Source organism: Providencia sp. 21OH12SH02B-Prov (assembly GCF_027362595.1).
Taxonomy (GTDB): Bacteria; Pseudomonadota; Gammaproteobacteria; order Enterobacterales; family Enterobacteriaceae; genus Providencia; species Providencia zhejiangensis.
The window spans coordinates 3,921,667-3,979,337 of sequence record NZ_CP114796.1; the positions used below are offsets into that span (position 1 = coordinate 3,921,667).

The following is a 57,671-nucleotide window of genomic DNA, read 5'->3' on the forward strand; positions in this document are numbered from 1 at the left end:
GTCTCGCAGCTCCTAATGACTGGCATGCACATATTAATACATTAAAAATTGCCGCGCCCGAACAGCAAATTATTGTTGAAGCGGATGATATCGAACAAGCGAATCTAGCCATTCAAGCAGGGGCTGATATTGTGCAATTAGATAAATTTACGCCACAACAAATCCGCCAGTTACAGCAAGATATTTATAAACAAAACAGCTTGTGCCGTTTATCCGCGGCCGGTGGCATCAATTTACAAACCATAGAAGAATATGCGCAAACAGGCATTTCTTTATTTGTCACATCGGCTCCCTACTACGCCCCACCGAGAGACATTAAGGTAAAAATTTCCGTAGCGTGAACCTAGCAATCATACAAACCCAGAGCATCATCCACCTAATTTGATGGATGATCTCGCTTATCAATAAACACCAATATCGTTATATAAAAAGTTATACATTGCATTTAATCAACTGGAATTTAACTATGAAAATAAAAAAGATTAGCTATTTGATTGGGATGGCATTATTCACAGCATCGAGTTTCGCCGCCACAGAAGACCAAACGAGCCGTGATGTCATGACGGTTTGGAGTACGCCTCTTGCTGCTGATGCGAATGTCATTACACAATCGCAAATGCAACAATTAAATCGAACGAATGTTGCACAAGCCCTGAATACCATGCCAGGCGTTGTGATTCAAAAATCAGGTAATCGTAATGAAACTCAGGTGAATGTGCGTGGCTTCGACAGTCGCCAAATACCTGTTTTTTTCGATGGCATCCCAACCTACGTCCCCTATGATGGCACATTAGACCTCGGGCGTTTTATGACCAGTGAACTCGCAAGCGTCGAGTTATCCACCGGGTATACATCTCTGTTGCAAGGCCCAAACTTGATGGGGGGCGCGATAAACTTAACAACGGCAACACCGAAAAAACCTCTTGAAGTGAATATTAACCTGAATCAAGGTTTTGCTCGGGGTGCAGATAATGCACATAATATGAGTGCCCGCTTGGGTGGACGTAACGACCTTGGCTTTATTCAAGTCAGCGGTAGTCAATATCAGCAACGGTTTATGGGATTACCTCATTCCGCTGATAATAATCCGTTGGCGGGGAGCCATGGGAGACGCACTAACTCTGCAACTGATGATAAACGCCTAACGCTAAAGATGGGTTGGACACCACGTGAAACTGACGAATATGTGCTGACTTATTTAAAACAAGATGGTGATAAAAATAGTGCGCCAAGTGCAGATAATAAGAAACAACAAATTTGGCAATGGCCAGAATATAATAAAGAGAGTCTTTACTTTAATGGCACCACACAACTCACCAGTGATATTGCCTTACAAAGTCGACTCTATCACGATAAGTTCAAAAATACGCTGCACCAATATAAATCCGTTCAAGACTATAAAGCCGGCAAGTACAACTACAGCCATTATGATGATTACAGTAATGGTGTTGATATGCGAGTGGACTTTACGTTACGTGAATTAGACATGTTATCTTTTGCGGCGCATTGGAAAGAAGATACCCATCGCGCACGTAGCAATAAAGTCGTTCCTTATGATCGCTATCAAGATCAAACATGGTCAATCGCCACCGAATATCAATGGGTCGCAACGGATAAGCTCGATATTATTGGTGGGATAAGTTATGACTGGCGTCGCAGTGATGAAGGAAAACGTTATTTATACAATAACAAGAATGTAGTGACTGGCATTGAGAATTATGAAGATAACCACCAGCAGGCTTTTAACTGGGAATTCATGGCTCGTTACCACTTAGAAAATAGCGACACCGTCCAGCTCTCGGTTTCAGATCGGAGCCGTTTCCCAACACAAAAAGAGCGTTATACTAAAAACAAGATGAAAAATAATGACAGCTTCATCATTAACCCTCATCTTGATGCAGAACGCGCGCTGACCTTTGATGCCACTTATAAAGGCCATATCACACCAACTTGGTTTTATAATGCTAGCGCCTATTATAATCATGTCTCTGACGCCATTATGGCACACCATATGTATTATGATAGCGTGGCAGGTTCTGACGTATATCAAAATCGTAATAGCGGTAAAATTAACTATGCTGGTATTGATCTAGGCACTCATGGAGAAATCACCGATTGGATGAGTGTAGGCATAAATTACAGCTATATTCATGCAGATCCCAAACATAAAAGTGTGAAACATGTTGCGGAATTGCCAACACATAAAGCTTTTGCTTGGGTGCAATTTACCCCATATGAATCTCTCAGTATCACGGCAACAGAAGAAGCAAGAAGCTGGGCTTTTAATTATATTGATAAAGATGACAAAATTCACGGTTTTGCAAAAACAGATATTCGCATGGATTATGATCTAAATCATGGTTTATCTATAAATTTATCAATTAACAATTTGTTTGATAAATCATACCAATACACAAAAGGGTATATTGAAGAAGGGCGTAACTACTGGTTAGGTATTGAATACAACTATTAAATAAAATTAAATTAGGCGAGATATTCTCCCTCTCGCCTAATAATAAAAAAAGCACTTATCATTTTTATTAAATTGACATTTTCAAAAACAATTTAATAATTAAGCAGTATCACTTAGGATTTCTCTCAATTAATCTCCTTTTTTAAGACCGCTAACTAACCAAAAGCCACATTTTAGAAATATATTGTTTTCTACACACAAAAAACGCACTTCAACAAAATATAAAACTAAAAAATAATAAAAAAACAAACCATAACTCCATTACATCACTTAGATCAATATATTTGATAGCAAGATACAAAAAAGCTCACTTCTATATACTTGAAGTTAATTCAATCCGTATTTAGACTATATGCATTAAAAATATTTATAAAAATATAAATTAATTAAATTTTTCTAAAAATTATAAACTGATTCAGTTGATTATAATAATTTCGCTGTTCTAGAGTTAGAATTAGAGAGAGCAAACCGTGTTTATGACAAATAACAAAGATTATCTGATTAACGATACATTTATCTTTGAGACAAGCAAAAGTATTGTTTTCTTAAAAGATGAAAGCGATAAATTTGTAGAGTTATCAAAGCCTGCATCACGCTTATTGAGTGAAATCATCACTCTTAATCAACGTGCAAAAATTGCCACAAGAGAAGAATTACTGACTAATGTTTGGGAGGAGTATGGCCTTGTAGGGTCAAACAATAATCTCAATACTTATGTTAGCGAGATAAGAAAAAAATTCGAACTCATCGGCTTAGATCCTAAATCTATCATCACTGTTCCTAAAAAAGGTTTTCGCTTTGATTGTGAGTCATTAGAAATAATCACTAATGAAAACAATTCTGACCTTTTACAGGAAGAAATGGTGGTTCACAATGACAACAACATTATTTTAAGTAAAAATAATTATATATTGTCAGACCCTTCCCCTCAGCAAAATATTGAGCATAGTCGCGAAGAATTGCTCACTAATCCCATTGATATTCAGCCACCTGTGACTGAATATCCCCCAAGGAACACACAGCATCATGAACCATTAGAATTAACATTAACAGAACAAAAAGATACAAAAAAAATAAGAAAACAAAGTAAGTTAAAAAGTAGTTATATGGTAGTTGCTTTTATTGCTCTCTTCTCAGTTTCATTAACTTTTGCCTTTCATTTTATAACAAGCTCTAACGCGAGCATGAAAGAGAATGACTATATTACGGTCAGTGAGAGAGATAAATGTTTAATACAAGTTCCTGTTCATTTAGTGGAAAGTTCAACAAAAGATAGTATCGATTATGTCAACAAGAAACTCGATAAATACAATGTTAACTGCCAAGAACCTAAACGCGTTATCTTACTTTCAGAACTAAACACCATCCAACCTGTTGATAAAAACATATCCATTAGTATCTGTAAGGAAAAAAATACTCAATACGACTGCGTATCAATTAATGATCAGAGAATTTAAATGAAAAAATACATTTTATTGCTTTTATTTTCTTTCACTTTAGTGTTAATAACATCATTTGCCCTGCACACTGAGAGTGATGACGTAAATCTTTGTCACTCTGATATTCTCTGGATAAAAGATAACGGTACTGATGACGGGCTAATGCTAAAATCAAAAACAAGTATTCTGGTTACCAGTGATAATATGGGAAGAATGAATATGTATGGTTACGTCAAAGAGAATAATGTTTTCTATCGCCTTGATAGAGCGCTCTATTTTAATTACCAATCGATTGATAAAAAAAACAATTACTCTATTCGTTTTAAAACATTATCTATTACCAGCTCAGATAACGTCCCTCAAGCCCTCTTCGCTAACTTCATTCAATTAGAAGAAGAGAAAATAAATTATTACATTAATGTGACAAAAATGAATGATAATATTTATATTATTAAAGATGAAGCTTATTCATCGTTCACCTGTTATGCAGATAAATAAAAAAAAGCCTACTAACATTGCTGTTTTAAGTAGGCAAATCGCCAACATGGAAAACTATTCAAAACTGGTTGTGCGGTGGCTAATCAATGGCTATTAGAATTAAAAATAGCCACTTGAGGAATTCCATCTTCTGCAATTGTTCCTCTAAACATGCCTTTGGTATTAAATTGCATAATAAAGTTGCCATTTTTATCTATTGCGATAAGGCCCCCCGTTCCACCTAGGTTGCGCACCGTATTTAAGGTATTCATACCCGCTTCAGATAATGGGATGCCTTGGTATTGAATTTGTGCGGCGACATCATAAGCAGCCACAGAACGCATAAAAACTTCACCTAGCCCCGTTGTAGAGATCGCTATTGTCTTATTATCCGCATACGTGCCTGCACCAATAATGGGTGAATCGCCAATACGGCCATAATGTTTATTGGTACTACCGCCAGTCGATGTGGCGGAAGCTAAGTTCCCTCGAGTATCAATAGCCACAGCGCCTACCGTTCCATATTTGTAATCGTACATCAGCGGATCAACAAATAAAGCGGCATTCGCGCCTTTCTCATGATCGATTTTACGGCTAATTTCTTTGACTTTATTTAACTGTTCAACGCGTTGTTCAGTCATAAAATAAGTGGGGTCTACGATATCAAGCCCTTCAGACTTAGCAAATTGTTCAGCGCCAACCCCGCCCATCATCACATAAGGCGTTTTAGTCATGACCTTGTAAGCTGCCATGATGGGGTTTTTAACATTCGACACCCCCGCGACAGCACCCGCTTTCCGAGTTCGCCCATCCATAATAGAAGCATCTAATTCCACTTTATTATCTGTCGTTAAAGAGGCTCCTTTACCTGCATTATAAAGTGGTGAGTCTTCCATGACGATCACCGCTGCCTGTACGGCATCAACACTGTCGCCGCCTTGAGCAAGGATACCGTATCCCGCTTGCAAAGCTTCTGTCAGTTTTTCTTCGTGCGCTTTTTTCTGCTCAATAGTAATATGTTGCTCTGTAATATCACCAGCCCCACCGTGGATCACTAGACGAAAGTTATTTACTGATGGAAATGAAGACGTTGAGAAAAAAAAAACAACATTGATATAAAATTAAATAGGTATTTCATTTAGCTGTCTCTACAAATAATATTCATCATTTCCGTTCAAACTAATCGATATCGTGTCAATACAAATATGACTGAATATAAAAGCCAACCTATATTGAAAATATTATGACACTAAATTAAATTTTAGTTGTACTTTTCGGTGTTGGCATTGCAAATTCATCTAAAACAGCCCATTCAATTTTATTACCACTTGGCGACACTTTTTTGGGTAACTTAAACCTTTGTTCTGATTTCGGAATCAATGGCTTGTATAATTCTTTACTATCCACAGGCACCGAATTTACTGAAACCTCATCAAATGCCATATAAATAGGTGAATTATTTGTCACAACAAGGTCATCACCATCAATTTTAAATTTAAGGTTACTGATTTCATTTTTTATCTCTAACTTCTCAAACGCTATTGGTCGATAGTAAATTTTTGTTGCCACAACATTGATAACTGATAATTCAGAGTTAACACCATTAGCGATAGTTGGCTTTGTAGTGGCAGGTATCAGTCTAAATTTAGCAATATAGAGACTCTCCCTATCCGCAGGTAGTTTAGCCGAATCGCCTGAAAACATCACACGCCAACTGTAGCTTTGCTTAGGCTCTAATTTAAATAAAGGTGGCGTAATAATAAAAGGAATTTCCTCCTTTTTTCCCGTAATTAGCTCATTCCCAATTTTTTCATCTAGCAGCTCCATTGAACCTTGAACTAAGTAGGATCTCTCCCCTTTATTACTAAGTTTAACCGAAGTACTTTTTTCTTTTTCTGTATAAGTATTTCGTAGCATCCTAAAAGTAATATCATCTTGAATATTACCAAAAGCAGAAAACACAGGTAATATCGGTAAAAAACATAAATATTTTAACAAAAATTTCATGGTACTCCTTTTATATTCCCAACCTTGTAAATATTCACAATATGATAATATGACTAAATTTTAGAGAATACCAATACTTCAACACGCCCTTTATATTTACCGGGAGCAACAGTGTCCTTTGAACACATAGCCCATCGGATATTTAAATTCATAGGAACCTGACTATCTGCTGATATTTGATTTAATGGTAAATCCGAGTTATCAAAAGGCAAAAGACCACTTGCCGTTGGTGCATTACAATCAATTGTCGGTGTTGCCGCACCATCTAAATAAGGTTTAGCCATTAACCAAGGACGATCTTTTACTTCACCAGCATCGGTTTTCGTTAACATCAATTTGGTGTTATTTGAGGCATCCACCTCCCCCTCTCTTGGGATTGCAGACACAAATAATGGATTCCCACCTTGCGTACAAGAAAACGTTATTTTTGAGTCCTCGTAGACGGCATTTTCTCGCCCCATCACTTTATTAATCACAGTATTTGTTGCATTTTTAATGTTACATGCGCGGACTATTTTGACTGTTGTCCTAATATTTAACCCTATACTTCCAGTTGATACACTGCCTACATTTGGAAACTGTGGGCTAGTGCCGTCAGCTCCTTGGGTTATTAAATGATATTTGGTTGGTACCATAACGAAATTACCTGGCTTCGCAGCTTTATTTAAGTAGACTTCTAACGGTTTACCTACAGAAAATGTAATAGATTTACTCCCACCTTTCCCCATCACAACCCTTTGTGGTAAAACATGGCAAAGATTCAAATACTGTGCCTCCCAATAATCATAAACGGTCGATGTAATAAGTCCTGCTGGTGGTTTTTCAACCAAATAGCCAGAATAGCTCGATTTAATGCCTGAAGGCGTGGGATCTTTAGGTAAATCTAACTGTATATCATATTTGAGTGCCGGTACAACATAAGCAATTAATGAGCTATCATCAGTGTGTACTAAACGAAAAGCAAATTTCTTACCCTGACCTAAAACTGTATTTTCCTTAATATTAGGATTACCAAACCGACAATAATCGGTATCTGTCGATAGTCCAACTAACATTCTCTTCTCATCCCAGACGGCATAGTTATGCTTATTTGTTGGTACGCCAACACTATGTGTTGTAGAGTAAATCGCTCGCTTAGGGGGAGTAAGTGTTAAATTGGTGGGGCCTAATAACCGCGCATCGAGATAATAAGGTGTTCCCACTGGTACCGAGTCATCCAGATCAATAATACCTAATAACTCAAGTGTTGCTGTACCAGCATTTAATTCATCAAATGCACTAGCTGAAGAAGAGTATAAAACACTCGTCGATAATACTGAAATCAACATGGTTGATGATAAGTGACGAATAAATTTGTTAACCATACAGATTGCTCCTTGGATTAAATAGCTTGAAATAAAGAATATCAATACTCTTTCAAGCTATTTATCTAAATAAATATAAACTTAACGACAGTCAGCGATAATCGTACGTATTGGTTGAGAAGCCGTCGCTGGAATCTTATCTAGCCCAGAGAATGTAGCCACACAACGTTGGTCTTGGTTACTTCCCCAACTAATATTCAATTTCCCTGAATCCGGTAATCCGCTCATAAACAACTGGTTATTATCACCAACAATACCGGTATTATCTTCGGTCGCATTTTCTTCAACTAATGTTGCGATTGCACCAAACGGTACGCCATTTCCATTCGCCAGTCTTAAATTTAAGAGGGCTTGATAACCTAGTCGCGTATCAAATTTCACTTTTACAACCGCACCGGCAGCCGGATAAACTGTCTTGGTCGTTTCTTTTAGCATCACATCGTCAGGTAAAGAGTTTACGTCCATAGTGATGATATTTGCATTATAGGGTGATACATATGGGTACAACGCATAGCCTTGACCATTAATTTTTGAGTTTTGGTTACTTGTTTTAGCACCTGTTGCACCAGGCGCTTCAATAATCGCCACGCTGTCACCCATACTACGACCTAAAAGGATACCGCCGCTATGGATTAAAGCGCCTCCGTTAATACTCCCATTGATTGTTTTACTGCCCGGTGAATAACTGTATCCACCTGAGAATGATGCCAACGATCCCGAATAACCCGTATAAATAGAGCCCGTATTTCCTTCGCCTTTATTCCCATATCCTTGAGAAATCCCATAAGATAATTCACCATCCAATAAAGCACCACTCACCCCGACTTGCTGGCTGATACGACCGTCATTATCCTGCCGATATGAATAGGTGCTGTATATGTTTTCAGCCACTTCACTATTCGAGAAAATACTAAATGGAATATCAACATTAATGGTTATCTGTCTATTTTCCGGCCATGTTTGGGAATCTTTTACACGGTCAATCGTGTAGTTAACCGAGTAGTTAATTTTCTTAAACGAACCGTTGTAACCAATGGCAAGTTGCTTAACTTTACGATTCGTTTCCCAGTAATCATAGATACTGCCGGATAGATAAATACTACCGTATTCAGCTAAAGATTGACGTAATGCGGTCGTAAAGCTACTGCGCTGGCGCTGGTTTAGCCAAGGTGCCACATTGTCTTTAAGCTGATAGTTATAGCTGTTAAAATCCGCAAAACTAAAGTAAGAACGGGTCGAATAACGTAATGCTGTTAAGTCTACCGAGGTTCCGGTGCTCGTCATACTTTTAGAGTAACGAATACGGAAGGATTGACCTGAGCGAGTCCCTAAGTCGCCTTCCATTCCTGCTGTTGCATGCGTAATATCCGCAGATAAAGCACCGAATGAACCCAGAGATATCCCCATCCCTGCAGCAGCAGAAAAATAGCTTTTTGCCATTAATAACCCACCATAAAGGGTATTATTATTTGACAAGCCATAGATAAACGAACCTAAAAAGAAATCAGATTGCCTTGAGTGCTTAGTATAGCCACCGTCATATCGACCAACCGTGGTTTCGTATTTATAACCACCAGGTCGTAACATCACAGGGAGTGAAGAGAACGCCACAGTAAAGACTTTCTCTGTGCCATTTTCTTCAGTGACCGTAACATCCAAGTCTCCTGCATTACCCGTTGCATACAAATCTTTAATAACGAAAGCACCCGGTGATACATACGTTTGATATACAATATGACCATTCTGACGAATGGTTACCTGAGCATTCGATTGTGCGATCCCTCGCACTTCTGGGGCAAACCCTCTCATACTGCTTGGCAGCATTTGTTCATCAGAAGCAATTGTCATCCCTTTGAGTGGGACAGGATCAAATACGTCAGCGCCCGATGAAAGCTCACCAATAGAAATCGTTGAGCGAATGGCATGTACTGCTCGCATCAAATAAGTATTAGAAAAATGAGTTTGTCCGCTATTTCCTGAAGATTTAGAATGGTTCACACTTGAACGTAGACGCCAAGGCCCTGCATTTAATCTTAACTGTGAACTTAGAAAATAACTTTCATTTTTTTTCGTTCCACTGTGTCCTGATGAATTACGAGTAGTACTACCACTCGCAAAATAGTTCATAAATAGCGCGGGGATACCATTATCCAACAAACTTGGATCAATATATCCTTCGACTTTATTCGTCATTGCTATCTGAGGAATTGACACTAATAACTCTAAGTTAGGGATATTAGCAACAACACTTGCCTCTGGGATATAAGCTTTAAGATCCAAGATTGGTGTGTCTGGCGCTAATGAACTCATTGAAGATATAGCTTTAACATTAACCCCCCAATCTTCCAATATTGCAGGGGTTAATTCAGGAACAATGACGCCCTTATGGTTAGCTTTAAAATTGATCTTTTTATCACCTAGCCTATTTCTATTCACCTGCACGTTGATATGGTATTCTCCTGGAGGAACACTATTCGTGGCAGTAAATTGAGAGAGGTCTATCTGAGATGCATCAACCCCTAACTGGCTCTCTAACATATTAGGGTCGAAGTAGTCATCACCATATGAATATAGAGAGAAAATAATCAGTGAAGACAATACGCTAATTTTAAATATTTTGTTTTCCATTCCACTAACCTTAATTTATCTCTACAATATCATTAGTAATCGCTTGAAATCGTATAAATTTAATAATCGAAATAGTGAACATGAATTCAATTAAAAATTAAATTTATCCGTAATTGAGCCGTAATCCGTTACAAAACGCAAACTGCCTTTAACACTATTAGTATTAGCAACAAACCTATCTAAAACATATGTGTTAAAAGGTGGTATCATTATTTTTTCCTGTATCTTTTTCCCATTTAAAGAAAAATCAACAATCGTCATATAATAGGGTGTCGGGTTATTTAACTGCCATTTATTATTTGCTTTTTCGATGACCACTTTTCTATAATCAGATATTTTGGGAGCAGAAATCCCTTCAGGTCGATAATAAACTTTAATCACTATTGCAGTAACGAAAACGACACTCATATTAGATTCATTTTCATTTTTTTTATCGACGGGGGGGATCGCTCTCATCTTTAAAAAGAATATGGATTCTTTATCTTTAGGTAACTGTAAGACATTATTTTTTCTGACTCTCATTGAATATTCGCTTCTCGGTTCAGAGCGAAATAATGGAGGAACAACGATAAAATTATCTATCTGCTTACCATCTACCGCATCTAATACTGGGTCGTGTATTCAATATAGAGATCATCATAATAGGTAGTATTCGCGTTCAATGAATGTACCGATGATTTTGTCATGCATTTCAGGTGACTTCGAGTAACCTAACGTCTTACGGTTAAGGCGCTTCAAGCGGTTTCTCAGGTTCAAATTCTCTCTTTCTATTCGTTGCGTATAAAACTTACTTACCACATGTTTCTGCTTGGGCAATATCTCATAAGCACTGAACTTATCCGTGCACCAAAAAGCCACATTAAACCTAGACAGTAAAGCCAGTAACTGGTGAAGAGTCCTTTTGTTTCGACGACCAAACGTATGAGCAATTATCCGTTTTAGGCGGGGCTCCCACGCATACCAAAGCCAGCGTTGTTGCTTCTTATTACCCACAAAAGACCACTGTTCATCGACTTCGCAAAGGAGTTCAATGTGCAGATTATCAAGGGGTAAAGAGGTTACCTGCTTCGGCGAGAGTTTTTTAAAGTGCGAACAACCGCATTAATGCTGATATGAAGGGCTCTAGCGGTATCACGAATACCGGCATTATTCATCGTTAGGTCGATAATTTTATCTTTGGTACCGGGCTGGCAGGCACGATATTCATAGTCGAGTTGGAAGCTTCGGCAGCAGTCTTGACAACGATAACGTTGATGACCTGTACTCCCTAGGCCATGTTTTTTCACTGAGGGAGTTTGTTGACAAAATGGGCACCTTACATCGACTTTAGCCATGAATATTCTCCGATAAATTACCCTATATTACAGATTAATCACCAGATTGAATACATGACCTAATACTGTCGCCTGTACCAACAACGCACCATCAGTATCATTCTTCAGTTGCACGATCTGACTATTATCTTGAGCAGAAAAAATAACTCGGCTTTGATTTAAAGAAATACCATCAGCAAATAATGGAGATACAAAAAATATGCTGATTATTACTATAATTTTCTGTAACATCCTATACTCACTTAATCTGACACATAGGTTAAAGTAAATGTTGCTTTAAATGCACCAATATTGGCGTCATTCGAACAATCACTCATTCCGTCCTTACACATTAAATAGGCATAATATTGCTTACTCATTTTATTTTCTGAAATATTATCCCAAATTGTTTTTTTTGTTGTATTGAAAAAACATCATCAGATTGCACTGCATTCTCTTTCTCAGAAATTCTGATAGCAAAAGTTTTGCTTCCAGCATCGTCTAGATAGCCGTTATTCTCAGCCACAAAATTCCCGTCAATCGTTATATAGTTTTTATCGAAATTTGTACTTCTACAATCAGATAAATTAATAGAAAAAGGTAATTTTAGTTTTCCACTTGCAGAATCAGATTTCAATTTAGCTAAAGCAACATTACCAAAATCGACGATGTTATTAGATGTACCTACGACTTGAATATTGCAGGTATTTTTAGGCACCGTTAAGTTAAATTCAAAAGTTTGAGACCCTTTGGTGGGGGCTGCTACGCTATAATTAATAAAAAGCGTACTTGCTATTAACGTTAGAAAACCACTATATTTAAATAAATTCATCTTAAATTTCCTTTATTATGGTTGTTCTAGCACAATATCAACCGCTGAAAGTAAAGGACCCGGCACTAATGAATTAGCAGCATCTAATTTAACAACTGCAACTTCAAAATTACGTAAGCTTTCGCCATTTGCCTTTACAGTAAACGGAACAAGTCCACCGCTGTTAATATCAACTATCTGACAGTTTTGTTTACTCTCATCACAGTGATATAAAACAAAGGCACCATTAGTGACATTATTAGTTGGGTAAATTTTATTATTCTGAGTAACAGATGTCCCTGTTCCCAAACTAATCACCATATTGTATGGCGCGCCAGCATTTCCTGACAAATCAAAACTATCACACGTGTATTTTAATTCAAATGGTTGAACATGTGTTTTATCATCTAACTCAGATTTTACTGAATTCGTTTGAATAGCCATTGGAAATTCTACTGTCATTGACGATGCAGAAACAGCGCATGACCCTTTTATAATATTTCCCTTAACTTCAAATTTTGTCTCTGCATGTATCACTGATACTGTAGAAAAAAATGCAGCAACCAATAAAATCGAATGACGTAGTTTTGAATTTTTAACGTATATTGCCACTGTATTTATCCTCGCCACCTAAATCGTTAATAGCAACCCATGTAGCAATACCGCTTTTAGCTCCAGGTACTAAATAATTAAATGAACTAAACGGAGCTATCATTGTATTATTTTTTTGTAAGCTTAATTCAATCTTAGTTTTACCTACATTCAACTTACTAAGTGAGATATAGTAAGGTGAATTATTTTCTACCACTACGCCTGAAGGCGTCGACTTTACAATTAATCCCTTGCGTGCATCTTCAGGAGATATTGTCAAATTTTTAGGCCGGTAAAATAATTTAATAATTGTGTTGTAACCAATATTAATACCAGCCCCTTCGATTGGCCCGTTTGTTGATGGGATCATTGTAGCCGTAAAGTAAAACACAGTTTCTCTATCTTGAGGTAAGCTATGCGGCTGCATATAAATTCTAATATCCTGGCTTGTTCCCTTATCAATTTTCACCAATGGAGGCGATAAGCTAAATGGTGTTGCACTTTTATCGCTAATATTGGCTGATTTAATAACATTAAACTTAGCTAAATAATTAATACTAGAATTATTCCTAGCACTAACTGAAATACTCTGCTCACCTTGATTATAGATTAATCTTGTTGAGTTTAAGCCTACTCCACCAGTTCCATTAGTCGCTGCCGCTACTTGTGTTGCAACAGTCGTTAAAACAAACATTAAAAGTAAAATTAAATGTAATTTTGAGGCCATAATAGAATTCAATCGATTACTTGTTAGTTTTAATGTTTGCATTATCGAATCACACTCATATCCAGTTTTAGTAAAGAAGAGGCTTAAGACTAAGCCTCTTATCAAATTAATTGCTAACTATTTATTAGTTATAAGAAACAGTGAAAGTTACTGGTACGTTCAATGTATCTGGAGCAACATTAAGTTGAGTCAGGATTAATTTTGCAGCAACAGGAATAGTAGTAGAACCATTAGCAGCTACATCACCAGAGAATTTCAGCGCTGTATCAGCATTAGGAACAATTGGAGTATTAGCTGATTCTAAAGAAACAGCTAATGATTTAGCACCTAAATCAGCAAAATATTCTGGGTATAGAAGTGAAGTTTTACCTTCTGCACGTACGAATACATCAGCATCAGTCTGAGCTGCTTTAGAACAGTTAGTCAATACTAGGTCAAAGTTTTTAGTTGCACCTAATTGATCTTTAACTTGTTTACCTGAAGTTTGGTCAACAGTAAAAACACCCCAATCAATAACTGAACCTTCAGTCGTTGAAGCTACATCACAAGATGCTGCACGTAGTTGTGCTTTGAAGTTTACAGTTGTACCTTTTTTACCAACTTCATCTGCTGCGAGTGCAGAACCAGCTACCATTGAGCTTGCTAATACTGCTAGAACTGCTAATTTTTTGTTGAATAACATTTTAAATACCTCTGTATTTATATCATGTAGTAGTGAAAGACACATTGTTGTCAATGTTCAAATTTAAATTCATTACATCCTTGTAGATCCTTTCCTAATAATGCTGAATATAAATTTGAATAAACGTTCGTTAGCCTAAAAGCTAACGTTTTAGGGTAAAAAATCCTTTTAATCCCTTTTTTGAAAATCAAATTACTAATACTAAAACAATCTGATTATAAAAAAAGACACTAACATTTTCCTTTATGTGCACTTGTAAATATACGTATTAAGTAATGATAATATTTATACACTTTACCTTTTAAAGGGTTATATCAATAAACCGATAAGGTTTATCTAAAATTGAGATAGCTAAAAGTACTATTTCTATACATGAATAGCATATCGAACTTCTAGCAAACATAATTAGTTAATTCATTAACCACTTTTTTTGTACAGATAAATCCCAATAATGGAAAGATCTCTTATATTAGGAATATCTTTTATATGTAAATACACTAGAATCTATAGTATTCGTCTTCCTTCCTAGAATCTTCTTTCCTAGTTTTATAGACCAGCGCAGCAATATAATAACCATTTTATATATGAGGGAGATATTTCGAATATCCTCCCGACTGATTTCAATATTACCCAATCAATATTCTTTGTCAAAAAAACACATAAAAAGGATTACAAACAAAATTTAAATCCAAAACATGAAAACAAAGCAAGATTATAAACTAGCCAAAGTGAAAAAATATTTTTTGCCGAAAAAATAATTAGAGTAATTTACATTTATAGAATAAAAAAATTTATAAATATTTTGATCTATGTCAATTTATTTAAAGTTATTTCATTATAAATAAAACTATATACAACGACATTCCCATTAAAAAAAACCAAAATGCAGGCTAATAAAAGAATTTAAGACGACAGAAACACTTGGATTTTAGAATATAAAACTATACGGAAAAATTTAGGTCAGAAAACTCTTAATTAACATTTAACCTAAAACATAACATTTGTTTATTTTTTATAGCATAAGTTGTGGCATATCAGATTAGGCATGACAGAGGGGGATTTAACTTTCTTAATAAGAAATCAATAAGTTAATTAGCATTCACACCACAAAACTTATTTTATTCACACTCTTTCGATTTTCAAATTCTCAATATACGCGTCAGAAAAACAACACGTGGTAAGGAATAACGCTTAATCACCAAATATTCATATTTTATTATATTCCATGTTATTAACTTGCTATCGCGATATAAATGGCCATGTATAAAGCCTAATACCCAATGAATACTTTGCACTTAAGCGAATACAAGTGTTTTTTCTCGTATTAGAGCACGAGCTAAAATGAAACAGCGATAATGATATTTTCACCCTCTCAAATGACAGAATGGGTGATAAAAATGTGGTTTTACGAAAGCTCATACCCGTTACTATTTTAAAACTAACGGATTCAGGCACGCAGTCGAAGATATAGATTGTTAAAAGGATGACAACAGTGGGGGAATTGAAGAACAATGTATGGTGATGGTACAGAAATAAATGATGTAAAAGATGAGAAGAGTCGCAGAGGAAAATAACAAGATGAGAAAAAATTCGTATGCGCAATCATAAAAATAAGCTAAAGATGACTGAAACAAACTCATGTAGGTAAGGGTTATGCATGGGTCGTTGTTGCTTTACTCGGTTGTTGTAAAGCAATCAATGAATGATGTCAAACTCAATACATCACCATAAAATAACTTTATGGAACGAGTTAATCGCATATTTCGCTGTCAATTTTAAATACCGATTGTTCAAACTCATTAAGCTAAATAAGAAAAGCAGCTTGGTTTTGGCTACAAGATGATAACCAAAACCAAACACGCTAACATTTCAATCATTTCCCTCAGAGAATGTTTCGTGAACGCTTAGAGAATACTAAATTGAAGCATTTCAATAATAGGGAAATAGACAATAGCCACAGATGATTATGGTACAACCATAACTAATGTAATGCGCCCGCTGAATTTGCCCGGTTTGACTTCGCCATGAGTGATTAATGTTGACTCAGTAAAGACAGGCGTTTCCATATTGGCTTGCATGTTATAAACCACTCCAGCTGATGCTGGTGAGCCATTTAAGGTAATATGCGATTTTAATGAACCATCGGGACGTAAATTAACGTAGTCGCCGTCCATGTTAGACATAATTTTAATGGCCATATCTTTGTTGCACATTACCGAAAACCAACTATTTTTTTGATTACCATTCAGCTCATCCGGATTTAATGCCCCGTGATCTAAGACTAACTGTTGATTATTGATATATTTAAATGCGCATTTTCCTGCTGGTGGCGGTACAATCCCACAGACACCACCAGGTAGCATCGTTGCTCCGCCTTTTTTGTCTGTTGTCGCAACAAATATACCGACACACTCTTCTGTTGTTATGGGCCCACTATGGCGAGTTTTACCGCTTTTTGGAAATGCTAAACCACATTGAGATTGGGCATCCCTAATAATTTCGGCCATCGAGGTATAATTAATAAAATTTATTGAGCAAGACCAGTCAATACGACTCGCCGTTCCCCCTTTTGAAGGGGCTGCATGTAAGTGGTTAATCGAGAAATAACACCCTCTCGCACTGCTACCTAATATCGTTTTGCACGGATTTGGTTCATAAGGAGAACTTACCTTCCAATTTTCAATCACATAATGGTAGGTATTTTCGGTTTTACTATGACTTTCAACCTCTTCTACATACGAAAAATAAGTTGATGCATAAACCATTGCTGAAGAAGAAAGTGCTAGTAATAGCCCGACTCCAAAATTAGCAATTATCTTGAACATAACTCTCTTCCCATAAAACAAGTTAGTGATAAAAATAAGGCATGACTTAGGATGTAAAATGGTTTATCTGCCTATTCGTATTGTATTAAAAATGTTGCAGCGGCCGAAAAACGACCAGGTTTAATTGATTTATTGTTGATGGCGTCTTGGCTTGCCTTTAAAAAGGTATTGAATTTCAACTCATTGCGGCCATTTTTCTCAATTAGTATTAAATCAGTATTTTCATTAAGCAATACAGGTTTCCCATCAATCGTCTCAAAGCCAATACCTAAGCCAGGATTTGTATCACTACCATCAAGTGATAAAAAACCTGCTAACTGGTGATGTGGAGTACCAATAAATTTAACTTTTAATTTTTGCGCAATACTTAAATCACATTCAGAAATAACCAGTATTAACTCTTTCTTGGAGAACTCAAAACCACGCTCATAGATATCTAATAGCCTGATATCACCAAAATTAATTTCAACATTCTTATCTTCAGGGGCGATAGTACAAGGAGCATTCACTAAAGTGCCTTTTACTTTAAGATCATTCGCCAGAGAAAATGCGGACCAACTACTCATGAAGATAATACAGGTATAAGCTAGCCATTTTTTCAACATTACTGATACTCCACAACTAATGAACCATTAGCAATAAAGTTACCTGTAGCAAGTTCATTGTTTCCATTACGAATTAACACCGCCCACAATACTCCTGGTGAGCTAGGATTAATTAAATATTTTTTACCGAGTTCCAATTCTTGATCTGCTAATTGAAATTTCACTGCTAAATTATCAATACCAGTATTTAATCCATTAATATCGAACTTACTTTTCACGCCATTAAGCGTTAAGTACATTGCCCAGTTATTTTTGTTTTCACCACACTCAATTTGGTAATTAACCTGTCGTTTTTGCTCTTTTCCTTGAATCGACTTAACGGGCACATTACCAAAATCAACTTCGATTTCTTTACCGTTATCAATCTTGCAGGGTGGAGGTGTGATCAAGTTACCTTTAATGCGTATATCTGCTTCGCCATTTTTTGCGGTCGCATGATGAGACACAATGAATAGGCAGAGCACGGCATACACTAATTCTTTTACCTTTTGCATATATTTCGCCCTTATTGGTATTCAACTTTAAGCGTTGCATTGGCTGTAAATTTACGTGCAGGCAAATTGACACCACTTTGTTTTACCAAAACAGCAAATAATTTAGGCGGAGTATCTAAATTAAAAGGGCGTTTTTTCTTAATAGGTAAGTCTTCCGTACCCGCTTTAAACAGCACCGCTAAACCATCAACATCTGTCTTTAAAGAACGTTGGTCAAAAGTGGAAGGGGTACCATCAACAAACAACGTTAAATTCGGCTTTCCACCACCAACACAACTCACTTCATACTCTAAAGGTTGCTTATAGAGGTCGCCTTCGATACGTGTCGTCATAACATCACCAAAGTCAACCTCAATGGCGCGTCCATTATTAATTGAACAGGGTTTTGCTAAAACTTCACCTCTCACTTCCACAAATAAATACCCTGAAAAACCTAAGGTATAAGGCGTATGGAAAATAAGCCCTAGCAGTAATAACCGTGTAAAATATTTAATAGACATCATCATGTTATAACCTTATTTTCTAGGTACCACAGAGCATTGACTAGCATTACAAGTAAATTTCAAATCAACGGTGCCACCAAAGTCATTAAGATAAACCAGGGTCGGGGACATCCCAATATCGCCAGCGCTACTGCCTAATGCCATTTCTCCCTTAGGGGGAACCATAATCGGTTCAAATTTATCAACGTCGCTAGTCCCTTTTTTCAATCGGGTAATAGACATAAAGAATGGAGAAGGGTTTTTCACTACATAGTTTTGGCCTTGCTTAACAATTTTTATCTCATTCTCTTGAGGAATAATTTCCATTCTTTCTTTTTTAACAATGTCTTTCGGACGATAAAAAAGTTTAATTTTTGTTTGTAAGGCAATTTGCAAAACATTAGGTTTATCGCTACGAGGAGGAATTTCTCTAACGTTCAAGTAATAGACACTTTCACGGTCTTGGGGCAACTGTGAAATAGCGGGTACCGATTGTACTTTAATCTGACTTTTCGCATCGGCTTCAATACGATGTACAGGAGGTGTCACAATGAAAGGAGAATTCACCTTCTCGTCTTTTTCATTCTCAATCCATGCTTGTGCTAAATAAGGGTTATTTTTATTTTCATTTGTTAAAACAATGCTGACAGATTTTTCTCCCTCATTATAGATAACACGAGTTCTATCCAATGCAATTGCTGAATAAGCAGATTGTACAAATAATGACGCACTTATTGCAGTTAATATCGGTATAATTTTTGATAAATACATATTTTCACCATTGACCGTAAAATCTATTTTTCATTATTTACATGGCAACAACATAACATTTGCCATGGTTCCATCTATTTTTTCGGGTAATTGAATATGGCAGCGAGTATCGTCTCCCCAAAGAACGTCAAGTGACTCAAGAGGATTAATACCTGCTAAGTATACAAACCCTTTATCAGATACAATCCCAACTTCCTTATTGGATTTGTTGGTTACCGATGCCCCAAAAGGAGGGTAACTATTATCAGCTAATGTAATGGTCGCTAATATTTTTTGACCTTCTATCACATTAAATTTTCGGTAACCAATTGCGCCTTCCGTTAATGTTGCATACTGAGTTGACTGCACCGCTTCTGCATTATCAGGCAATTTATCTAAATCAATTTTTAGGTTGTTACGGTTATAATCCATCACACTGGTAATAACGGCTTTACCGTATTTATTTGTTCTTACCGGCGTAACAGAATTATGTATTGGAACACCTTCAATCCCATTGGTATCAATTAAAATACGTGAACCACCACTTACTGAGTTGTTTCTATGCAATGCTCCACCTTCAGGAGTGATTGTCATCCCTCCCTTAATTTGCATAGATAGTGCACTTTGTTCATCTTGAATATAAGTACCACTCGCATTTAATTGCGCCGCATCCCCCTCGTAAGTATACATACCTGAAGTGGTGAGCTTATCTTTATCCCATGTTCCCGCGGAAATGTTATAACTTTGCCTGTTATCAATTCGACTAAAGTAGTTAACATTATTACTGTGCGTACCTCTGGAATAAGAGCCAGAATAACTGATACTCGAATCGTTATTTTCTAATGGAATATTTAAGTTAACGTACACACCATCATCAGTCGTTTCACGACTTTTAGTTCGATAAGCAGTCAAACTTAAACTGACGTTTTTCATCTTACCAATATCGAAATAATTAGATACCGTCATGTTATATTGATTCGATGAAGGACGGTTCCAATAAGTTTGGTGTGAATAGTTTAAATACAGGTTCGTGTTGTAGTCAGGAAGCGCTGTACCAAAAATAATGGTATACAGCTCTTTACCGCTATCTATCGTATCGCCGTTATAACGACGATCAATAAACTGAGGCATGCTCATATAGTTTCTTTCAGAAAAGCGGTAACCAGCAAACGTAATTTGGCTATTAATTTCATCGAACTGTTTGGAATAGGTAATGTTATAAGAGTTACCACTTAACGTACGATTATTATCAATATTGCCCATTTGCGCCCGAGAGATATTGATGTTACCCGATAACACACCAAACGGCGCAAAGTCACGACCAAAACCAATCGCTACGTTTTGATATTCTGAAGAAGCTAATAAGCCACCATAAATTGTTGTATTATTTGTCGCCCCCCAAGATAACGAGCCTAAACTAAACTCAGGGCCTTGCGTATTATGTTCGTCTTTGGTCGGTTTTCCCAAGACGAATTGATAAATAAGTTGTCCTGGGCGAGTCAAAGTCCCCAGTTTTGATGTTTCCACTTTATAGCTCGTGACACTTCCATCCTGCTCTTGAATAGTCACATCCATGGTACCGCCACCAAACGAGTTAACGTCTTGGATACGGAATGGCCCAGGACTCACTTCTGTTTGATAAATAATACGGCCATCTTGTTTAACGATAACGGTGGCGTTAGTTTTTGCTACCCCTGCTATTTCAGGTGCATAACCCTGTAAGCGAGGCGGGAACATTGATTCATCCGTTTCTAAACTCACCCCGAGATAGCGAAAACTATCAAACAAGGTTGAGGATAGATATTGTTCACCGAGAGTTAAACGAGCACTGAGTGAACGAATTGCACGGTAAGCATAGAGTTGGTTCCAAGCCCATGATTGGCTACGTTTATTGAGCTCTCCGTTTTGTGATTGCCAATCTGCTCTGAAACGCCATGGTCCGATATTGGCGCCCATAGTCCCTGTTGCAGTGATACCTGTTTGCGTTCCCTTCCCATTGCCTTTTTGCTCTTTGACCAAACGACCCGTTGCGTTATAGTCAAGAAAAGCGCCTAAAATACCATCATCCCAGCGAGTAGGGGGATCCCAGCTTGCATCTTGGTACTCCATATATGCTTGCGGTATTTTAATTTTTAACGTGTTTTTAGCTAAATCCCCCTGAAAACTCATTTCAGGGATGCTACGAATATCTAAACATTGCCCATCTTTCAGCCATTGAATTTTATTTTCCCACTCCTCTTTCAACCCTAGCAGTGGATATATTTCTGGCGTAATACAAGCCAAAGAGACTTTCTTATCATAATTAGGATTAAAAAAAATGACTGGCTGTTCAGCAATTATTTTCGTGTTATTAACTTCAAAATCTAAAGAATAATCACCAGGGGGAACATAATTGGCATGAGAAAACTTACTGAAATCTATATTTTCAGTTCCCTCACCATCTAGAAAATCCGTATTAAAGTCGATAGCCTCTTCAGACCAAACTATCGTTGGAATTAGCATCAAAAGCATTATTTTAGTTATTACATTTAATCTCATGCTTTTCATTTAACTAACCCACTAATAAAAATAAATAAAATAAGGTCATCAACATATGGCGCAAATACGCCATATGTTGGACACATTAAATTTTATTGATAAATAATTTTGAAGTTAGCAACAGTATCAAAACGACCTGTTGTTGCTTTGTTATTAGGATCTTCGTTACCTTTCACATAAGCTTCGAAATGCAGAGTTGTTTCTGAACCATCACCGTTATTTAGGTCATAGCCATTACCAGTACCTGGGAATGGTTTACCGAATTCAACGATTTTGCTTCCACCATCAGTGATAACAATACCCGCGTTCTGTACTTTACCTAAACCAAGTAATTCACCGGTAAAGCCTGTGAAACCAGAAATTGTTCCACCCGTAAAGGTGATTTTTGCGTTTTTGTACGTTTCAGTTGAGCAATTTTTCAGCACGATATCAAATGGACGGCTATCTGAACGGAACTTACCAGATGTTAATTCGTGTAATGCGATTTCACCAAAACGAACAGTTTGATTCAGGTTATCATCATCAATTGAACAAGGTACATCATTGATGAAACCAGTGAATTGAATTTTACCTTGTGAGCTTTCAACTGGAGCAGGATCATCTGCCATCGCAGTCATAGAAACACCCATAGTTAAACCTAATGCCAAACTTACCGCTAATTTATTAAATTTCATAAAGATTTCCTTTAGATATGTAGGAAGTAGCACTCTCTATCCTAATTAATTCCAAAAAAATGAACCCATAAGCGCATTTTCGATTAGAATTAGCATTAGTCAGATTTTCCTTATTCCACTAGTACCTTTTAGGAAGAGATTTTTTTAAAATAAATAAATTAATCCATTTAATTTATTTTTATAAAAAGAAAAAAATTGAAATATTCAATTCATCACTTTAAATATGGAATATTTAATGAGGTAAAATCCTTTTTTCTCCAACCTTTTTCAACGTTGAAGTAAGTAATCAATATATATTCCACAAAACTCAAACAGAACAAAACAGAACTCAAAACTGGATTACTCGTATTTTGGTCACCCATATTTTCTATAGACAATCCTACACAAACGATATTTTTTGTCAAAACTAAACAAAATAAGATGAGCAACCAGTCAATTATGCTGTTATTTTCTTATTTTCAGTTCCAACCCCTTAAAAAAGGCAGCGCCAACTCCTAAAAGTAGTAATAATTAGAAAAATATATATAAAAATGTAAGTTTATATTTATAAAAATTTAATAATTTTTTCTAAAGAGAAAGCCGCCTTATTATAAAGAAATACGTATCACTAGAAAAAAACAACCAAAATCAGTATTAAAACCTAATAAATTAGAATTAAAAAATAAAAAATCAATAAAAATTAAAATAAAAACCTATATTGAATAATGCAGATAAGAAAACTCCCAATTGAAATGTGTTACTGAAGGTTACTTTTTAAATTTAAAGTTACACTTCACTTGTTATTATTTTGTATTGGTTTTGTTTTTATCGTGATAATAAATTACTTATTGCACCAGAGTATAATGGTGCCATTTATAACCCTATTTCACTCACTTTTAGTAACATGCTTAAAATACAATATTAACGTATATTGTGAGATGTGATTTATTTATTTGAATATTAAATGGTTGTGATTTTTTCCTAATACGCTTTTTTCTAAGCCTCACTTTTTATTCATTCTCATTTCAGTCTCTATGTATCATAAAGTTATGGTAAACTTGTCTTCACTATCATTGGGATTTTTGCTGTGGGGTCAACGACCATGAAAATAATGAGTGAGGATAAGCTGCTAGTGATGGCCGAAAGAATTTGCCAATCAAGAGGTGTTAGGCTAACGCCTCAGCGGGAAACCGTTCTACGGCTAATAGCGCAACAACACGGTGCAATAAGTGCTTATGACCTGCTCGATTTGCTGCGTGAAGTCGAGCCTCAAGCCAAGCCACCAACAGTCTATCGTGCGCTTGAATTTTTAATGGAACAGAGCTTTATTCATAAAATCGAATCGACAAATAGCTATGTTATCTGCCATCACTTTGACAATCCTAGCCATATCTCAGTCATGTTGATTTGTGATCATTGCGGTGGCGTAGCAGAAAGTGATTGCGGAACCATAGAAGCTGCTATTTTAGATTTAGCTAATCAAAATCAATTTCAACTCCGTCATACCGTCGTTGAGAACCATGGTTTATGCCGAGTATGCAGTGAGTTAGCTAGCTGTAAAGACCATGAGCATTGTCATCATGACCATGAACAACCTATTAAGACAAAGAAAAAGTAATCACTAAGACAATAAAATAGACAAAACACACTATAGTAGAGCGTAATATTTTATTTTATGTCTCTTAATAAGTCGGGTGCACAGATAAACTCACTAATGAGTAAAAGAAAGGTATCGCAGGCAGACTCCTAAAATAGATACATAGTAAATCTGCCAGCAATATTTTTGAGGGTATTTTATGGCGCTAACATTAGCACCAATCACCATTACGGATCACGCCAACCGCTAGCCCTTCAATTGTAAAATTCTGCTGACGCAGATCAACAATAATCGGAGCAAATTCTGCATTTTCAGCGATTAACTCAACACGGTTACCTTGCTGCTTAAAGCGTTTCACAGTCACTTCATCTTCAATACGTGCGACAACCACTTGCCCATTGCGGACATCTTGTGTTTTATGCACAGCTAAAAGGTCGCCATCCATAATCCCAATGTCCTTCATTGACATACCATTAACACGTAATAAAAAATCAGCATGGGGCTTAAATAGAGCAGGATCCACTTGATAATGACTTTCAATGTGCTCTTGAGCCAATAGAGGTTCGCCAGCAGCAACACGTCCAATCAAAGGAAGCCCCTGAACTTCAGCATCATTTTCTTCTTCAAGTAGTAAACGGATACCACGAGAAGCCCCTGAAACAATCTCAATGACCCCTTTACGTGCCAAGGCTTTAAGGTGCTCTTCTGCCGCATTAGGCGAACGAAAACCAAGGCTTGCTGCTATTTCAGCGCGTGTAGGTGGCATACCCGTCTGAGAAATGTGATCGCGCACCAGATCATAAACCTGCTGTTGTCTAGCCGTCAGTGCTTTCATCTCGTTCCCCTGTTTGTTTATACAGTCAGACTGTGAGTATATACAGGTAAATGAAGTTTTGAAACACTTAAATCACTGAAGTGCCATATTTGTTGAAAGCTCATCAAGGATTTATCGATTTGCGACAATTTCGACATTAGCCAGCAAAATAGTGTTGCCATAAAACGGTTGCCCAAATAACCAACGCGAGTCCAATGGTCACAAACACCGCGGCAGAACCGATATCTTTAGCTCGACCAGACAATTCATGATATTCACTGCCCACGCGATCAACCACCGCTTCAATTGCACTATTCAGTAATTCAACAATCGCCACCAGCACAACAGAACTGATCAACAATAATCGATCGATATAACTCACATCCAACCACAGCGCGATAATGACGGCAATCAATGCCGCAACAGATTCCTGCCGAAAGGCCGCTTCATTAATCCAAGCCGCCTTTAATCCTTTAAGGGAATACCCCGCAGCCTTTATTACACGAGTCAATCCCTTAGTTTGGTTCGCCATATTTATTCCTCAAAATTACAAACAATAATCATTTTTTGCGGTCAAAGTTAATCATTTGCCAGTTGATTTCTGGTATGCTTGCGAAGCATTGTTAACAAGAGGCTATAATCATTTATGTCACTATGGCGTAAAATATATTACAACACGTTGAATTTACCACTTAAATTACTGGTAAAGAGTAAACTCGTTCCAACAGACCCGATATCAGAACTGGAATTGGACACCAGCCGGCCCACGTTATACGTGTTGCCTTATCATTCCAAGTCTGACCTTTTAACATTACGTCACCAATGCTTATCGATCGGTCTACCTGACCCGTTGGTCGATAATGACATTAATGGCACTAAATTACCGGCCTATGTCTTCATTGATGATGGTCCGAGAGTCTTTCGCTACTACTCACCAAACCCACGTAAAGAGTCAGTAAGAATATTCCATGCATACCTAGACTTGCATCGTAGTAATCCGAATCTCGATATTCAAATGCTACCTGCATCCGTGATGTTTGGTCGTGCACCTGGACGAGAAGGCCATACACCGGCTCCCCCCTTACGCTTACTCAACGGTATCCAAAAATTCTTTGCCGTGATTTGGCTTGGGCGAGATAGTTTTGTCCGTTTTTCGCCAACCGTATCCATGGGAGTGATGGCGCAAGAGCATGGTACCGATACGATTATTGCGAATAAACTAGCACGTGTTGCCCGTATCCATTATTCACGTCAACGCCTCGCGGCGGTTGGTCCGAAACTGCCTGCCCGCCAAGATCTTTTCAATAAGCTATTAACCTCAAAAGCGATTGAAAAAGCGGTTGAAGATGAAGCACGTAGTAAAAAAATTCCACTGAAGAAAGCACAGCAAAATGCCGTCAATATGATGGAAGAAATTGCGGCTAACTTCTCTTATGAAGCAATACGCTTGACGGATAGAGTATTAGGCTGGACTTGGAACCGTTTATATCAAGGGATCAATGTTCAGCATGCGGAACGCGTTCGTCAGTTAGCGCAAGATGGCCATGAAATTGTGTATGTGCCATCACATCGTAGTCATATGGATTACTTATTGCTTTCTTATGTTCTGTATCATCAAGGGTTGGTCCCCCCTCATATCGCGGCAGGTATCAACTTAAACTTTTGGCCAGCAGGTCCAATTTTCCGCCATTTAGGCGCTTTCTTTATACGCCGTACGTTTAAAGGAAACAAACTTTATTCGACCGTATTTCGTGAATATCTCAGTGAGCTGTTTGCACGGGGTTATTCCATTGAATACTTTGTTGAAGGTGGACGCTCTCGCACAGGTCGCTTGTTGCAACCCAAAACAGGCACACTGTCGATGACACTACAGGCCATGCTACGTGGTGACTCTCGCCCTATTACTATCGTACCGATTTATATTGGTTATGAACATGTCATGGAGGTGGGGACCTATGCAAAAGAGCTACGAGGTGCTGAAAAGGAGAAGGAAGGCTTCTTTTCGATGGTACGAGGCCTGCGTAAATTACGTAATTTAGGTCAAGGCTACGTTAATTTTGGCCAGCCGATTTCGTTAACACAGTATTTAACGAAACATGTGCCTCATTGGCGTGATTCTATCGATCCTATTGAGCCTCAAAGACCAAGTTGGTTAAACCCTGTTGTGAGTGGTTTGGCCGATAATATTATGGTGAATATCAATAACGCAGCGGCTGCCAATGCGATTAACCTTTGTTCAACGGCACTACTGGCTTCACGTCAACGCTCTCTAACGCGTGAACAACTGATTGAGCAAGTCGAATGTTACCTGCAATTATTACGTAATGTTCCTTATACTGCGGATACAACGACACCCAATAAAACCGCCGAGCAATTGTTAGAACATGCTTTGCAGATGGATAAATTTGAAGTCGAAAAAGATAGCATGGGGGATATTATTATTCTGCCTCGTGAAAATGCTGTTTTAATGACCTATTATCGCAATAATATCCATCACCTTTTGGTCTTACCATCACTGATATCAAGTATTGTGCTACACCATGAGCGCATCAGTCGCCAAGATATCCACTATCAGGTTGGGCAAATTTACCCGTTCCTCAAAGCAGAACTATTTATGCGCTTTAATAACGAATCTTTGATAGAGGTCGTTGATACTTTAATTGATGAACTCAACCATCAACAGTTGGTATGCGTGAAAGAAGACGGCGTCGTGGTACTCAATCCTCGTCGTATTCGACCGTTGCAGCTACTTGCCGCAGGTGTCCGCGAGACATTACAACGCTATGCGATTACGCTTTCTCTACTCAATGTGAGCCCTGAAATTAGCCGTAATACCTTAGAGAAAGAAAGCCGCATGCTTGCTCAGCGACTTTCTGTGCTGCATGGCATTAATGCACCGGAGTTCTTTGACAAAGCTGTCTTTTCAACTTTAGTGGAAACACTCCGAGAAGAAGGCTATATCGATAACGATGAAAACGACATTTTTACGGCCAACGCGAAAAAACTGTATTCTGTTATTTCACGTTTAATGTCGCCAGAAATACGTTTAACTATCGAAAGCGTCAGCCAGCCAGAAGAGCGTTCTGCTGAGAAAGACCCCGCAAAAGAAGATTAGTTAGTTTACTCTACAACCCTAAACTAAGGGGGAATGCGTCTAACATTCCCCCTTATTTGTATCCATCCCGTCAGCTATACCGACTTAGCCCAAAATCACATACCGCTTCATCAAGACCCACTTAAATAGGAATATGTCACTTGTTGAAGGTGCTGACGATAAGCGTTCTTACCGTTTCTGAATGAGTCCCTATTATTTTAAGGTTCAATATTCCTGACAGAAAACGAATTCAACATATCGCGACGTGATTTTGAATTAATAGAAGAAAACGTCAATCACCTAAAGACACATTGGCTAAGAGGTTGTGAATTGATTAGTGCAAATGAACATAGCTAATAATACGCGGCTTGGAATATGACGAGTATAAAAAAGTGATCTTAATTGATAATACATTCCCCTTCCTTAATTCATCCCACCGTTTCTGACTTCCTATTTAATCCAAACAAGTACGTTCTCATTATTAGCCTGAATATATACATTACACGTCAAAACGAGACAGCAATATTGAGTCAGGTTTTAATATCCACAAACCAAATAAAGCACAGACTTATATAGCAATCAATTATAGATACACAACTCAATATCTGCCTATCGCACTTTATTATTGGTGTTTAGCACTCTGGAGCGTTCAGCTATCGTTATTGTTGAAATAACCTAATAACTGATCTCTCTAAGTAAGGTAATTAGCATTTATTACCCAGCTATCAGCAATGGAAATACCTTCCTAAAGGAAGGAATAAAAGGAATAGATCAATGATTTTTGGTATTAACCATCACAGTATCAAATCATCTCAGAGGCACTTATTACTTCCCGTTTTACTGTCCGTCTCCATCATGCCCGCAGCGACAGTATTTGCGACGGACTTTGTGGGTGAGGTGGAAGTGAAACCTTACTATTTGCGAGCAGGAGAGACCGTTTACAGCGTGGCTCATCAGTATGATCTGACCGTGGAGGAACTGAAAACCCTGAATCAAATGCGTCAGTTTCCCCGCGCTTTTGAACAGCTATCGGCAGGAGATGAAATTGATGTTCCAAGCACACACGCAATAAAGGCCGCTAACAAAAAAACGACAACAAAAGAGCAGGCTGACCAACAAGATCATGAAATACAGAACTGGTTGTCTCGTACTGCTCCCGACTTTTTTGAGTCTATGAACACACAAAGTCCTAACGAGTATCTTTCCAGACAAGCCAAAAATATGGCCGTTACCAAAGCCTCATCAACCGTAGAAAACTGGCTGAATCAGTATGGCACTGCACAGATTGGTGTGCAGCCGGGAGACAAACTGTCACAGAGTACCCTATCTGCTGACATGCTGCTCCCCCTGTATCAAAACCCGGATTGGCTCGTCTTCACCCAGTTCGGTGGGCGAAACCTTGATGAGCGCACCACGCTAAACTTAGGGGGTGGAGTTCGTCGATTCAATGACCAATGGATGTATGGTGTAAACACCTTTTATGACATCGATATTACCGGTAATAACCGTCGAGCCGGTATCGGGGGGGAGTTGTCGTCCGATTACCTACGTTTCTCTGCTAATGGTTATCTACGACTCAGCAACTGGCATCAGTCACGGGATTTTGACGACTATGATGAACGACCAGCCAATGGGTTTGATATGACCGCCAGTGGCTGGTTACCGTCTTATCCACAGCTTGGCGGCAAACTGAAATATGAACAATATTTCGGGGATGAAGTGGCGCTGAAAGATAAGGATACGCGTAGTCAGACTCCAAAAGCGATCACGGTGGGAGTGAACTATACCCCTTTCCCATTGGTCACCCTCGGCGCTGACTGGCGTAAAGGAAACGGGAGCGATGAACTTCAGCTGCAAGCAAAACTGACCTATTCATTAGGCGTGCCTTGGAAAGATCAAGTGTCATCTGCCGCAGTAGCGAATCTACGCACGCTCTCAGGCAACCGTATGGCACTGGTAGAGCGTAATAACAACATCGTGCTCGAATACCGTAAACAGGAACTTATCAGTCTGATACTGCCACAGGTCATCCGCGGCCGTGGCGCTAGCCAGCAGTTAGTCAACGCCATTCTGAACGCAAAATACGGCGCTGAACGCGTGGAGTGGGGAATGCTTAGTGCATTCTCATCCAAAGGCGGGAAAGTGCAGTCTGCTGGCAAAAGTCTGACTGCTTGGCAGATACGCCTACCAGCTTGGCAAGCGGGGTCAACGAATACCTATACCCTGAGTGCCAGCGCATGGGATGGAAAGGGAAATGCGTCAAAACCGGTCTATGTCACGGTCATTGTGGACGCTGGGCTTTCTAACCGCTACTCACGTCTAACAGTGGGGTCAGATTCACTGAATATCGCTCAATCCGAAATATTGACTCTGACGATGCGAGATGAACAAAACGCACCGGTAACGGGGCTGGCTTCCTCTATTCAGTTGCCATTTACCTTCAAAACACAGAAAGATGGGCCATCCCTGTCGCCTTCGCAAAGTGGTATTAAGTTGGCAGCATTGAAAGAAACGGCTCCCGGTGTTTACACCACCACCATAACAGCTGGAAAGCTTCCCGGCACACTTACCCTGACCCCACAGGTAGATGGTATCAGTATCGCGTCGACGACAGTAGAAGTGATGGCAGCCCCCGTGGGGATACAGATATTTCGAAACGGTACCGCCATGACAGGGCATCCTGTGGTTGGTGATGTCCTGACTGCCACCCCAGACTGCCAAGATAACTGTATTTTGCCAACCGCGTGGCAGTGGGAAGTAGAGACAACTCAAGGGTCAGGACAGTATCAGCCTATAAGTGGCGCGACAGCCATTACGTATACCGTCACGACAGAGATGCAAAAGCGCAGACTGCGAGTAACGGCACAATAAATACGCCCATCGGGCATTTAAAAATATGAGGTAACAATCAGATGAACAAAAATCAGCAACCAAACCTAATAGCAGGCAAAGGCAAACTCGCTCTCCTGATAACGGGTGCAGTTCTGAGCATGGCTGTCAGTACGCCTGTACTCGCAGCCTCCACGACTCCCCCTGTCTCGGTGACCTCCCCCGCGACAAAATCGGTTATCGGTCATGCGCCAGTTCTGAAAACAGATGGGCAAATCAAAGCCAATGACAAAAACGGTGACAATGTGTTAGGAGAAAATGACACTTTGGAGGCTTCAGGCTTTGCGTTCGACGATGCAGATGGCGATAAAGTCACCATTAGCTATGAGTGGCTTGCAGACGGAACAACGATTCCAAGCGAGACCAGTGACAAGCTAACACTGACAAATAAGTTGCTGGGGAAAACTATCACAGTCAAAGCAATTGCGCACACTGATCCAAATGCTACCGATCCCGCAGAGAGCAAACCTGTGGGAGCGAAAACCTACCTAGATATTAAAGGAACCAAGCTACCGGACGGTAGCGGAATTACAACGGTGAATAGTAGTGTCGTGAAAGCCGTGACCATCTCCGGTCTCACTTCAGGAAAACCAGAGGTTGGTAAAAAGCTGACAGCAGATGTTACCTGTCATGGCACTTGTGACAGTAGCAAATTGACTTACCAGTGGCAGCTTGAGAGTGCAGTGGGTTCTGGCTTATACAGTAATATTCCGAGCGCAACCACGAAAGAGTACACCGTTAAGGGTACTGACCAGAAACGAAAAATTCAAGTTATCGTCTCTAACAAATAATCAGTATGAGCCGCGGCGGGTTGCTCCCGTTGCGGTCATTTTTATCACAAACGACGACACTAGAAGAGGATATTCATGAAATGGCTAAGAGGACAAAAATCAACCATCTTATTTGTCTGGTAACACTAGCAATAGGACTGATCATCGGAGGAAGTGTGTCCGCTTCTGTGAGCGAGGTTAATACAAGAACAGCTCCCGTTATAGGGCACGCACCCGTCGTGAGTGATGTGACATTTGATCAGATGACACCAGCCGTCCATGATACCGTCACGGCCACTCCAACGATAACAGATGAGGATCATGACACGCCAGTGACATCACTTTATCAGTGGCAACTGGATGGTAAAGATATTCCAAAGGCCACAGAAAATAGCTATCGACTGGTGCCCGGAGATGGCAACGGGAAAAAACTGACCATCATGGTCACACCGCAAACCGATCCTGCAATCACGGAACCAGCAACTGGCATAGCATTCACTTCATCCCCTATCATCACCCAAGGGCTGGCACCTGAGGCCGTCGCAGTGAAAATTTATGGCAAACCAGAAGTAGGACAATTGCTGACTGGATCTTATCTCTACCATGATAGTGATACCCCCAAAGACCTTGAAGATACCTCAAGCAGCGGTACCCAATTCGAGTGGATTTGTTCCCGTAGCAGTAGTAAAAAAACACTAGCAACAGCTAAGACTTATACCCTACAAGATGCAGATGTCGGGTGTGAAATTTCTTTTAACGTCACCCCTCGTTCAATCAGTGGGATACCGAATACCGGTGCGCAAGCTCAGTCAAAGGCGCTCAATGTGATTAAAGCAGTACCACCACCGGAAATTCGGCTATTTAACGGCAACCAGATAGGGGATCGTTCCGGCCCTGGATACAATATAGAAATAAATTATGTGAACCCTGGTTATGGGGCTCTTAAATCAATAGTATTTCAAGAGCATAAAGGAGGTTCAGAGAAAAATTATCCTTTAGATGAGGTTAAAGTTGGCGAACTCACTAACAGTCATTCACTTGTTACTGATTCTGGAAGCGCTATAAAGTTTGGAAAAAATGCACGAAGTAGTACAGGGGCTATAATTTCTGTTTATGCCACCCTTCATTTTCAAAATGGAAAAAGATTACAAGGCAGTTCGGGTTATATAACACTGGAGTAGCCAAGCAGCATCGTTAATTTAATTAGCAATCTGAGGGGTAATGTAAGTCGCATTACCCCTTTGACTAATCAAAAACTGGTTTACCAGTAACTGACTAAAATCCCGACAAATAAGATAAAACCCACATAATTATTATTCATAAAGGCTTTAAAACAGGGAGCGCGCTCTCTATTGACCATCAGTTTTTGCTGATAAACAAACAATAACGCAGCCAGTAATAACGAAATATAATAAGTGACACCTAAATTGGCGAGTAGCCCAATCGCCACCAGCAAGCCAATCATCACCACTTGTAAGATACCGATGATCAATTTGTCATACTGACCAAATAAAATAGCCGTCGATTTCACACCAATTTTTAAGTCGTCATTGCGATCCACCATCGCATACTGGGTGTCATAAATCACCGACCATAAAATATTGACAAGAAACAGCAGCCAGCAAACCAGTGGTAATGATTCACTCACCGCAGAGAATCCCATCGGAATAGACCAACCAAATGCGGCCCCTAAAACGACTTGAGGTAAATGGCTAACACGTTTTACAAAAGGGTAAACCCATGCCAACGCTAATCCAGCAATAGAAAGCCAAATAGTCATAGCATTCAATGTCAGAACGAGCAAGAACGATAACCCGACAAGGCCAGCAAACAACATTTTGGCTTCTTTTTCGGTCACATCACCACTAGGTAATGGGCGATGTTTCGTGCGTTCAACATGTCCGTCAAAATGGCGATCAGCAAAGTCATTAATCACACACCCTGCTGCCCGCATCAAAAACACGCCAGCGGTGAACACAATCAGAATATGTAAACTGGGTATACTTTGAGCTGCAATCCATAGTGCCCAATAGGTTGGCCATAACAACAGTAATGAACCAATGGGCCTATCAATACGCATCAAACGGCTGTAGGCATGCCATTTACTTAGCGCCATACTTCCCTCCATTTGTCGTGCTCCTTTATTTTTTATCTTTTATATGCAGGTGATTCAGGTAAAAATAGTTCGGTTAATAATAACGGTTTTTCTGATAATCTTAATAGGGAGCGCCGGATCCATCGTAAATTTTGCTGCCCTATATGGATATAATCACGAGTAAGATTATCATGACTGAAAAGATAACGCCCTAATGGAACGGCACCAATGTCAATCAATTGACGATCTTCTCCGGTCAATGTTTCTTGAGGAATCAGGGTTCGCCCAAGCAACCACGGGATATTATCCCCATACATAATGACCTCTCGTAACCAATAATATTCACTGGGAGGCAAACACTGGACTTCTTCTTCACTTAAAGCTTCTTTGGTCACATAACGTTGTGTATAAGGCACGACGGTGACACGTTGGCAGTGCTGCTCTAAGCGCTTTGTCATTGACCCGAGTTCATATAACCAGTCTAAAATATTTTCAGGAACAAGGTTATCCGTTTCTGACAGCCAAGTTATCGAGTGAGAGGTAAAAAGCGTTTCATCCATTACTCATAATTCCACCACTAAAATATGTGGTTGTGCATCATATTGGTTCATACTATGAAGGATATCACGTTGTTTTGCTGTAAGGTTAAAGTTAGCTAACAAATTAGTTAAAAACTCACAAATTAAACATGAATTGTGAAAATTTTTTGAAATAATTATTAATAACTAATGAGTTATCAACAATAAAAGAATTATTAATATTGAAATGACTAAACCGCAATAGCCTGCTAACTTAGCAGGCTATCACTGATAGGTTAATTAACGCCATGCTTTATAACGATTAATTAATCCATTTGTTGAACTATCGTGGCTACTGACATCATCGGTACTTTCTAGCTCTGGCAAAATACGGCTTGCCAGTTGTTTACCCAGTTCGACACCCCATTGGTCGAACGTGAAGATATTGAGGATCGCCCCTTGAGTAAAGATCTTATGTTCATACATTGCAATCAATGCACCCAATGAATAAGGCGTTATCTCTTTGAGTAAAATCGAGTTAGTTGGACGGTTGCCTTCAAACACTTTATAAGGCGCAACATATTCCATATCCGCTGGGTTTTTACCTTGTGCTGCGAATTCCGCATCAACCACTTCACGAGTCTTACCAAATGCTAGGGCCTCGGTTTGAGCGAAGAAGTTAGACAGCAGTTTATCGTGATGATCACCTAATGGATTGTGCGTTACCGCCGGGGCGATAAAGTCACAAGGGATCATTTTCGTTCCTTGGTGAATTAATTGATAAAATGCATGTTGCCCATTAGTCCCCGGTTCACCCCAAATAATCGGGCCAGTCTGATAAGAGACTTTATTGCCATTGCGGTCAATATACTTACCATTCGATTCCATATTGCCTTGCTGGAAGTAAGCGGCAAAACGATGCATATATTGATCATATGGCAGAATCGCTTCAGTTTCCGACTCAAAAAAGTTGTTATACCAAATGCCAATAAGCCCAAGTAGCACAGGAATGTTATTTTCAAAGGCGGTTTGAGTGAAATGTTTATCCATCGCATGCGCACCTTCAAGGAGTTGCACAAAATTATCATAACCTACGGATAAAATGATGGATAACCCAATTGCAGACCATAGAGAATAACGACCACCAACCCAATCCCAGAACTCAAACATATTGGCTGTATCAATACCAAACTTAGCAACTTGCTCACCATTCGTTGATAGCGCAACAAAGTGCTTAGCCACATGCTGTTCATCTTTTGCTTGTGCAAGTAGCCAGTCACGCGCGGAATGCGCATTGGTCATGGTTTCTTGAGTCGTAAATGTTTTCGACGCGATAAGAAAGAGTGTTGTCTCTGGATTCAATGTTTTCAACGTTTCAGCTATCTGAGTCCCATCAACATTGGAAACGAAGTGCATATTGAGATGGTTTTTATAAGGTCGTAGTGCCTCTGTCACCATAAATGGGCCAAGATCAGAACCACCAATACCAATATTCACGACATCCGTAATTGCTTTCCCTGTATACCCTTTCCAGTCACCCTTAATGATACGCTCACTGAATTGATGCATCTTTTCTAATACTGCATTGACATCCGGCATCACATCTTTGCCATCAACATAGATAGGCGTGTTGTCGCGGTTGCGTAACGCAATATGTAAAACGGCACGGTCTTCCGTACGGTTAATTTTTTCGCCGCTGAACATACTTTCAATCGCACTTTTCAGCGCTGTCTCTTCCGCCAGCGCTAATAATTTGTCCAGGGTCTCTTCAGTAATTCGGTTTTTGGAGTAGTCCACCAAAATTTGGTCGCCGAATGTCGCGGAAAATTTATGAAAGCGATCATTATCTTGTTTGAACAGGTCACGCATATGAGTCTCTTTCATTTGCGAAAAATGTTGCTCTAGCGCCCGCCATGCTGCCGTCTGGCTTGGATTAATACTCTTCATGGATAACACTCTCCAAAAGATTTGAAATAAAAGTCAATTGTAACTCGCCGAGACATCTCGACCTATCAGTTTCCTGTGATCTAATCATCCTAATGATATTGGTCAATTTTTTACAATTTTTCCAGAGCTTATTACAGCCATCGAGAAAAGCGATAATCAATTAGCCATCATTAGAATTACTGATTTGTATCGATTCTTCATTGACGCCATCGAGCTAACCCGATATTTCTATATAAAAAATAGATTGCCAAAAGGGATTGATACCATGAATGCAGTAGCGTCTTTATCAGAAAGTACCCCGTTCGTTATCGCTAAATTTGGTGGAACGAGTGTCGCCAATTTTGAAGCGATGAACAAAAGTGCTGATATTGTTCTTTCAAATAATCATGTCCGTGTTGTGGTTCTTTCTGCCTCAGCAGGGATCACGAATTTATTGATTGAACTTGCCGAAGGTTGCGACACTGATAAACGTAATGAGCTACTGCAAAAGGTCAAAGACATTCAATACGCAATTATTGATAAGTTACAGCATGCTGACGTTATTCGCGAAGAAATTAATCGTTTACTGGATAATATCGCCCATTTAGCGGATTCCGCTTCACTTGCAACATCAGACGCCTTAACGGATGAAATGGTCAGTCATGGTGAATTAATGTCAACGCTACTGTTTGTTGAAGTGATCCGTCAGCGTGGTACCGATTCACAATGGTTCGATGTTCGCAAGGTCATGAAAACCAATGCAAACTTTGGCCGTGCAGAACCTGATTTACAGCAGTTAAAAGAGGCTGCGCGTCAACAATTGCTGCCGCGTTTACAAAATACAGTATTCATCACCCAAGGTTTTATTGGTCAAGACAGCAAAGGCCGTACCACTACCCTTGGCCGTGGTGGAAGTGATTATACTGCGGCTTTACTCGCTGAGGTTCTCGACCTATCTCGCGTTGATATTTGGACCGATGTACCGGGTATCTACACGACCGATCCCCGTGTCGTACCGGCTGCTCAACGTATTGATGAAATCGCTTTTGATGAAGCGGCTGAAATGGCCACTTTTGGTGCAAAAATTCTACACCCCGCGACCTTATTGCCAGCAGTACGTGCAGGCATCCCTGTGTTCGTTGGCTCGAGCAAAGACCCAGATGCAGGGGGGACATTAGTCTGCGATAAAACAGCGAATGCTCCACAATTTAGAGCATTAGCTTTACGCCGCAAACAAACATTACTGACATTGCATAGTTTGAAAATGCTCCACGCACGCGGCTTCTTAGCTGAGATATTCACGATTTTATTGCGTCACAATATTTCTGTTGATTTGATCACCACGTCAGAAGTGAGCGTCGCGTTAACACTCGATACGACAGGCTCAACAGGCACTAATGGGAGCTTACTCACGAACGCACTGATGACCGAACTTTCGACCTTGTGTCGCGTTGAAGTGGAAGAAAATCTCGCGTTAGTTGCGATTATTGGTAATGAGTTATCTCAAGTGAATGGACTGGGTAAACAAATTTTTGGGGCTTTAGAATCATTTAATATTCGCATGATCAGCTACGGGGCTAGCAGCCACAATATTTGCTTACTTGTACCGGGTAACGATGCGGAAGAAATCGTGCGGACTTTACACTCAAATCTGTTCGAATAAGCCATTATTTTATTTTTAACAAGAGGGTCATCACCCAATGACCCTTTTGTTATATCCATCACCGCTTATTCATTATTAATTGAACGTTATCACTGTATTTTAGCATTGATGCTTTCGCTTCTTTATTTTCCTGTAATAGCTGTAAGTTTTTGATCGCAACGGCATTACCTGATTGTGCCGCGCGTTCAAACCACCTCATCGCACGGAAAATATTTTTCTCGCCGCCTAGCCCTCGCGCATACATTACTGCAAGGTTATTTTGAGCCTCACTGATATCTTTAAATGCGGATTGCTGCAAAAGCTCTCGTGCCTTTTGGACGTTTTGTTGTACGCCTGTGCCCGTCAAATAAAAAAGCGCTAACTGGTTTTTTGATTGAATATTATTCTGTTCGGAGGCCAATAACCAACTCACGATCTTTTGACTGTCAACTTTAGGTAACTGTCCTTCCAGATACCATTCCGCTAATTTAACTTGAGCCTCGGGAATATCATCATCGGCCATACTCATATACCATTCAATGGCCTTTCCATGATCGGCTGTTATACCACCTAAGCCTTGCTCATAAAATTCAGCCACTTTCATTGCAGCCGCAACAGAACCATTTTCAGCACCTTGCTGATACCAATCGAACGCACTCGGCAGATCTTTACCTATTCCATCCCCTGATTCATAACCTCGCCCCATGGCAAATTGCGCGTCAGCATTTCCCTGTAATGCGGCACGTTTGTACCAATAGATAGCTTGATAATGGTTTTTCTCAATTAAGCGATGACCTTCGTAGTAAAAGTCGCCCATATTGGTTTGTGCTGTTGCTGAGCCCATATTTGCCGCTTGGCGATACAAGTTGATGGCCCGTTCTTCATCCTTTTCAACGCCTTCACCGTTTTCATATAACACAGCCAGATTATTCACTGCGGAAGCTACGCCTTGCTGCGCACTCTCCTCATACCATTCTCGGGCTTTTTGATAATCGACATCTCCGCCTAATCCATCATGGTAGAACATGCCTAGCGCAAATTGCCCATAGGCTTGCCCCTGCTCCGCGGCTTCTGAATACCATGCTTTCGCTTGCTGGTAATCTTGTTTTACGCCATAGCCACGCTCATATAAAAATCCTAGGCCATACTGGCAATAGGCATCGCCTTTTTCAGCCCCTTTACGATACCAACGAGCAGCCTCTGCATATTTTTCCTGATTTTGTGCTAATAGCCCCAAATAATAATCGCCATCGGTATTACCCAGTTTGGCGGCTTTTTTAAACCAAATAGCCGCCTGCTGACTGTCCGCAGGTAAATAGTCCGTACCGTCCATATAAACGAGGCCAATATCCAAAATAGCGTCAATATCGCCGGACTCAGCTTCTTTCAATCGATGAGTAAAATCTTCAGGCAGGTTATTTGAAGGTGAAACTTGAGATGCTGGTAATGATTGTTTTTCTTTGACTGACAACGGTTCTGTTGTCTCAGCTTGCACAAAAGTCACATTGCTCAAGCAAAGCAATACTATTAAAGATCGTAAATTCATTAGCTCTATCCATTCACCAGCGTTATGCATATAACATAACACTCCTAATGGAAAAGAATAAGTGTGCCGAATCTAAAATCGATAAAGAATAGCGTCTATTCGCGAATAAAGGTGGTGAGATAACATTCACCACCTTTGTTCCATTAATTCACTCGATATCCGCCATGTTTACTGGCAAATAAATTAAACTTACCCCATTCAACAAGCATTGACTCCAATGTTTCATGGTTTACTTTGCATAAGTTGGCAATTTGTGACACCACAAATTGGTTTTCCCCGACTAACTCAGCCGAGAAAACTTCAGCAATCCAGCCGCACTCTTTGACCGTCACCAACCAACCATCATTCGTCGCAAACTTATGAACTGGGATCATCCCTTCTTTTGGGCTTTCCTTGGACAATAATGCATCTTCCTCGCGCTGCGCTTGATGAAATGCTTCAATTTCTTCTTGTGAAGGAATAGGCTCAACCACTTTCGCATCTTCTAAATAAAGATAGATTTCCTCTGCTCGAGCCGGTGTCAATTCACTCTTTAGCCAAACTTGATTAAAACAGTGATCACTGAGCATCTCGTCAGTATCCAGCTTATCCATGATTTGCAGAATGCTCATCATCGCGCTCACGAAATCTTCGCTCATGAAAAACGTCTCAGGTGCCGCACTGTTTTGGATTTTATAAGGATAGACCGCCGTATCCGGCAGCCTATCTTCAATCATAAATTCGTAGCTCATCATTCAGCCTCTTTAAGTGTCTTACTGATAAGATGGTGTCGAACTCACTAAAAATCAATCCTCTGGGTCATAACCTAAGTTAGGGGCAAGCCATCGTTCCAGCTCACTCACCGACATCCCCTTACGTTTCGCGTAATCCTCTATTTGGTCACGTTGCAGTTGAGCGACTGCAAAGTACTTGCTATCTGGGTGGCTAAAGTACCAACCTGACACTGAGGCTCCAGGCCACATCGCGTAAGAGCTTGTCAATTTCATCCCTATTTGATTTTCGACATCTAACAGCCGCCAAATTTTTTCTTTTTCCGTGTGTTCAGGACAAGCAGGATAGCCTGGCGCTGGACGAATACCTTGATATTTCTCACGAATAAGCTCTTCATTCGCTAAATTTTCTTCTGGCGCATAACCCCAATACTCTTTTCTCACCTGCTGATGTAAATACTCAGCAAATGCTTCGGCTAGCCTATCCGCCAAGGCTTTTAACATGATCTTATTATAGTCATCATGTTGCTGCTCATACTGTTCCGCCAGCACATCCTCTTCTAAACCACCAGTAACGGCAAAAGCACCGATATAATCGGCTTTACCACTGCTTTTCGGTGCCACGAAATCAGATAAACAATAGTTCGGAAACTCTTTTTTCTCTGTCTGCTGACGTAAATTGAGTGCAACTGACTGCACGCTATCACGGGCAGTAGAGTGATATATTTCAATATCATCCCCCACACGATTGGCAGGGAATAACCCTAAAATGCCTTTAGGGGTCAATGATTTCTCTTTAGCTAATTTATCTAACATATTATTAGCGTCACTTAGCAGTTTGCGCGCTTCTTCCCCTACCACCTCATCTTCTAAAATACGTGGGTACTTACCAGCAAGAGACCACGTCATAAAGAAAGGTGTCCAGTCAATATAGTGACGTAATGTCTCAATGGATGCCTTAACTTCTTTTACGCCTAAAAAACGCGGTACTGGCGGTTGATAATCTTGCCAGTTAATTTTCACAGGATTAGCACGGGCGACATCAAGAGAAACCGGCGGTGTTTTAGTTTTTTTACGGCCATGCTGTTCACGCACCACTTCATATTCACGACGGGTTCGTGCCACAAATTCGTCTTTTTGAGTGTCTGATAGTAAAGCAGAAACCACCCCAACAGTGCGTGATGCATTTTGCACATACGTGACGGAATGGCTGTAGTTTGGCTCTATTTTGACAGCGGTATGGGCTTTCGAGGTCGTGGCTCCACCAATCATCAACGGTAGAGTAAAGCCTTGGCGCTCCATCTCTTTAGCAACATGCACCATTTCATCTAATGAGGGAGTGATTAATCCTGAAAGCCCGATAATATCGACATTCTGCTCTCGAGCCGTTCTTAAAATTGTTTCACAAGGCACCATGACGCCTAAGTCTATAATTTCATAGTTATTACACTGTAAGACGACACCAACAATGTTTTTTCCAATGTCATGAACATCACCTTTTACCGTTGCGAGTAAAATTTTACCCGCGCTACTTCCCGCTTGCTTAAGCTCTTGAATATAAGGCTCTAAATAAGCAACGGCTTGTTTCATCACCCGAGCAGATTTTACCACTTGCGGAAGAAACATTTTCCCTTCACCAAATAAGTCTCCCACCACATTCATGCCATTCATGAGTGGCCCTTCAATCACTTCAATCGGGCTTGCCGCACGCTGACGTGCTTCTTCGGTATCTTGTGTAATAAATTCAGTAATGCCTTTAACTAAGGCATATTCTAAGCGCTTTTCAACATCCCATGAGCGCCATTCCGCCTGTTGAATCTGTTGTTCATCACTGTTGGTTTTGCGGTATTTTTCAGCGAGTTCGAGTAGACGTTCCGTACTGTCATCACGGCGGTTTAAAATGACATCTTCCACCGCCTCTTTTAACTCTGCGGGAAGATCATCATAGATAGCCAATTGTCCCGCATTGACAATTCCCATATCCATACCATTACGGATCGCGTAATAGAGGAATACGGCATGAATAGCCTCTCGCACAGGATCATTTCCTCTAAAGGAAAACGAAACGTTAGACACTCCACCAGAGATCATGGCATGCGGTAATTGCTGTTTGATATCCTGACAAACCTCAATAAAATCGACCGCATAGTTATTATGCTCTTCGATACCGGTTGCTACTGCAAAAATATTGGGGTCAAAAATAATATCTTCAGGCGGAAAACCAATCTGTTCGGTCAACACTTGATACGCACGGCGGCAAATTTCAATTTTTCGTTCGCGGGTATCTGCTTGGCCCACCTCATCAAAGGCCATCACAATAACGGCAGCACCGTATTTACGCACTAATTTGGCATGTTCAATAAAGGCGGCTTCCCCTTCCTTCATCGAAATTGAGTTAACAATGCCTTTGCCTTGAATACATTTAAGGCCCTTTTCAATCACATCCCACTTAGACGAGTCGATCATGATTGGCACACGTGCAATATCTGGCTCACCAGCAATCAGATTCAAAAAACGGACCATGGCCGCTTCTGAATCCAACATACCTTCATCCATGTTGATATCAATGATTTGAGCACCATTTTCCACTTGTTGACGAGCGATATCTAAAGCTTCTTGGTAATTACCCTCTTTAATGAGGCGTTTAAATTTTGCTGAACCCGTCACATTGGTCCGTTCACCCACATTAACAAATAATGATCCTTTACCAATATTCAGGGGTTCTAAGCCTGATAAACGACATTCAACAGCAAGTTCTGGCAATACTCTAGGGGGAATTCCTTTAACTGCTTCAGCCATCTTTTTGATATGTAAAGGTGTTGTTCCACAACAACCACCAACAATATTGAGAAAACCCGCCTGCGCCCATTCATGAATTTGAGCCGCCATGTTTTGTGCATCAAGGTCATATTCACCAAACGCATTTGGCAACCCCGCGTTAGGGTGTGCACTCACATAGCACTCAGCAATACGCGATAATTCAGAAACATATTGGCGTAATTCATCCGGCCCCAAGGCACAGTTCAAACCAAATGAAATAGGTTTAGCATGACGTAATGAGTTATAGAAAGCTTCGGTCGTTTGTCCCGATAACGTCCGTCCAGAGGCATCCGTGATCGTGCCTGAAATCATGACCGGCAACGTGATCCCTAAAGCTTCAAATTCGGTTTCAATCGCGAAAATAGCCGCTTTAGCATTTAACGTATCAAAAATGGTTTCGATCATGATCAAATCAACACCCCCTTTGATCAGTGATCGCGTTGATTCGCGGTATGCTTCAACCAGTTGATCAAAACTAATGTTTCGAAATGCGGGATCGTTAACATCCGGAGAAATAGACGCTGTTCGATTGGTCGGCCCCAGTACTCCCGCAACATAACGCGGTTGTTCGGGGGTTTTACGAGTCCACTCATCAGCACATTCACGAGCGATACGCGCGGCGACTTCATTAATTTCAGCAGACAAGGATTCCATTTTATAGTCCGCCATTGCGATCGTTGTTGAGTTGAAAGTATTAGTCTCAACAATATCAGCGCCTGCTTCAAAATATTGGTTGTGGATCTCACGAATGATTTCTGGCTGAGTTAAAACAAGTAGATCATTGTTTCCTTTTAGATCGCTAGGCCAATCCGCAAATCGTTCACCACGAAATTGTTCTTCAGTGAGTTTATGGCGTTGGATCATTGTCCCCATCGCCCCGTCCAGTACTAGGATTCTCTTTTGTAATTCTTGTTCTAACCTACTGATTTTATAACTCACTTTCCCTGCCTCCTAAAAAACAACAACCTTAGTCATAAGTTAAATTAGCGCTATGATAATCCTACCATAGTTTTTAGGTCGAGAAGCCCATGCCATGATGAGAGTTTCTCAGGTTGCATCAGATCTAATTTTTCACTGATCCGATGAGTATTTTGGGGTGAGATCATTCATAATAGAAACAAAAATTCATTCCAGTCAGGAGAGACTTAATGGCGACTGCATCAATCAGTAAAAAAATAAAAAAGGCAAAAGGGCCAGCAAGTGGCGCACCTGCGGCAGGTCAAGTCCAGTCATTAAGTCGTGGACTAACACTTTTGGAATACATTTCTGAATCAACGGGGGGAATTGCTTTAACGGATTTAGCCCTACAAGCAGGTTTACCCAATTCCACCACGCACCGTTTGCTCATGACGCTCGAACAGCATGGCTTTGTACGCCAAACAGGGGATCTTGGATTATGGGTTATTGCTTCTAATGCCTTTATTATTGGTAGTAGCTTCCTTGAGAGCCGTAATTTACTTGCTTTAGTTCACCCTATATTGCGTCGTTTAATGGAAGAGTCGGGTGAAACCGTTAATCTTGCCATTTTAGATCACAGTGAATTCGATGCTGTCATCGTCGATCAAGTACAATGTAATGCATTAATGCGCATGTCAGCGCCGATTGGGGGTAAACTACCGCTACATGCCTCAGGTGCGGGTAAAGCGTTTATTGCCAATCTTCCAGAAGAACAGCTGATTCCTTTGCTGAGTAAAAAAGGCCTCCACGCCTATACACCCTATACATTAACCACCCCCTCGGCCTTAAAAGAAAACCTGCAACAGGCGAAAAAACAAGGGTTTTCCTACGATGATGAAGAGCATGCGTTAGGGTTAAGATGTATCGGCGCGTGTATTTATGATGAGCACAAAGAAGCCTTTGCTGCGATTTCAATCTCAGGGCCACTGTCACGTATCACCGATGATCGCGTGACTGAGCTGGGTGCGATGGTGATCAAAGCTGCGAAAGAGATCAGCCGTGAATATGGCGCAATCCGTTAACTAATCACCCACATGCTGAACCTGTGGCCGCTCAAATTGGTTAGAAGAGAGAAAACGTGACATATCACGGTACTTTTCAATTAATGCTAACGCAATAGCCTCAGTTTCAGCATCGGCTTTCCCCTCAATATTGCGTGGACGGAAGTGCATTTGAAAAGCACGAATAATCTTTTGTGTCTGCGCATCAAGCTGACCGGATAACGGTACCTCAGCATAACCATAAAATCTCAATGCTTTCTGTAGCAATAACACATTACCGGGTTCATAGGCACTTCGACCCGATAAATAATTTGTGACCGTTGCTGCATCAGGCCAAGCACCAATGCCCTGTTTCGCTAATGTTTCCCAAGGAAAGGCTCTACCAGGATCTTCTTTACGCAATGGCGCAATATCACTATGACCAACAATATTCTGAGCCGGAATATTGTATCGCTGCATAATATCTTTAACTAATGGGATCAACGCTGAAATTTGAGACTGATTAAAAGGTGCCCATGTCTTATTACCTTTTTTGTCAACACTAAAACCCGCATTCACAATTTCAATACCAATGGAAATATCATTCAAGCCACTATGATACCGCCAGTGGCTATCACCCGCATGCCATGCTTTCAGTTCTTCTGGAACTAATTGTAATACGACGGGCCGGTTATCTTTCTGTGTAGGCTGACTAGGGATCAGATAATGGGAACTCACTTGCCCTTTAGTGAGCAAATAAATGGAATAATCATCATTAGAGACAGTGTAATGCAAAACCACATATTGAACTCTCTCACTGGTGTTACGTGATGGATAACTCGTATCAACATAATACCCCTGCCGTGAAGAGAGTGTCGAACAGCCTGAAATAATAAACACAAATAAAATTAATAAATTACGAGTCATTTGTTCAGCCCTTTATGGCGCGCCATCACACCGATGCCTATTCTACCTTTTTATCAGATCACAAAAAATATACAAAGCATCAATAGAACGCGAGGTTCGCTGCAAATGGCCTCAAAATGCGGCTACACCACCTTGAGAATTTTGATGTCCAAATTTTAATATGATGTTTTCTTGAACTCATTGAAGAGTATTAATACATAGACTCGCTATCAATATTTGCCATTTTGATGCTCAATTTCACTTTTATGCAATGAGTCACATCGACTAAATACGGAGATAAGGATTAAGAATTAGCAGTCAATCATTAAGTAGAAGTGCGAGAATATACAAACAGAAAACGGCAAAGCAATGACAAGATAAATCGCGAGGATGTGGAACAACTATTTTCAAACAATGATTATTTATTAAAATATAATAGCAATACAGGGTCATTAATTAAGTAGAAACCGAATGTCAATTAACTTATCTGTCCTTTTAACGCTTAAGAATAACACTGTTAGTGTAAGATTTAAGCGTATCATTCATACTAAAGTAGTACTGAGATTAAAAATATATTTATTGAATAATAACCACTCTATTAAATTAATGGGTTGATATTATTTACATGAGTAACTGATTATTTAACACCAGTTACTCATCGATAAGATCAAACGCCTGTTAAGCATCGATGACCGAGCATATTGACTATCTTAGGTACAAAGAGGGATCTTGCCTCACGCTTAAGAAGCTTATTCAATTTCACACTAATTAATTATATTAATAAATATTAGATAGGAATAGTAATATAATGAATACAATATCCTATCTTATTGTTGAATAAATCGTCCGTTTTTCGGGTCATGTATTCAATCTGGTGATTAATCTGTAATATAGGGTAATTTATCGGAGAATATTCATGGCTAAAGTCGATGTAAGGTGCCCATTTTGTCAACAAACTCCCTCAGTGAAAAAACATGGCCTAGGGAGTACAGGTCATCAACGTTATCGTTGTCAAGACTGCTGCCGAAGCTTCCAACTCGACTATGAATATCGTGCCTGCCAGCCCGGTACCAAAGATAAAATTATCGACCTAACGATGAATAATGCCGGTATTCGTGATACCGCTAGAGCCCTTCATATCAGCATTAATGCGGTTGTTCGCACTTTAAAAAACTCTCGCCGAAGCAGGTAACCTCTTTACCCCTTGATAATCTGCACATTGAACTCCTTTGCGAAGTCGATGAACAGTGGTCTTTTGTGGGTAATAAGAAGCAACAACGCTGGCTTTGGTATGCGTGGGAGCCCCGCCTAAAACGGATAATTGCTCATACGTTTGGTCGTCGAAACAAAAGGACTCTTCACCAGTTACTGGCTTTACTGTCTAGGTTTAATGTGGCTTTTTGGTGCACGGATAAGTTCAGTGCTTATGAGATATTGCCCAAGCAGAAACATGTGGTAAGTAAGTTTTATACGCAACGAATAGAAAGAGAGAATTTGAACCTGAGAAACCGCTTGAAGCGCCTTAACCGTAAGACGTTAGGTTACTCGAAGTCACCTGAAATGCATGACAAAATCATCGGTACATTCATTGAACGCGAATACTACCTATTATGATGATCTCTATATTGAATACACGACCGTTTTTCGTGCTCAATTTCGTTCGTGATGATACTCATGATATCTTTTATATCGATATCTAAAAAAACAACAATTTCAATAAGTTTATCTAAACTTAGCTTATTCACTCCACGCTCATAACGCGAAACTTGTTGCTGACTTAAATTAATAATATCGGCTAATTCGTTACCCGATAGCCCTCTTTTCATTCTTGCTTGCCGCAAATGATGACCTAATAAGGTATACACATCTTCTCTTTCTCTTATAGCCATACCCCTCTCCTAGAAAAAGAAATAAATAATTATTTTTTTATATTTTCTATTATAGGATCTCCATTTTTTATTAAAAATAGTTATCAACAATCAAACTTTAATAAATTGATAGATGATAATTATCATTTAACGTTTTTAAACTCTCATCTCTATTTTTTAAAAAGCAATTCATTGCTTTTTAATCATTTTTTATTTTCATAATCTTTTGAAATATTTTTATAGTTAATTATTTATACTTAACTTATTCATAACTGTTTACACTTTAAATAAGTCTAGAAATAGTTAGACACTTAAAACAATATTTCTAAAAACAAAAAATAGCTAATAACATATTTATAATATGACATAGATCATGATTTTAAATTCAATAGTAATAAAAGCCTCAGGAGTAGAAAACTTAACGCCAATAGAAATAAATGCTTCCCCTAACTTAAAATCAAACGATCACACACAAACCAATGTTATGTTTTTAAAATACCCTCTTAACCAAAATTGACGCCTTTAGACCTTATAACGATGATCCCCACTTTATCTTGTAAGTAGCGGTTTAACTCTACATCCACAACTTTTAAATTTAATTTCAACGAGGATGCATTTCTAAAATAGATTTTATTGCCTTCACGAATCGCAATACCGACATGACTCACATCCAATTCCGGTTTATTCGAGTAAATACCAATATAGTCACCTGTTTGAAGTTTTTTCAGAACAGCCTCATCAATATACTGAGTTGGAATATAACTGATCGTTCGTGATGTAACAGGGAGGCCTTGAATCAGCAATTGGCCATTGCCTTTTTGATTCAAATGCTTATGTACTTGTATCGTATGAGGGCTAATCTCCTGAGTCATATCAGACATCGCTTCATCAGCGGCCAACAGCCAATCAGTAAAAAAATGTCGCCGAGTGATATAGGCGATATTTTCTTCGCGGTATCGAGTCTTTTTTAAATTAGAAATAAAATCATCATAATTATCTGACTGCTTTAATGCTTCGGTATACTCAATGAATGTCATACAATCCATTGATTTTAAATTGACAACCAAGCTTTCCTTCTCTGAATCATGCGAATTCAACGTACGGTCATTATACGGTGTGCCTAGGAACATGGCTGTTATTAATTTCACGCGCTGCTCAGAGTCGAGCCCTTTGATATTATGTTGGATATCCTTCAATATTGATAACGACCCTGATTCTAAGACCGTTTCAGCCTTCGTTATCGAGCACATTAACACTAAAGCCACCGCAATAAATCGTTTAAGCATTGTATTCCTATTATTGGTGTTTTTATGAATAGAACGATATCTATCACTAGACAACAAATATCAGCGTAAATTCAGCCGCACAGCAATAAAACAACACCGTTTCACCTTTTCCTGAGACCTCAATAATCTTGATTCAGATCACAGATAGCTCGAAATTTGCATATCATCCATTGCAACTCTTACGATTTCAATAAACAATGTTACCGGTAACATTTGATGTGAAGAGAATATCATCAACACACTGAGTCGATAAAAACAGTGTTGGCTGATAGTAAAATCTCTATTGTGAGGTCTGTAATTATGAGCAATTCCAAAAAGATAGCGAGTAGCGTTCATCCAGAAATAATGCGAATAACCAAGCGTATTATCGAACGTTCAAAAAACACAAGGGAACAGTATCTACACAAAATTGAACAAGCTCAGCGTACAACAGTGCATCGTGCTGAGCTCGCTTGTGGTAATCTCGCCCATGGTTTTGCTGCCTGCCAACCTGAAGATAAAAACATCCTCAAGAGCCTGACACGCTCCGACATCGCGATTATTAACGCCTACAATGACATGCTATCCGCCCATCGCCCTTACGATACCTATCCAGAGCGCTTGAAAGCCGCATTACGTGAATCGGGTGCTATTGGCCAAGTCGCTGCGGGTGTACCTGCAATGTGTGATGGTGTGACCCAAGGTCAGGATGGTATGGAACTCTCTTTACTCAGCCGTGATGTCATTGCAATGTCCACCGCAATAGGGCTTTCACACAACATGTTCGATGGCGCTTTATATCTTGGTATTTGCGATAAAATTGTTCCGGGCCTCATGATAGGCGCCTTATCTTTCGGGCACCTACCGGCCATTTTTGTTCCAGCAGGGCCTATGACCACAGGGCTACCAAATAAAGAAAAAGTGAGGATCCGCCAGCAATATGTTGAAGGGAAAGTCGATCGCAGTGCTTTACTCGAAGCAGAAGCGGCCTCTTATCACAGTATAGGCACCTGTACCTTCTACGGCACGGCTAACTCTAATCAAATGGTCATGGAGGTGATGGGGCTTCATTTACCCGGTTCATCATTTGTGCAGCCTGACACACCATTACGCCATGCTTTAACAGATGCCGCGGCTCGCCAAATTACTCGCCTAACCAAACAGTCAGGCAACTACCTGCCTATCGGCCAGCTAGTTGATGAAAAAGTGATTGTGAATGGCATCATAGCCTTACTCGCAACAGGAGGCTCAACCAATTTAACGATGCACCTGATTGCTATCGCTAAGGCCGCAGGTATTATGATTAATTGGGATGATTTCTCTGAATTATCCGCCATTATTCCCTTAATCTGTCGTATCTATCCGAACGGACAAGCGGATATCAACCAATTTCAAGCGGCAGGCGGAGTTGCCCTGCTTGTTCATCAGCTGCTATCAAAAGGCCTACTTCATCATGATGTTAATACCGTTGCTGGTTATGGCCTTTCACACTACACCTTGGAACCATGGCTAAATAATGGGCAGTTAGAGTGGCGTGATGGTGCCAAAACCTCTTTTGACTTACAAGTCATCGCAGATATTCATCACCCCTTTTCTCAGCATGGCGGCACAAAGGTACTCTCTGGTAACTTAGGACGTGCGGTAATGAAAACGTCCGCTATACCTGAAGAAAATCAAATAATTGAAGCGCCTGCCGTCGTATTTAATGATCAACACGCTATCCTCCCCGTTTTTGAATCCGGAGCATTGAATCGCGATTGTGTCATTATCGTTCGTTTCCAAGGCCCATCTGCAAATGGTATGCCTGAACTCCATAAATTAATGCCACCATTAGGTGTTTTAATGGACCGAGGCTATCAAGTCGCCTTGGTTACAGATGGTCGTTTATCTGGCGCATCAGGCAAAGTTCCATCAGCCATTCATGTCACTCCTGAAGCCAACAAAGGGGGCTTGCTCGCCAAAGTACAAGATGGAGATATGATACGTGTTAATGGTCTAACGGGTGAGCTAACGCTATTAGTCGATGAACATGAACTTGCGAAACGTCAAGCGTATCAACCTGATTTAAGTACCCAATATTCAGGTTGTGGCAGAGAACTATTTGGTGCACTGCGCCAGCATTGTTCGGGTGCGGAAGAAGGCGCTTGTAGTCTCAATTTTTAACTGTTTCAGTGGATTAGGAAAAGATTATGCAAAATTGGAAATTGTCGGCTGAGGATGTACTAAATACAGGTCCTGTCGTTCCCGTTATCGTCATTAATCAACTTGAGCACGCAATCCCTCTTGCAAAAGCACTCGTCAAAGGGGGGATTAAAGTACTCGAAGTGACGCTACGAACAGAATGTGCCATTGACGCGATTCGGCTTATCGCAAAAGAAGTTCCGGAAGCCATTATTGGTGCAGGCACTGTAATTAACGTTCAACAACTTGAAGCAGTCACCGAAGCTGGAGCGCAATTTGCTATTAGCCCAGGGCTAACGGAAGAGTTACTCTGTGCGGCAACTCAGGGCTGTATTCCTTTAATTCCAGGTATATCCACCGTTTCTGAATTAATGCTTGGAATGAATCATGGTTTGAAGGCGTTTAAGTTCTTTCCTGCTGAAGCTAATGGCGGAATTAAAGCTCTGCAAGCCATCGCTGGCCCGTTCCCGCAAGTAAAATTCTGCCCGACGGGAGGGATATCTCCTGCCAATTATCGCGATTACCTCGCATTAAAAAGCGTACTATGCATTGGCGGCTCATGGCTAGTACCAGAGGATGCCTTGAAAGCCGGTGACTATCCGCGCATCACTCAATTAGCTGAAGAAGCCATTAAGGGCGCTAAGCTAGCATAAAATCTATACCGAGCCAGAGTTGATGACGACAGTGGCTCGGTATCTTAAGCTCAGTCACTATTTATACACACTTTTTCATGCGTAACACATCGGCAAAAGCGCAGTTCCTCTTGATACGCATAAACGTCCTCTATATGCCCACTACGGATCCTATTTTGTAAACTTTGCCAATACTCTGCCGTAAATAGATTTCCGTGCCGTTCTTGCAGATAGCCTCGTATTTTGGGGTCTTGGCATAAAAACAGCGCGAATTCCTCAGGAAAAACATCATGCTCTCCTACGCTATACCAAGGCTCTCCCGACAGCTCCTGCTCTGGATACATTGGCTCAGGGATACGTCGGAAATTCACCTCGGTCATATAACAAATTTCATCATAGTCATAAAAAACAACACGCCCATGCCGTGTCACGCCAAAGTTTTTAAACAACATATCACCAGGAAAAATATTCGCTGCGGCAAGCTGCTTGATTGCTTGACCGTATTCATCAATAACATGGCGTAATTCCGCTTCATTGGCATCATCCATATAAATATTGAGAGGCGTCATCTTTCTTTCCATATACAAATGACGGATCAATATTTTGTCTCCTAAATCTTCAATTAATGACGGAGTTTCCTTTCGCAACTCCTCCATTAACTCATCACTGATATAGCGTTTATCTATGATAAAATTTTCAAATTCTTGGGTATCGGCCATGCGACCAACTCTGTCATGCTCCTTCACCAACCGATAGCACTCCTGTACGCGCGCTCTTGTGACCTCTTTTTGGGGGGCAAACTCGTCTTTAATCAACTTAAATACCCGATCAAATGACGGTGAAGTGAACACCAACATCACCATTCCTTTAACCCCCGGCGCTATCGTAAATTGTTCTCGAGAAAAATTAATAAAAGCCAAGTATTCACGGTAATATTCTGTTTTACCATGCTTTTGGCAGCCAATTGCCATATACAACTCAGCAATGGATTTACTGGGTAAAATTTCTCTTAACCAAAAAACTAATGCCGCAGGAAAAGGGGCATATACCATAAAATAAGAGCGAGCAAACCCAAAAACAATACTTGCTTCGTCAAATCCCGTTAAACAGGTGTCCACATAAAGGCTATTATCAGCGTCATGGTGGATAGGTAATAAAAATGGATGAACCTCATCATTAATAACGAGTTTACCCACTAGCCAAGCCGCTTTATTTCGATAAAACAATTCATTAACTATATGAAAAGAAACGCTTTCATCTTGAATGTTCGGGAAGCGGGAAATTAAGCTATCAACAATACATTGCACATCCCAATTTAAAGAACGCCACCGTAATCGTAATGGCAGCGCACTGAGTATCTCTTGTAACACAGTAAATAAACTGCCATTGACCAAATATTGCCGATCGAGTGGCCGGGGAAGATCACTAAAACGCCGTGCAGGTTGAGATGTGAATATAAACAAATTTTCTTGTGTCAGCTCGCGATGCTTAAACAGACGACAATACACTGAATTAAAAAAACTTTCCGCTATTTCAAAACGAGGGTAATTAGGTAACAGAGTGGTATAAACACGTTTGATGCTGGATAACATTTCCGGTGTTAATGACTGAACTAATCCCATAAATTGCAACTGAGCCACCACCAATCCAACATGATGGTCATAAAGTTGTATTCTTTGCTTCATCGCATCTTGGATTGCATGCCAATCAGCCCGCTCAAATCGTTCTTGTGCACCCGAGGTTATTTCTAAAAAACGACCATACTGAGCATCAAAACCCTGCAAGATTGTCTGAGCAATTATCTGTTCAGTCGATAGTGTCATAGTAGCTCCCGACAAAAAACGGCACTCGAAAGTGCCGAAAAAATAAAAAGCAGATACACGTGAACAAAAGGAATCGATGTGTCACTTAGGCAAAAATTTGCCTTTTAGAACTGTTCTTCTTCTGTCGACCCCGTCAAGGCAGTGACTGACGATGTGCCACCTTGAATGACGGTTGTGACCTTATCAAAGTAACCCGTGCCCACCTCTTGTTGATGCGAAGAGAAAGTATATCCTTTATTAATAGCCGCAAATTCACGTTCTTGTACCTTCTCAACATAATGCTTCATTCCCTCTCCTTGCGCATATGCATGAGCTAAGTCAAACATGTTAAACCACATGCTATGAATCCCCGCTAAGGTGATAAATTGGAAACGGTACCCCATCGCTGAAAGTTCATCTTGGAAGCGTGCAATCGTTGCATCATCTAGATTCTTCTTCCAATTAAATGAAGGTGAACAGTTATAAGCCAATAATTTTCCTGGGTATTTTGCATGAATCGCCTCAGCAAATTGGCGAGCAGCTTCCAAATCTGGCTTTGACGTTTCACACCAAACTAAATCGGCATATGGTGCATAAGCTAATCCACGGCTAATCGCTTGTTCGATCCCTGCTTTCGTACGGAAAAAGCCTTCATTGGTTCTTTCCCCTGTAATAAATTCAGCATCATAAGGATCACAGTCCGATGTTAAAAGATCAGCCGCATCCGCATCAGTTCTAGCGATCAGAATAGTTGCCACCCCTGAGACATCTGCTGCCAGTCGAGCGGCAACTAGTTTTTGTACCGCCTCTTGAGTTGGAACTAATACTTTTCCTCCCATATGGCCACACTTTTTAACCGCCGCTAGTTGATCTTCAAAGTGTACCGCCGCAGCCCCAGCTTCAATCATGCCTTTCATTAATTCAAAGGCATTAAGAACGCCACCAAAACCAGCTTCTGCATCAGCGACAATCGGTAAAAAGAAATCGATATATTCTTTATTTTCAGGTCCAATACCATTAGCCCACTGAATTTGATCCGCTCGACGGAACGTATTATTTATCTTTTTAACGACTGAAGGCACCGAATCCACGGGATATAACGATTGGTCAGGATACATACTTGAAGCCGTATTGGCATCCGCAGCGACTTGCCAACCAGAAAGATAGATAGCTTCAATGCCTGCTTTCGCTTGTTGTAATGCTTGACCGCCGGTTAATGCGCCCAACGCATTCACATAACCTTTTTTAGACTGGCCGTGAAGCTGCTCCCATAATCTTTGTGCTCCCTTGGTCGCAAGCGTATGTTCTGGGTTAACTGAACCACGCAGCTTCACCACTTCTTCAGCACTATAGGGGCGAGTAATGCCTTTCCAACGTGCTTTTTTCCATTCGTTCTCTAATTGGGTAATCTGCTCTGCGCGTGATATCGTCATGTTCGTATTCCTTATAATTTATGTAGGGTCTATGATGTTTTGTTCTATATTGATTACTGAATAAGTTGGTAGCCCGGCACAGTTAAAAATTCTATTAATTCGTCCTGTGTTGTTATCCTGCGCATTAAATCTGCTGCTTCACGGAAACGACCATGTTGGAATTTTTGATCGCCAAGCTCTTGTTGAATGACTTGCAACTCTTCATCTAGCATCTCTTCAAACAGTGCTTTCGTGACTTTTTCACCATTTGAAAGTGACTTTCCATGACGTATCCATTGCCAAATAGAGGTACGAGATATTTCAGCCGTCGCGGCATCTTCCATCAAACCATAAATAGGTACACACCCATTCCCAGAGATCCAAGCTTCGATATATTGCACCGCAACACGGATATTGGCTCTCATACCAGCTTCAGTTCTCTCACCTTCACAGGGCTGTAATAGCTGTTGAGCACTAATCTCTTCATCGGATTCACGAGACACATCTAATTGATTTTTGCGTTCACCTAAAACGTGATTAAAAACGTCCATGACAGTGTCAGCCAATCCTGGATGTGCAACCCAAGAACCATCATGCCCATTGCGTGCTTCCAGCTCTTTATCCGCTTTAACTTTCGCTAAGATAGCCTTGTTTTCTTCCGCGTCTTTACTTGGAATAAAGGCCGACATGCCTCCCATCGCAAAAGCGCCTCTACGATGGCAGGTTTTAATTAATAAACGCGAATAAGCACTTAAAAAAGGTTGTGTCATCGTCACTACCTGACGATCAGGCAAGACTCTATCTGAATGCTCTTTTAATGTTTTGATATAACTAAAAATGTAATCCCAACGGCCACAGTTAAGCCCAACAATGTGATGACGCATGTGATATAAAATTTCATCCATTTGAAAAACAGCAGGCAGTGTTTCAATAAGAACGGTCGCTTTAATCGTTCCTCTTGGTAAACCAACGGTATCTTCAGCCGCGCTAAACACATCACTCCACCACTTAGCCTCTTGCCAAGACTCAAGTTTCGGTATGTAAAAATAAGGGCCACTTCCTTTTGCCAGTAACGCTGCATAGTTATGGAAAAAGTAGAGAGCGAAATCAAACAGGCCACCAGGAATTGGTTTTCCCTCGAGCAATACATGTTTTTCATCTAAATGCAGGCCACGCACACGGGCAATCAGGACTGCTGGATTAGATTTTAATTGGTAGACCTTTCCATTTTCATTGGTATAGGAGATATCCCCACGAATTGCATCTCTTAAATTTATTTGACCATCAATCAATTTATCCCATGACGGAGAAAGGGAATCTTCAAAGTCAGCCATAAAAACTTTTACATTGGCATTCAGTGCATTAATCACCATTTTGCGTTCAACAGGGCCAGTGATCTCGACTCGGCGATCACGCAAATCCTCAGGGATATTTTGAATTTTCCAGTCGGAATTTTTAATGGAATCACTTTCTGAAATAAAATCAGGTAACACGCCTGAGTCAATTTGCTGCTGTTTAACCTGCCGTTCTTTTAATAAAGATTCTCTTTTAGCTGAAAATTTTTCTGCAAGATCCGACAGAAAAGCGATAGCATCAGCCGTTAGCACCTCGCTATCTTGCTGATTAAAACTGTTTGTAAACGTTAATGTTGATGCTGATAACTGCTGGTCCATTAGTCAATCCTCATTCATGTCCGCCGATAGAATTAAGATTAACCTAAAATAAAAATAAATCAAAAACGGTTTCCATTTTATTTTAAAACCAACATAATCACTTGATAATAAACATAATTTAAATAAATTTAATTATGATTATACGTTCCCTTTTAAGATGATAAAATGTTAAATATAAGTTAAATCAATGTGTTATGAAAATAACAACTCATTATCAATTTATCGTAAAAAACAAAAAAGCAGCCAATAAATGGCTGCTTTGATTCTTCCAAAAACACATAACTTAGTTTAACTAACTAAAAATACTTACAACTCACATTTAATACTCTTTTAAATCGCTATTTTACTAGAATATTGACTGTTTTTTAGTCTAAAGTAGGTTCCATATGGCTAAGATCAAAAGGTGTGATCTGATACACATAATAATTCAACCAATTAGAGAAAAGTAGGTGACCATGACTACGCCAGCTAACAATGGGATCCTTTTCCGGATCATTTTCTTTAAAATAATTACACGGTATTTTAGGTGAGAGGCCTGCATCCATATCACGCCAATATTCCTGAGCAAGGGTTTCGGCATCATATTCCGGATGACCTGTAACAAAAACCAGTCGTTTATCTTTCGATGCGAATAAATATGCGCCCGCTTCTTGTGAACTCGCCAATATTTCTAAATCGGTATACTCGCGAATAAGTTTTTCAGGAAAATCAGCAT

General features: G+C 39.9%; 47 protein-coding genes (2 of these 47 only partly in view). 14 read left to right on the plus strand and 33 right to left on the minus strand.

From position 1 onward, the window contains the following. The 4 genes from modD to O7C57_RS18095 all read left to right on the plus strand — a co-directional run. Positions 1–341: the 3' end of a ModD protein gene (gene modD / locus O7C57_RS18080; protein ID WP_154621795.1), read on the plus strand. The gene continues 505 nt to the left of window position 1, outside the view; the window shows 341 of its 846 coding nt (coding positions 506–846); its start codon lies beyond the left edge, outside the window; it ends in the stop codon at positions 339–341. Positions 342–466: 125 nt separating this feature from the next. Next, positions 467–2,473, plus strand: coding sequence for a TonB-dependent receptor plug domain-containing protein (locus O7C57_RS18085; RefSeq protein ID WP_269723406.1), 2,007 nt, complete (start codon positions 467–469; stop codon positions 2,471–2,473). 476 nt (positions 2,474–2,949) lie between these two features. Beyond that, entirely contained in the window at positions 2,950–3,930 is a 981-nt protein-coding gene (locus O7C57_RS18090; protein ID WP_269723407.1) for a winged helix-turn-helix domain-containing protein, read from the plus strand. Further along, on the plus strand, positions 3,931–4,410 hold the full coding sequence (locus tag O7C57_RS18095) for a FidL-like protein (RefSeq protein ID WP_154635631.1): 480 nt from the start codon (positions 3,931–3,933) through the stop codon (positions 4,408–4,410). Between the two features lie 83 nt (positions 4,411–4,493). Here the strand turns inward: O7C57_RS18095 and O7C57_RS18100 are convergent, their stop codons facing one another. From O7C57_RS18100 to O7C57_RS18185, 18 genes are all read right to left on the minus strand, one after another. Next, positions 4,494–5,504: an isoaspartyl peptidase/L-asparaginase family protein gene (locus tag O7C57_RS18100; protein WP_269724003.1), complete on the minus strand. Its 1,011-nt coding sequence runs from the start codon at positions 5,502–5,504 to the stop codon at positions 4,494–4,496. Between the two features lie 139 nt (positions 5,505–5,643). Further along, the gene (locus tag O7C57_RS18105) at positions 5,644–6,396 is read right to left on the minus strand and encodes a fimbrial biogenesis chaperone (protein ID WP_154623076.1); all 753 of its coding nucleotides are present in this window, start codon (positions 6,394–6,396) and stop codon (positions 5,644–5,646) included. Between the two features lie 53 nt (positions 6,397–6,449). Next, positions 6,450–7,760: a hypothetical protein gene (locus O7C57_RS18110; RefSeq protein ID WP_269723408.1), complete on the minus strand. Its 1,311-nt coding sequence runs from the start codon at positions 7,758–7,760 to the stop codon at positions 6,450–6,452. Between the two features lie 81 nt (positions 7,761–7,841). Continuing rightward, positions 7,842–10,388, minus strand: coding sequence for a fimbria/pilus outer membrane usher protein (locus O7C57_RS18115; protein ID WP_269723409.1), 2,547 nt, complete (start codon positions 10,386–10,388; stop codon positions 7,842–7,844). 90 nt (positions 10,389–10,478) lie between these two features. Beyond that, positions 10,479–11,009, minus strand: a complete 531-nt coding sequence (locus tag O7C57_RS18120) for a molecular chaperone (RefSeq protein ID WP_336432824.1) — start codon at positions 11,007–11,009, stop codon at positions 10,479–10,481. Positions 11,010–11,024: 15 nt separating this feature from the next. Beyond that, positions 11,025–11,722 (minus strand): IS1 family transposase gene (locus O7C57_RS18125; protein ID WP_269723143.1). Its coding sequence is split into 2 segments (ribosomal slippage): positions 11,025–11,473 and positions 11,473–11,722, totalling 699 coding nucleotides; the frame shifts between segments, so codons are not numbered across the junction. A gap of 27 nt (positions 11,723–11,749) precedes the next feature. Beyond that, entirely contained in the window at positions 11,750–11,953 is a 204-nt protein-coding gene (locus O7C57_RS18130) for a fimbria/pilus periplasmic chaperone (RefSeq protein ID WP_269723410.1), read from the minus strand. Between the two features lie 124 nt (positions 11,954–12,077). Then, on the minus strand, positions 12,078–12,533 hold the full coding sequence (locus O7C57_RS18135) for a fimbrial protein (RefSeq protein ID WP_269723411.1): 456 nt from the start codon (positions 12,531–12,533) through the stop codon (positions 12,078–12,080). Positions 12,534–12,548: 15 nt separating this feature from the next. Next, entirely contained in the window at positions 12,549–13,124 is a 576-nt protein-coding gene (locus O7C57_RS18140; protein ID WP_269723412.1) for a hypothetical protein, read from the minus strand. Continuing rightward, entirely contained in the window at positions 13,108–13,872 is a 765-nt protein-coding gene (locus O7C57_RS18145; RefSeq protein WP_154623082.1) for a fimbrial biogenesis chaperone, read from the minus strand. Before O7C57_RS18145 ends, O7C57_RS18140 begins: the two co-directional genes overlap by 17 nt. 82 nt (positions 13,873–13,954) lie before the next feature. Then, positions 13,955–14,512 (minus strand): fimbrial protein, encoded by a 558-nt coding sequence (locus O7C57_RS18150; protein WP_269723413.1) that lies wholly within the window; start codon positions 14,510–14,512, stop codon positions 13,955–13,957. Between the two features lie 1,964 nt (positions 14,513–16,476). Continuing rightward, entirely contained in the window at positions 16,477–17,337 is an 861-nt protein-coding gene (locus tag O7C57_RS18155) for a hypothetical protein (RefSeq protein WP_154623780.1), read from the minus strand. A gap of 71 nt (positions 17,338–17,408) precedes the next feature. Next, positions 17,409–17,942 (minus strand): fimbrial protein, encoded by a 534-nt coding sequence (locus O7C57_RS18160; protein ID WP_269723414.1) that lies wholly within the window; start codon positions 17,940–17,942, stop codon positions 17,409–17,411. After that, entirely contained in the window at positions 17,942–18,436 is a 495-nt protein-coding gene (locus O7C57_RS18165) for a fimbrial protein (protein ID WP_269723415.1), read from the minus strand. The genes O7C57_RS18160 and O7C57_RS18165 overlap by 1 nt, the downstream gene beginning before the upstream one ends. 11 nt (positions 18,437–18,447) lie before the next feature. After that, positions 18,448–18,942 carry a fimbrial protein gene (locus O7C57_RS18170; RefSeq protein WP_230085856.1) on the minus strand — a complete coding sequence of 165 codons (495 nt, stop codon included), beginning with the start codon at positions 18,940–18,942 and terminating at the stop codon, positions 18,448–18,450. Positions 18,943–18,951: 9 nt separating this feature from the next. Further along, positions 18,952–19,689 (minus strand): fimbria/pilus periplasmic chaperone, encoded by a 738-nt coding sequence (locus O7C57_RS18175; RefSeq protein WP_269723416.1) that lies wholly within the window; start codon positions 19,687–19,689, stop codon positions 18,952–18,954. Positions 19,690–19,722: 33 nt separating this feature from the next. Beyond that, entirely contained in the window at positions 19,723–22,215 is a 2,493-nt protein-coding gene (locus O7C57_RS18180) for a fimbria/pilus outer membrane usher protein (RefSeq protein ID WP_269723417.1), read from the minus strand. A gap of 83 nt (positions 22,216–22,298) precedes the next feature. Further along, complete coding sequence (locus tag O7C57_RS18185; RefSeq protein WP_154623775.1) at positions 22,299–22,880, minus strand: fimbrial protein; 582 nt, start codon at positions 22,878–22,880, stop codon at positions 22,299–22,301. 1,081 nt (positions 22,881–23,961) lie between these two features. On the opposite strand from O7C57_RS18185, the gene zur reads away from it, so the two are divergent. Further along, positions 23,962–24,477, plus strand: a complete 516-nt coding sequence (gene zur, locus O7C57_RS18190; RefSeq protein WP_154623869.1) for a zinc uptake transcriptional repressor Zur — start codon at positions 23,962–23,964, stop codon at positions 24,475–24,477. Positions 24,478–24,667: 190 nt separating this feature from the next. On the opposite strand, the gene lexA is transcribed toward zur, so the two are convergent. Together lexA and O7C57_RS18200 are read right to left on the minus strand one after the other, a co-directional pair. Continuing rightward, on the minus strand, positions 24,668–25,291 hold the full coding sequence (gene lexA, locus O7C57_RS18195; RefSeq protein WP_154623870.1) for a transcriptional repressor LexA: 624 nt from the start codon (positions 25,289–25,291) through the stop codon (positions 24,668–24,670). 136 nt (positions 25,292–25,427) lie between these two features. After that, positions 25,428–25,802, minus strand: coding sequence for a diacylglycerol kinase (locus O7C57_RS18200; protein WP_154623871.1), 375 nt, complete (start codon positions 25,800–25,802; stop codon positions 25,428–25,430). A 114-nt stretch (positions 25,803–25,916) separates the two neighbouring features. On the opposite strand from O7C57_RS18200, the gene plsB reads away from it, so the two are divergent. From plsB to O7C57_RS18220, 4 genes are all read left to right on the plus strand, one after another. Continuing rightward, the gene (plsB, locus tag O7C57_RS18205; RefSeq protein WP_269723418.1) at positions 25,917–28,385 is read left to right on the plus strand and encodes a glycerol-3-phosphate 1-O-acyltransferase PlsB; all 2,469 of its coding nucleotides are present in this window, start codon (positions 25,917–25,919) and stop codon (positions 28,383–28,385) included. Between the two features lie 753 nt (positions 28,386–29,138). Beyond that, complete coding sequence (locus O7C57_RS18210; protein WP_269723419.1) at positions 29,139–31,235, plus strand: inverse autotransporter beta domain-containing protein; 2,097 nt, start codon at positions 29,139–29,141, stop codon at positions 31,233–31,235. A 41-nt stretch (positions 31,236–31,276) separates the two neighbouring features. Further along, the gene (locus O7C57_RS18215; RefSeq protein ID WP_247047181.1) at positions 31,277–32,044 is read left to right on the plus strand and encodes a ZirU family protein; all 768 of its coding nucleotides are present in this window, start codon (positions 31,277–31,279) and stop codon (positions 32,042–32,044) included. Positions 32,045–32,124: 80 nt separating this feature from the next. Beyond that, a complete protein-coding gene (locus O7C57_RS18220) occupies positions 32,125–33,204 on the plus strand; it encodes a hypothetical protein (RefSeq protein ID WP_249999727.1) in 1,080 nt (359 codons plus the stop codon). A gap of 80 nt (positions 33,205–33,284) precedes the next feature. Here the strand turns inward: O7C57_RS18220 and ubiA are convergent, their stop codons facing one another. The 3 genes from ubiA to pgi all read right to left on the minus strand — a co-directional run bounded on the left by ubiA (position 33,285) and on the right by pgi (position 36,583). After that, on the minus strand, positions 33,285–34,139 hold the full coding sequence (gene ubiA / locus O7C57_RS18225) for a 4-hydroxybenzoate octaprenyltransferase (RefSeq protein WP_167520930.1): 855 nt from the start codon (positions 34,137–34,139) through the stop codon (positions 33,285–33,287). Between the two features lie 32 nt (positions 34,140–34,171). Next, positions 34,172–34,678, minus strand: coding sequence for a chorismate lyase (gene ubiC, locus O7C57_RS18230; protein WP_249999725.1), 507 nt, complete (start codon positions 34,676–34,678; stop codon positions 34,172–34,174). 258 nt (positions 34,679–34,936) lie between these two features. Further along, positions 34,937–36,583 (minus strand): glucose-6-phosphate isomerase, encoded by a 1,647-nt coding sequence (gene pgi / locus O7C57_RS18235; RefSeq protein WP_154623878.1) that lies wholly within the window; start codon positions 36,581–36,583, stop codon positions 34,937–34,939. 265 nt (positions 36,584–36,848) lie between these two features. Here pgi and lysC point away from each other — a divergent pair, with 265 nt between their 5' ends. Further along, positions 36,849–38,225 (plus strand): lysine-sensitive aspartokinase 3, encoded by a 1,377-nt coding sequence (gene lysC / locus O7C57_RS18240; RefSeq protein ID WP_154623879.1) that lies wholly within the window; start codon positions 36,849–36,851, stop codon positions 38,223–38,225. A 58-nt stretch (positions 38,226–38,283) separates the two neighbouring features. Here the strand turns inward: lysC and O7C57_RS18245 are convergent, their stop codons facing one another. The 3 genes from O7C57_RS18245 to metH form a co-directional block, all read right to left on the minus strand. Next, complete coding sequence (locus O7C57_RS18245; RefSeq protein WP_269723420.1) at positions 38,284–39,780, minus strand: tetratricopeptide repeat protein; 1,497 nt, start codon at positions 39,778–39,780, stop codon at positions 38,284–38,286. A gap of 113 nt (positions 39,781–39,893) precedes the next feature. Next, on the minus strand, positions 39,894–40,481 hold the full coding sequence (locus O7C57_RS18250; protein ID WP_154623882.1) for a hypothetical protein: 588 nt from the start codon (positions 40,479–40,481) through the stop codon (positions 39,894–39,896). A 54-nt stretch (positions 40,482–40,535) separates the two neighbouring features. Continuing rightward, positions 40,536–44,153 (minus strand): methionine synthase, encoded by a 3,618-nt coding sequence (metH, locus tag O7C57_RS18255; RefSeq protein ID WP_231131852.1) that lies wholly within the window; start codon positions 44,151–44,153, stop codon positions 40,536–40,538. Between the two features lie 275 nt (positions 44,154–44,428). On the opposite strand from metH, the gene iclR reads away from it, so the two are divergent. Then, positions 44,429–45,259, plus strand: coding sequence for a glyoxylate bypass operon transcriptional repressor IclR (iclR, locus tag O7C57_RS18260; protein WP_004925895.1), 831 nt, complete (start codon positions 44,429–44,431; stop codon positions 45,257–45,259). On the opposite strand, the gene O7C57_RS18265 is transcribed toward iclR, so the two are convergent. After that, positions 45,260–46,144: an N-acetylmuramoyl-L-alanine amidase gene (locus tag O7C57_RS18265; RefSeq protein WP_154623880.1), complete on the minus strand. Its 885-nt coding sequence runs from the start codon at positions 46,142–46,144 to the stop codon at positions 45,260–45,262. A gap of 895 nt (positions 46,145–47,039) precedes the next feature. On the opposite strand from O7C57_RS18265, the gene O7C57_RS18270 reads away from it, so the two are divergent. Further along, positions 47,040–47,737, plus strand: a protein-coding gene (locus tag O7C57_RS18270; protein WP_269723143.1) for an IS1 family transposase whose coding sequence is annotated in 2 segments (ribosomal slippage) — positions 47,040–47,289 and positions 47,289–47,737 — 699 coding nt in all. Because the reading frame shifts where the segments join, the coding sequence is not laid out codon by codon here. Here the strand turns inward: O7C57_RS18270 and O7C57_RS18275 are convergent. After that, complete coding sequence (locus O7C57_RS18275; RefSeq protein WP_269723421.1) at positions 47,725–48,012, minus strand: helix-turn-helix domain-containing protein; 288 nt, start codon at positions 48,010–48,012, stop codon at positions 47,725–47,727. The genes O7C57_RS18270 and O7C57_RS18275 overlap by 13 nt on opposite strands. Before the next feature lie 482 nt (positions 48,013–48,494). Beyond that, complete coding sequence (locus O7C57_RS18280; RefSeq protein WP_269723422.1) at positions 48,495–49,277, minus strand: N-acetylmuramoyl-L-alanine amidase-like domain-containing protein; 783 nt, start codon at positions 49,275–49,277, stop codon at positions 48,495–48,497. A 300-nt stretch (positions 49,278–49,577) separates the two neighbouring features. On the opposite strand from O7C57_RS18280, the gene edd reads away from it, so the two are divergent. Together edd and O7C57_RS18290 are read left to right on the plus strand one after the other, a co-directional pair. Next, positions 49,578–51,419, plus strand: a complete 1,842-nt coding sequence (gene edd / locus O7C57_RS18285) for a phosphogluconate dehydratase (protein WP_154623063.1) — start codon at positions 49,578–49,580, stop codon at positions 51,417–51,419. A 26-nt stretch (positions 51,420–51,445) separates the two neighbouring features. Then, positions 51,446–52,090 (plus strand): bifunctional 4-hydroxy-2-oxoglutarate aldolase/2-dehydro-3-deoxy-phosphogluconate aldolase, encoded by a 645-nt coding sequence (locus O7C57_RS18290; RefSeq protein ID WP_154623064.1) that lies wholly within the window; start codon positions 51,446–51,448, stop codon positions 52,088–52,090. Between the two features lie 50 nt (positions 52,091–52,140). Here the strand turns inward: O7C57_RS18290 and aceK are convergent, their stop codons facing one another. From aceK to metA, 4 genes are all read right to left on the minus strand, one after another. Beyond that, a complete protein-coding gene (gene aceK, locus O7C57_RS18295; protein ID WP_196713959.1) occupies positions 52,141–53,892 on the minus strand; it encodes a bifunctional isocitrate dehydrogenase kinase/phosphatase in 1,752 nt (583 codons plus the stop codon). 104 nt (positions 53,893–53,996) lie between these two features. After that, the gene (gene aceA / locus O7C57_RS18300; RefSeq protein ID WP_154623066.1) at positions 53,997–55,304 is read right to left on the minus strand and encodes an isocitrate lyase; all 1,308 of its coding nucleotides are present in this window, start codon (positions 55,302–55,304) and stop codon (positions 53,997–53,999) included. Between the two features lie 53 nt (positions 55,305–55,357). Then, positions 55,358–56,956, minus strand: a complete 1,599-nt coding sequence (gene aceB / locus O7C57_RS18305; protein WP_154623067.1) for a malate synthase A — start codon at positions 56,954–56,956, stop codon at positions 55,358–55,360. 365 nt (positions 56,957–57,321) lie between these two features. Beyond that, positions 57,322–57,671, minus strand: partial view of a homoserine O-acetyltransferase MetA gene (gene metA / locus O7C57_RS18310; RefSeq protein ID WP_269723423.1) — the final stretch only. 580 nt of this gene lie beyond the right edge of the window; the window shows 350 of its 930 coding nt (coding positions 581–930); its start codon lies off the right edge, out of view — the gene reads right to left on this strand; it ends in the stop codon at positions 57,322–57,324.

Coding starts and splice junctions, on each gene's coding strand:
- O7C57_RS18185 (WP_154623775.1), bottom strand. CDS start 22,880: ATGAAATTTAATAAATTAGCGGTAAGTTTGGCATTAGGTTTAACTATG.
- O7C57_RS18265 (WP_154623880.1), bottom strand. CDS start 46,144: ATGACTCGTAATTTATTAATTTTATTTGTGTTTATTATTTCAGGCTGT.
- O7C57_RS18280 (WP_269723422.1), bottom strand. CDS start 49,277: ATGCTTAAACGATTTATTGCGGTGGCTTTAGTGTTAATGTGCTCGATA.
- O7C57_RS18215 (WP_247047181.1), top strand. CDS start 31,277: ATGAACAAAAATCAGCAACCAAACCTAATAGCAGGCAAAGGCAAACTC.
- plsB (WP_269723418.1), top strand. CDS start 25,917: ATGTCACTATGGCGTAAAATATATTACAACACGTTGAATTTACCACTT.
- O7C57_RS18200 (WP_154623871.1), bottom strand. CDS start 25,802: ATGGCGAACCAAACTAAGGGATTGACTCGTGTAATAAAGGCTGCGGGG.
- O7C57_RS18085 (WP_269723406.1), top strand. CDS start 467: ATGAAAATAAAAAAGATTAGCTATTTGATTGGGATGGCATTATTCACA.
- O7C57_RS18170 (WP_230085856.1), bottom strand. CDS start 18,942: ATGATGATGTCTATTAAATATTTTACACGGTTATTACTGCTAGGGCTT.
- metH (WP_231131852.1), bottom strand. CDS start 44,153: ATGGGGACAATGATCCAACGCCATAAACTCACTGAAGAACAATTTCGT.
- ubiA (WP_167520930.1), bottom strand. CDS start 34,139: ATGGCGCTAAGTAAATGGCATGCCTACAGCCGTTTGATGCGTATTGAT.
- O7C57_RS18275 (WP_269723421.1), bottom strand. CDS start 48,012: ATGGCTATAAGAGAAAGAGAAGATGTGTATACCTTATTAGGTCATCAT.
- O7C57_RS18175 (WP_269723416.1), bottom strand. CDS start 19,689: ATGTATTTATCAAAAATTATACCGATATTAACTGCAATAAGTGCGTCA.
- zur (WP_154623869.1), top strand. CDS start 23,962: ATGAAAATAATGAGTGAGGATAAGCTGCTAGTGATGGCCGAAAGAATT.
- edd (WP_154623063.1), top strand. CDS start 49,578: ATGAGCAATTCCAAAAAGATAGCGAGTAGCGTTCATCCAGAAATAATG.
- O7C57_RS18110 (WP_269723408.1), bottom strand. CDS start 7,760: ATGGTTAACAAATTTATTCGTCACTTATCATCAACCATGTTGATTTCA.
- aceK (WP_196713959.1), bottom strand. CDS start 53,892: ATGACACTATCGACTGAACAGATAATTGCTCAGACAATCTTGCAGGGT.
- O7C57_RS18165 (WP_269723415.1), bottom strand. CDS start 18,436: ATGCAAAAGGTAAAAGAATTAGTGTATGCCGTGCTCTGCCTATTCATT.
- ubiC (WP_249999725.1), bottom strand. CDS start 34,678: ATGGATGAAACGCTTTTTACCTCTCACTCGATAACTTGGCTGTCAGAA.
- O7C57_RS18220 (WP_249999727.1), top strand. CDS start 32,125: ATGGCTAAGAGGACAAAAATCAACCATCTTATTTGTCTGGTAACACTA.
- O7C57_RS18180 (WP_269723417.1), bottom strand. CDS start 22,215: ATGAAAAGCATGAGATTAAATGTAATAACTAAAATAATGCTTTTGATG.
- O7C57_RS18160 (WP_269723414.1), bottom strand. CDS start 17,942: ATGTTGAAAAAATGGCTAGCTTATACCTGTATTATCTTCATGAGTAGT.
- O7C57_RS18105 (WP_154623076.1), bottom strand. CDS start 6,396: ATGAAATTTTTGTTAAAATATTTATGTTTTTTACCGATATTACCTGTG.
- O7C57_RS18090 (WP_269723407.1), top strand. CDS start 2,950: ATGACAAATAACAAAGATTATCTGATTAACGATACATTTATCTTTGAG.
- lysC (WP_154623879.1), top strand. CDS start 36,849: ATGAATGCAGTAGCGTCTTTATCAGAAAGTACCCCGTTCGTTATCGCT.
- O7C57_RS18250 (WP_154623882.1), bottom strand. CDS start 40,481: ATGAGCTACGAATTTATGATTGAAGATAGGCTGCCGGATACGGCGGTC.
- O7C57_RS18290 (WP_154623064.1), top strand. CDS start 51,446: ATGCAAAATTGGAAATTGTCGGCTGAGGATGTACTAAATACAGGTCCT.
- lexA (WP_154623870.1), bottom strand. CDS start 25,291: ATGAAAGCACTGACGGCTAGACAACAGCAGGTTTATGATCTGGTGCGC.
- O7C57_RS18145 (WP_154623082.1), bottom strand. CDS start 13,872: ATGCAAACATTAAAACTAACAAGTAATCGATTGAATTCTATTATGGCC.
- O7C57_RS18135 (WP_269723411.1), bottom strand. CDS start 12,533: ATGAATTTATTTAAATATAGTGGTTTTCTAACGTTAATAGCAAGTACG.
- O7C57_RS18115 (WP_269723409.1), bottom strand. CDS start 10,388: ATGGAAAACAAAATATTTAAAATTAGCGTATTGTCTTCACTGATTATT.
- O7C57_RS18150 (WP_269723413.1), bottom strand. CDS start 14,512: ATGTTATTCAACAAAAAATTAGCAGTTCTAGCAGTATTAGCAAGCTCA.
- aceA (WP_154623066.1), bottom strand. CDS start 55,304: ATGACGATATCACGCGCAGAGCAGATTACCCAATTAGAGAACGAATGG.
- iclR (WP_004925895.1), top strand. CDS start 44,429: ATGGCGACTGCATCAATCAGTAAAAAAATAAAAAAGGCAAAAGGGCCA.
- O7C57_RS18095 (WP_154635631.1), top strand. CDS start 3,931: ATGAAAAAATACATTTTATTGCTTTTATTTTCTTTCACTTTAGTGTTA.
- O7C57_RS18245 (WP_269723420.1), bottom strand. CDS start 39,780: ATGCATAACGCTGGTGAATGGATAGAGCTAATGAATTTACGATCTTTA.
- O7C57_RS18130 (WP_269723410.1), bottom strand. CDS start 11,953: ATGTTACAGAAAATTATAGTAATAATCAGCATATTTTTTGTATCTCCA.
- O7C57_RS18210 (WP_269723419.1), top strand. CDS start 29,139: ATGATTTTTGGTATTAACCATCACAGTATCAAATCATCTCAGAGGCAC.
- O7C57_RS18155 (WP_154623780.1), bottom strand. CDS start 17,337: ATGTTCAAGATAATTGCTAATTTTGGAGTCGGGCTATTACTAGCACTT.
- pgi (WP_154623878.1), bottom strand. CDS start 36,583: ATGAAGAGTATTAATCCAAGCCAGACGGCAGCATGGCGGGCGCTAGAG.
- aceB (WP_154623067.1), bottom strand. CDS start 56,956: ATGGACCAGCAGTTATCAGCATCAACATTAACGTTTACAAACAGTTTT.